Raw genomic sequence first — 52,849 nt, 5'->3', positions numbered from 1 at the left:
ATCTGGTTCGTTTGCTAGAGCCCTGGCAATAGCAACTCTTTGCTGCTGACCCCCAGAAAGTTGAGCTGGGTATGAATTTGCTTTATCTTTTAAATCCACCAGGTCCAACAATTTTAATGACTTTTCTTTAATTTCTTTTTCTTTTAAGCCGGAATGTTTCAGGGCAAAAGACACGTTATCAACTACGCTAATTTCGTTTAATAGGTTGAAATTTTGAAAAATCATGCCGATCTTTCTGCGAGCTAGTTGTAAATCCTTATTAGCAATTACTTGCTTACCATCTTTGACAAAGTCAGTACCATTTACCTTAATATTGCCTGCAGTTGGTTTTTGTAAAAGGTTGACTGTTCTAACTAGTGTGGACTTACCCGCTCCGGAAAAGCCTACAATGCCATAGATATCACCCTTTTCAACTGTTAGGCTGACATTATGGACAGCCTGAACAATTTTGCCTTTTTTACTAGGGAAATCCACACTAACGTGTTCTAAATCAATAATACCCATTTACAATCTTCTCCGATCATTAAAACTTAACGTCCCAAGCTGGTTTAGTCATATCGCCATAAAACTTTTTGTCTAGACGCTTAGTTTCAGCTGTTTGATATGCTTTTACCACTGCCTGGTAATCCTTATTCTTTTCCTGACCTTTCTTTGCACAAATGATGTTTACCCATTGCAGAGAATCTTTGTTAACAGGCTCAACAAAAATTGTCTGCTTCTTACCTAAACCGGCAGGACCTGCAAAGTCGTTATTAACAACGGCGGCATCAACTGAATTAATTACTCGACCACATTGATCGGCACTAACTTCTTTAACTTTAATGTTTTTAGAAGTTTTAATTACATCAGCAGCGGAAACTAAAATCTTGCCTTTGCGTAACTTGATCAGACCAGCATTTTTAAGAACGAAAAGTGCGCGAGATTCATTACTTGCATCATTAGGCACAGCTATAGTTGCGCCCTTTGGAATATCACTTAATTTATGGTACTTCTTGGAGTATAACCTAATTGGGTTAATTTCAGTCCGACCAATTGCAACTACGCCACCGTGATTTGCTTTGTTCCACGCTTTCAAAAATGCATAGTGTTGAAATGAATTAAGGTCGATATCCCCACTTTTAACTGCCTTGTTAGGTTGATTGTAATCGGTAAAGTTCTTTATCTTGATTGTTACTCCATATTTTTCTTTAGCCAATTTTGCAGCTTTGTTCCAAATAACTTGTTTTGGCTTTGTTTCACTAACAATACCTACAGTAACAACGTGATTGCTCTTTTGGTCACCACTTTTTTTACCAAAACTAAACCAACCGACAGCAATAATTATAATTGCTGCAATCACTCCGATAATTATATTGCGACTCTTTTTTGTCATCAGAAAAACCTCCCAATTTTTCAATAAAAAAAGCACTCTTCCTCAAATAAGGACGAGTGCTTCGTGTTACCACCTTTAATTTGTCTATTACTCACGTAATAAACCTCAACAGCTATCTAACAATAGCTTGCAATTATAACGGATGCAACTCCGCCACTAGCTAAATATCACCAGCGGTCATCATTTCAAGCCCATGTTCACTAAGTCTTGTTAACTGACTCTCACCAAACGTCAGCTCTCTTTATTAACAAAAACTTAGCTACTCTGCTTTTCAAGATGTATTAATTATTTAATTGTTTATTAATTTAACATTGAAAAAATATTCTGTCAACCAAAAAAGTAAATTATTTTTTGGTCGATTGGTATGATTTTATTATTGCGAAAAAATATTGTCCAACAGCAAAAGTGACAATGGCCATGCCAATTACTTGCCACCAATAGTTATGATTTAAGTTTTCTGCCAGAAAAAAGCTGCTAATTAAGATCATAATACAGATTATAAAAGTGATCGTTGAAGTAATAACTTGTTTCATGTTATTTCTCCTTTCTCATATATGTTAGAAATTTATAAGGATAAAGATTAACGTTGTCAGGCTGATGAAATCCTTTTTTGACTAAAATGAAGTCATCATAATTAATTTTCGTCATTGTGACATCAGCTTTAAAAGTTGCTATTATTTCAGTTTTTTCTAAACAATCTACCTGATTTTTTAAAGCGTTAAAAACCGAATTACCACCTATCACAAAGAGGTTTTGCTGTTTATGCTCCTTGATCCAGTCCTGTAATTCTTTGACAGATTTAATAATTGAAACCTGGTTATTATCACGATATTTATTTTTTAATGTTAAGCTGGTCGTCAAAACAACGTGTTTGCGCCCAGGTAAAAGATGAGGCAAGCTCACGAAAGTTTTGCGACCCATGACAATTGGATGTCCATAAGTAATTTTTTTAAAGTGGTGTAGATCTGCAGGCAATTTCCAAGGTAAATGTCCATCTATACCAATTTGGTGTTTTTGATCTTCTGCCCAAACAAAAGTAATCATTAATTCGCCTCTCTCTTTATTATAGCGCTTTATTTAGCGGATTTCTTAACATCTGCTTAGCTTTACCAATTATCTGGAATTAAATCTACGTATTTTTATGTGATTTTTACCTATTTTGTTGCTATAGTAATTTAAGTATCTGAATAATTCGTTGGAGGGAAACATGGCTGAAAAAAATCAACTAACTGAAGAAAAATATCATAAAATGAAAGAAACAGAAGCCGATCTTGTACGAGATTTACAAGCAGTTGTTAATGATCCCAAGCAAGAAAAAGTTTTAAGTGCTGCTATTTTTAAAAATCACCAAAAATGGCTGCAGATCATCATGCCAAATTATTCTACTAAAATTCACTTGGGTATTGTTAATGCCTATGATAATGATACGCGCTATCAATATTATTACGATGATAAGGCCGGTAAGGGTGCAACTAAAATCTTAAGTAAAATTGTGAAAGAACATTTGGAAAAATAAAAGAAGTCTTGTACACAAAAGACTTCTTTTTTGTTAATGAAACCAGTGGACATGCTTATCAGTAAAAGCAAGTAAATCATTGGTTAAATACAAAATATATGTTAAGAACAATGTGAGATTAGCATCACCTTGAAAGGCAGTAACTCCCCATAAAATAATTGAAAAAATTCCTTGCACAGTCCAAAAGTAATACTGCTCGCGAAAATGCAACATACAAAGAAGCGAGCCGGTAATCCCTATTGCACCCGCAGTTGCATCAATTACAGGACGTGGACTAATAAATATTTTGGTGTCCAGCAGATAAAGTAAAGCTAAAACTATAGTAAAAAAGCTAATTGTCATAAGCCATTTTTTCAGCGTTAAACCATGAATATGTTTTTCCGTATCTTTAGACCATGACGATAACATTAAGACTGGCAGATCTAATAACAAAATATAAATAGTTTGCAAGATCACGTTAGCGTAATTTTTCGCATAGACAGAAATTATAATATAAATTGCAGCGGAAACTAAACCCAAGATGCCGTTAATTTGCCTAGCGTTAGTGATAGCAAGGGTGCACGTAAAGCCCAGAATAGCAGCAATCATCGTTAACACAGAAATTTGGGTGATGGGCGATGCCACAGTAGCACCAATGATAATGCCTATTCCCAACATTAACAATAAATAGGTTTTAAAGCTCCAACCCCGCATTTGCTTAATATACCATCTTAATTTAAATATTTCAGCTCCTGGCTGAATTTTCATTCGACCTTCCTACCTTCTGCTTAAATTTAACAATGAAAAAAACATGTTTTCCATATTATCATAACTTTTAAGCAATTTTAAGAGATTTGACTAGATGGCCAGGCAAATGATTATAGCCTTAGTAATTGGTATTTTGGAGCTTCATTATTTCTTAGCCATTTTTGATATTGACCATTTTAGGAGAAAAGGCGAGACTACAGTGGTCATAATGATTGCTCCGATTACAGTTGAATAAGCCGCAGGTGCAAGTAAATGGTTGGTTAAGCCCATTTGCGCAACCACAAGAGCCATTTCACCGCGCGAAACCATTCCGGTTCCCACCAGTAATGCACTAGAATTACTAAAACCAGCAATTTTGGCTCCTAAACCAGCTCCCACCAATTTGGAAAAAACACTGCCAATTACTAAGACAAAAAACAAAATAAAGTCATTTAAAATACCTTTAATACTCATGTTTAAGCCAATACTAACAAAAAAGATGGGAATAAAGCTGCTGTAGCCAATTACCGTAAAATTCTTTTTGAGAGTTTTTTGCGCTGAAGTACGATTCAATGCCAGTCCGGCAAAAAAGGCTCCAATCACGTTACTAAGACCCACCTTTTCAGCTCCCCAAGAAGCCAATACTACAATAATCATTGCCACTAATGTCTCCGGGACCGGCAGTGTCAGACGCTGACTTAAATTTATCAAACGGGGTATAACGTAAACACTAACAAAAACTAAAAGTATCAGGAATGCTGCTTGGGTCAGTAGGCTTAGAATTAAATCTTTACCCTTATTTGAGCCGGGTTCAGATACACCCGTTAGTCCGCTAACAATGCTCAAAAGTATTATTGAGAGCAAATCATCTGCTACTGCTGCGCCCAGAATTGTCATGCCCTCTTTTCCTTCTAAGCGCCCCATTTCCTGCAGAACCGCAACTGAAATCGAAACGGAGGTGGCTGAAAACGTTAAGCCTAAAAATAAACTTTTCGCTTGTGAAAATGCGAAAATAATGCCAGTGACATAAGCAATAATGATTGGTACAATCATGCCAAATCCAGCCACCAATACACTGGGACGCAGTAACTTATTCAAAGTTTTCAGATCACTGTCAAGGCCAGCCAAAAACATTAAAAAAATCACACCAATATCGGAGAATACTTTTATAATTTCTGTAGGTTGCACAAGATTAAGAACTGCAGGACCAACTATTATTCCAGCCAGCAATTCACCAACAACTGCCGGCAATTTTAATCTGGCACTAAATTGTCCTCCAATTAACGTGGCTAATAAAATAACGCTCAGCATACCTAAAAACCTCATTTGCACTCCCACTTTCTCCAGCAAAAAAAGGCCTTCACAAATTGCTTTGGCAACCCAAACCAAAGAACAATTCTTGAAAGCCTTAAACTCCAACCAAAATATTTATAATATTAATATTCTACCATTTTTAACTTAAATTTTCTAAATTAAGCGTAGGACTGTTAAAGATATTATGCCTACAATTACAATCACTAGCAAAGATTTACTAATAATTGCTGCTACCACAGTTGGTACCGAAGCAATTAAAAAATCTACTCTTACCTTGGGTAATTGTCCTGGTTGAGCTATGAATAAATTGCAAAACCACATAGTTGACATTATGACAATTGGCACAAATGATAAAAACTCAATTACCACTTTTGGTAAAGAAAATTTTTTTAATAGAAAAAAAGGCAGTACCCGGGATAACCAAGTTGCAATTCCACAACCGATAATTGTTAAATATATATAGTTAGAAGAAGACACGTTTTATTACCATCCCTAATGTACATCCGATAAGCGTAACAACAATAATAACTAAATTTGCGGGCAAAAATATCGTTAAACCGTATGTTAACGCCAATGTCAATAAAACTACTATTGCTTGCAGCAGCTTATTTAGATTTTTATCACCCTTTATTTGCAAATATAATAACCCAATAAACATTGCCACATTTGCAAAATCTAGTCCTAATTTTTGGGGATTTTTAATAAAATTGCCCAGCACCGCACCGATCATTGTTGCACTAACCCAGGCTGCATAAGAAATGATATTTTCGGTATTAAACCAGGTAAAATTCATTTTCCCGTTTGTATAATTAATTTTATTCATAGCTAAAGCAAAGCTTTCATCAGTTAAAAGCGTACCAATTAAAACGCCCTTACCCAAACTATCTTTTTTAAAATAGGGCACAACAGTCGTACTCATTAAAATCATTCTTGAGTTGACCATAAATGCGGCAAAAATAATTGAACCTATTGGACTACCCACCGCCAGCATACTAACAGTAATAAATTCTGCCGAGCCAGCGTACATAATAAGCGACATTAAAATTACAGTAATAGTCGAAAAACCAGTGGCTCGACCGATCACGCCAAAAGCAGTTGCAATTCCCAGATAACCACAAACAGTTGGAATAGTATCAGACACAGCAGCACGTTTTGATAATGAACTTCCCATATAACACTTTCTTTAATCATTAATACAAAATATTAATTAACCTAAATTCAAATATTCTGGTCTTTAATGCTAAAAAAGCGCATTCGTTTACATTTTAAAGGTCTGAAATTAAAAAACTAGCGTACTTGTTAACAGCAACTAGTTTTTATCATAACTTTATTCACTCTTATGAGACTTAGTGAAATCAATTCCGCGGTCTTTAAATACTTGTTTTGCAACAGTAATCGCATTCAGGACTTTAGGAAATCCGACATAGGGAATAGTTTGAATAAAAGTTTCAATTATTTCTTCAGGAGTTAAGCCAACATTTAAGGCGCCATTAATATGAACATTCAATTGTGGTTCAGTGTCACCTTGCGTCAACAAAGTTGTGATAGTAATCATTTCTCTTTGCTTCAAATCTAAAACTTTCCGGTCATAGATGTCACCGAAAGCAAATTCAATAATATAGCGGCCCACATCTTCTGATAAGCCAGCAAGTGAATCAATAACTGACTGCCCTCCTTCCCTGTCCACTTTCTCTAAATTTTCCAGACCCTTTTGATAGCGTTCATCGTTTGTCATAGTTTTCTCCTTTTCATTTTGTTTTCTGATATTTAACAAGTTTCAGAATAATTGCTGGAGTATAGTCCATGTCAACTACTTTTCAAAAAATTTTGAAGTAATAAAATATGACGATATACTATTTATTGAAGTCAAAATTATTTTTGAAAGGAAATTAGATGAAGTATTCAATTGGTCAATTTTCAGAACTTAGTGGTTTTTCAATTGACACATTACGCTATTATGAAAAGCAAAAATTACTTTTCCCGAAGCGAGATGAGAACAATCGCCGGGTTTATAGCGAAAAAGATGTAGCTTGGATCAGTTTTATCTCACGCTTAAAAAAGACAGGCATGAGCATTAGAGAAATGCAAAAATATGCCAAATTACGTTATGCGGGCGATCAAACTATCCCCGAAAGATTAGTTTTATTATTTAATCAATTAGATAATCTACATGAAGAAGAAAAGAAAATTGAAGATAATATTGAGTTTGTAGAACAAAAAATCAAAACCTACCTCAAGACAATTGGAGACTTAAAGGAATAAGAGTGGGATTTTCATGAATTTCAATCTTATCTTATTTAGCTAATTTAGAAATAAAAATATGGCCTCCGAAATTGTCTTAATTTCGGGGGATCATATAGTCTTATAATCTGTTTTTAAATTAAACGTAGAACCGCTAGGGAAATCATTCCCACTATCACAATGACTAATAGAGACTTACTAATGACTGCAGCTACAAAGGTTGGCAGAGATGCCAGGACATACTGCCAATTAAATTCAGGCAAATGACCCGGCCTAGCGATAATTAAATTACTAAACCAGAGTGCAGCCATAATTACTATGGGAACAAAAGAAAGAAATTCAACCAACTTTGGCGGCAATGAGAATTTTTTCAATAAAACAAATGGTATCACTCTTGAAAGCAAAGTGGTCACTCCGCACAAAACAATCGTTATTAAGATATATTTAGAAGAAGACATGTTTGAGCACCATTCCTAAACTGCAGCCGATCAAAGTAACAACTATTACTACTAAATTAGCGGGCAAAACAATTGTCAATAAGTAGGTCAGCGCAAAAGATATTAATATTACAATTATCTGTAATATCTTATTAAGATTTTTGTCACCCAGCACTTGCAAATAAAGTAGACCGATAAACATTGCTACAATGGCAAAATCCAGTCCTAACTTTTTAGGATCTGTAATAAAGCCGCCCAATATAGCACCGAGAAGTGTTCCAGCTTGCCAAGTCAAATAGGAAATAATATTGACAGTATTAAACCAGGTAAAGTTTAATTTACCATTGGTGTAATTTATTTTATTCATACTAAGAGCAAAACTCTCATCGGTGAGGAAAGTTCCAATCAAAATATTTCTTTTTAAATTTTCTTGTTTTAAATAGCCTGCGACAGTTGTGCTCATCAGGATTACTCGTGAATTTACTAAAAAAGCCGCTAATACAATTGAGGCTATAGGGCTGCCGGCAACCAGCATATTGAGAGTTGTCAGCTGAACCGATCCAGCGTAAATAATAAGGGACATTAAAGATACTTCGATGGTAGAAAAGCCACTTGCCTTACCAATAATTCCAAAAGCTGTACTAATACCAATGTAGCCAAATATAGTAGGAAGTGCTTCTTTAATTGCTGCTTTTTTAGTTAGGTAACCGTCCATTGCTGCGCCTCTTTTCTGCAAGCTGTCTAAATAAAATATTAATTAAGTTAATTTTAAATTAATTTGTAGCTTAACATTTATTATTATTTTTTACAACATTATCTTTTTCATTGCACGATAATTAAAAATGCAGAATACTGACTATTACCAAGTTTTATGGATAAACAACAAGTTGAAAAAAATTTTAGATAAGGTATAATGTTATTCGTTACGGAGAGTTGGCAGAGTGGTAATGCACCGGACTCGAAATCCGGCGAACCAAGTTTTTCCTTGGCGCGCAGGTTCAAATCCTGTACTCTCCTTAAATTAAGTTAAAAAGCTTGTAATATCAGATATTACAAGCTTTTATTATTGTTCCGCACGGCATTCACACGGCATAAAAATAATAAAGAGCATTTTAGGAAATTGCTCTTTATTATTTCAAAATTTCAATTGGTTTTACTCCCTGCTCAACACGCTTTGTATTAGCAATGTTTCTCAGACGAATAGAAACCTCATTTGCATTTCTTATATATGGGAGTGTTTTCACCGTTCTGTCGGTATATGTAACATAGATATAGCCTCCGCTAAATATGTTTTCTCTTGAAGAAATGTTTTTAATACGATAAAGGTCAATGTTTTCTTGTCTTTTATTAATCAAACCATGTTTATAAACAACTACTCCAGCTTGATTGTCTAAATAATAATCTGTAGTGTAAATATCAATTAATTTTGGAATAGCTAAAATAAAAGCAGTAATCCAACTCCAACACAGTGTAGGTACTATGGCACGCCAATCTTTCTCATAACTAATATTCATAATTATTTTCCTTCTTAAATTTAAAATACTTAATTCAATTATCTGCTTTATACATACACTTTTCAACTTAATTATAATTAAGTTTACATCAAAATAAACCACCTGGAATTCAATCCAAGTGGCTTATTTGATATATTATTTAAATTTTCCCATTGATTTGCCGTACTTATCCTTGCCCACAATATAGCCATAACCGTTAGCGCGTGGCTGTCTAAGCCATAGTCGCTTAGGACCTTGCAGTACTGCGTCATATTTAATAGCACTGCCCTTTGGCAATTTAGCAAAAGCTGGTGAGCTAATATGTGGTGAGGTATGCAGTTTGAGAGCTTTTTCTAAAATAAAGGTACCAGGCTTTTTAATCCAACCTGATTTTTTGCTGGCACTTTTAGCTGGCTTGCTTGCTGCAGGTGCTGTGCCACCTACACCGTGAGCAATGTCGTGTGCGAACTGTGCCTTGCTAATACCGATACTAGATAGATAGCCGTAAGGATCACTATGGTCAGTATTGCCTAAATGTTGAGTGATCCAGTTATGAGTCTTAACCCCACGCTTGGACGCTGTATCTAGTGTCAATGGAATGCCGTATTTCTTAGCATATTCACGGATCAGGCTGATATAGTTACGGTAGGCTTTCTTTGCTCGTGATTTATTGGTAAATTCGCACAGCTCAATTTGCATTGGTGAAAGTTGGTTACCGTAATAACCACATCCCCACGCTACATAGCCTAAGCCACCTACCAGATAGCACTCTTTATCATCAACAACTAAATGGACGTAAGTTTGTGCGGTGTTAATGCCAGCCTTCATATTGTGGGCAATAGCCCACGCTTCACCGTTTGTCGTGGCCGTTGAGTGAGCCACAATAATATTTCTTTTAGCGAGTGTTGAGGCACCCTCATTAGCGGATAATGCGTACTTTTTATTTAGCTTCATTTTTAACCCCTTCTTGGTAAGCCTTCTCAACCATTCCTTCAGCTGTTTCTTTAGTTATCTTCGCTTTAGATGCCTTTGCTTGAGCAAGCAAAGCGTCAGTTGCTGCCTGCTTCTTCTCTGCTCCAGAAAAATTGGTATGCGTTGCTTGTTGCGTAACAATATATTGCGCCACGTCATACAGCCACTTCATCTTGTCTGCAAATGCAGGATTGTGCTGTTTAGCGTATTGATAGACAGCAACAATACCAACAGCTAATAAGACAATGTATGGTAATAATGAGTTCAATAGATTAATAATTTGCGTCATTTTTTATTCCTTTCAACAAAAAAAGAACACTAAATAGTGTCCTCTAACTTCTTTTTTAATTTTTCGTACTTATCCTGTATTTCCAGTCTTTTTTTACGTTCATAAAGATAATCCTGTTTAAAATTATCTCTTTCAACCTTTAGGTTCTTAATAATGTCGTCTGTGTCCTCTTTATGAGATGTATGAGTAACGGCTAAAAAGGTAGCAGCTGCTTCAAATAAAGTTCCTAGTACATAGATTAGAGTACTCACATCATGCACGCTACCACCTCTCTAACTTTGATATATACAATATAGGCACAATATTGAAATTACTGTTTCACCTATAACTGTTAAATCCATACGATACTCACCAGCTCCAAAAGCGTGTCCTAACTGTATGCCGATTAAAAACCACATTGTCCAAGCACCAACAATTAAAATAAACATACGCCAACCCCTATGTTTTTTAGTAAATAGAGAATCAAGCATAATTAAAAGACCTAGTATTATTATTGCTAGGTCTAATCTTTTATCGTTCATAAACAAGGTCCATTCTGGTGGCCAGAAAAAATAGTTTCTGTTCATTAGTAGAACTGAACCAATTGCAGCAATGGCTACACCTGCTATAGTCTGGTCATGGTTATCGTTAATATTACTTGACAACTGGTGCAACATAATTATCACCTGTTATATCTGTGTAATCTTTATCAGTTAGCCAGCCTAGTTGTACAAAATAAGCTACATCGGAATTAACATAAATTTTAGACTGATAAAACTGAGTTACTAATATCTTGTATATATTATTGAACATTGGTACTGCCCCCATCCAGTGTGCTATCGGTAGCATTAGCTTTAGGACTAGTAGCAGCACCGAGTAGCTTCAGCATTTGAGCCTGTCCATTAGCTAGATTTGACAATGCATTTTTGAGGTCTTTATTCTCACTTTGAACCATAACATTGTTTTGCCGAACACTTTCAATCGTTTTTTCAACACTAGCTAAACGGCTACTAGTACTAGCATTATCGTTATCAATCCACACATGCTTGATCTTGTCCCATTTGGGTCTAATAAAGTCAGCTGGTGGTGCTTCTACGATTATTGGATAGAAATTAGTTTCATGTTTTTGGAACAATAAAATAGGCTCACAATCGATTTCATTGTTCGAAATAAAACCCATTTGAGCCCATAAACCACTTTGATCTAATATTTTCTGTTTTTCAGCCATCTTATCTTGCCAGCTGGCCTGGTTTGTAGTTTTTTCTGTCATTTTAAAATCTCCTTAAATACAATTAATTAGTTTTAATTTTTCATAAGTCTCTGGCGTAAACAAATATATCCAGCCACCACTATTAAATTTGTCTATTGTAAAAAATATATTATTAGCATCAATGTATTTGGAATATACAATTTCGGCGTCAGAATGGTAATTTTTCAGAATTTGTGCCGGTGTTCCAGCAAAAATTTTGGATGCATTTGCAATAAGAAATGAGTTTACATATATATTAATACCAGTATCAGGTTGACTCATAGTTAACTGAAATCGATTGTATTGAGGGTTATAAAAATATTCATAAAACTCTGTTCCAACAGGTATATAATAGTCGTTATTTATATCCTTAAACCTGTTGCCATTTAGGAAAAGATTGTTTACTTCTTGATCATTTATTTTCATAATAACATCCCCTTACTAAGGTGTACCAGTTAATATTTGCGGATTGGCTGCTGAATATTTCTGGCCATCTGCCAAGGTATCGGCATAGTGATATGCTACCTTCGATTTTTGCTCTTCCATCTCATTTTGCAAAGTAGTAATGTCCTGCTGCATTTTTGAGACGTCCGGAATTGCAATAGCAATGTTACCCTTATCATCCGGACTAACATTGTTAACAGTTAATGGACGTTTGTTAATATCGTTCTTCAAAGTATTATGGGAAGCTTCAGCATCTTCTTTGGTTTCTAAGCCAGAAAGATCAGGTTTAGGAATATCAATATTAGCCACGCCCTTATCATCTGGACTAATTGGCGTACCACCATTAACACTGATCTGCTTTAATGTGCCAGCATTTTTAAGCTTTTCATCAATCGTTGTTTTATCATAGAATTTTTCTAAATCTTCTTTTAGCGCATATTTGGTAAAGTCAACACCTTTGATTTTATCAACAGCATCCATGGCAGAATCGATTGCTGATTTTAAATCAGCTTGATTTTGTTCAGCGGCAGTTAGTTCGTCTGTTATTGTCTTAATTCGTTCTTCAAAATCTTTTACAGCTGAGTCTTTCCATTCATCGTAATTGGATCGATAACTTACTAATTCATCATCGAATTTTTGATTAAGTGTACTAAGAAGCTCATTATATTTACTCTGATATTCAGCAAATTGGTTAATCATAAGATTTAGCTGGCTTTCAAATTGTTGTCTAGCTTCATTTAAACGATTAATTGCTTCTTGCTTAACTTCATTACTTGAATCAGTCATTTGATTGATCGAAACTTTAGCATTTTCGATATATTCTTCAAACTTTTTTTGCAGTCTTTCTAATGCTGAAACATAGCTGACAGATCGTTCTTCATCGGTAAACTTAGCTTCAACTTGATAACTAAACTTTGTGGTAGAAGCAACAATATTATTGATATTATCTTTAACATAAAAATAACAGGGTACTGAACCCGTTTTTTGTGTTACCTCATCTGGTAACAAGAAATACCAAATATTGTCTTGTTCTGTAAATCTTTCTGGTTCGTTTTCTACTTCTATTATTTGACCATCAGGCTTAGTTGCACTAAAACAGAGATTTTCTGCCTTTACTTCATATTCATTCCACGCATTTGTTAACCTAAAGGGCTGACGATAACCTTTGTCACCTTGATACATTAGTTTTGCAGGAGCTACCCAGCTCTGCATTTTTTGAACATCAAGGTTCAAAATCGGGTTATTGGGATTTTCTACCATCTGTTTCACTTCCCTTCAACTTATTTTGTAATTCTTTTAATTGCTTTTTAGTATCTGCCAGTTCTCTACTCTGCTTTTGATAAGCCACACGGAGAGCAGCCAATATTTCAATCTTATCTCTAATAATTGCAGCCATTTCGTCGGCTAAAACTTCAAATTCATCACTCATTTTAACGAACTCGCTTTCACATATGAAGAAATGTTATTTGCCGTTATTACTGTGCTGTCACCAATTCTAGCAACATTTGGCCCGATTGAGGTTACATGGTAGCCATCACTAATCATTATCTGTCCCGAGGACAGCATAGATTCATAATTCATTGACTTGACCCAAACAGCTCTACCCCCATCATTAGGCCACAAATTACCAGGTGGATTAGTGCCGATACTTACTGTCATAGAGCCACCTGGTGTGGTTGATACAAGAGAACCGTTCATTTGTAAAGCGTCAATTTCCATTGCACGTACTCGAATACCATCAATCATATCAGCTGCTATTTTACCCTTTGTGATCGCACTATAAGCACCGTTAGGACCAATAAATTCAAGGCCATTTCCATTCATTCGCATGTATGACCCATCATAATTCTCAGCAGTAAATTCTTGAATGTTTTCAGGATTGTAAGGGTCTCGACGCAACTTGATTGGACCTGAACCAGTAGATTCAATTTCATTGCGAATTTGTTCAAAATCAGCGTCTAATTCTTCTGCCCGATTATTAACATCTTCAATTCTTAAATTGGTAATATTAAGTTTATGCATCAGGTCAGCTTGTAGTTTTTCCCGTTCTTCACCCTCGACTTGTAATGATTGGTGTAATTCACCATATAGTGATAGATTCTTTTTATCTGACTCTTGAATGTGTTGGTCGGCTGTTTCAACAGCCTGAGTTATATTGTTCGAAATTTCCTGTTCCCTATCAACCTCTGCTTTGACTGTAAGGTTTCCAATGTCGACTTCTGTGTTACTGTTATCAATCAAGTCACGTACAATCTTGATAACTCTGGACTTAATAGTAAAACGTTGAGGTGTAAATGAAACTGCTGTTACCACATCTCCCAGGTTAAGATTACCAGCTTTCGCAACGGTCGTTTGCACCTCAATCTGTGGATTACACAGAGTTAGCAATTCTTGATATGTTTTTCTGAGCAACTCATTTTTATCTTTTTCATTTTGAAACTCCAAAACCGTCATCCGAGGCTGTCTGTTTCCTTTATTATCAATCCACCCCCACTTTTGAGTTGCTTCTGGAATTTCGACATAGAGCTGGCCCAATGGTTTATCTACTGGATCACCTTTTTGTTTTGACCATTCAAGATCATCGAATTCTATTGACCGCGAATAACCACCGGTATCATTACCTGCTTCGTCTTGATTTTCTACACCTGCACCACGTCCAACGGCTGCTGTATAAAGTTTACGCTGATCTTGAACATATTTAAAAGAGGTTACGTTTCTGCCTTGTACCAGCCGAGTAGTAGTTTCCTGGCCAATAGTGTCATAAACATGACAAACTTTCTTTTCTATCTTATTTCCAGATACTTGATATCTGAACTGAACCTCTATTCCCCAAGTTTTCTCAACTTTATTAAGAGCATTTTTACGACTACAACGGTAGAAATTAGTCGATCCATTTACGTTTTTGGCATGAAGTTCATAAGTCCAAGTTGATCCGTTAAAAATTGCATCAAGCGTATCTTTTAAAGTAGCATTATTAAACCGCCTGTCTTTAATAAAAAATTGAACATCCAAATCATCGCTGGCACTCTCAATTGCTGTCACGTAGATTATTCTATCTTCGTAACTTGGTCGCTCAATTTTAAATAATCGATAGTCATTAGTTTGTTTAACCGGAACGCCTATATACATCGTTTTGTCAATATCAATTACATTCTGCTTGTTTTTAGGAAGTGAAAATTGAAGTTCATCATAAACGTTGATTTCTTCAGCAATATTAGCGCTAAGAGCTTCCGTTTTAATAGCAAAGAGATTTTCATGATTGTCATATAATAATAATTTCAAAGTTCTTTCCTCCTCAATTGCAGAGTTAGATTAGAACTGTTTGAACAAGTAATGACACTGCCTTGTTTAACCGCAAAGTTTTCAAAATCACTATTTAAATTCAGTAAATCCAACCGATTAACTGAATTTAACAGTATTTGTGCATCCCCGGTAAAATCAATCGTTACTTTGTCCCCGACAGAGAAACTGCCCGTTAGCGAAATGGTCTGTTCAAAGTTAGTAATTTCTAAGTGATTGTTTGCCGATTTTATTGTTAGCTCAATTTTATCCGGCACCGTCGGATAATAAGCTGGTTCATTAATCCTAATCGATTGTCTGCCGCGATAAATGGTCTTGTTTTTAAGTCTTTTAAACGGATCAAGGAGCGTGATGGTAAATTCACTGTTAACAACATTAGTTCCTGGATTAGGATTAGTTGCACCGGAAAGGGTACCAACATATTCAAATTGTGGATCATCAAAGAAATAGAAATGCATTTGTTTTGGGCTCAACAAATAATTAAGCCTAGCAAACTTCTCCCTATATTCTTGATCTGAACTAGCAATTAATTGGTATTTAATTGTTAATTCACGCTTAGGGAGATCAGCACCTAAAAACAATTCACCATCGTAACCAGAAACGGCTTGAGAAGATACAGAATAAGGCATTAATTCACGACCAGTTACGTTTAATGTTTGGTAACCATCAATTTGATCTTCAATTGGAACGCCCACATCATCAGTTTCAATAAACATTGCTTCGGGTGGTAAATAAGCAGAATCACCTCGCTCATTTATTCCTAACCCAGTAAATTGATATTGTTTCATTAAAGCCTCCTCTGTCTCAAAACACTGTGTTCATCTTGCTTTTTACTAATATCATTGACAAACACTTCATAATCATGATTGCCTAAAGATAAATTAATGTATGCAGGCTGATTCTTTACATTAATTTGTTGGTCAAATGATCCAGTTAAAACCGATTGCGCATTATGATTTAAAGCACTGATTTGGTTGTTAAAAGCATTAGGATCTATCTCCGGCACAGCACTGCTGGCCATAGCAGCTGCAGCTTTGACAGCTAACCCAGTATTCTGAGAAATACCCTTAGCCATACCTGCTACAAAGTAATAACCAACTTCATCACGCATTACACGTGAAGGAGAGTTAATACTTAAAGCACTTTTGGCGGCATTGATTGCTCTCCTAGCCATGTTTCTTGCAGCATTGATCAAATTACCTACAGCATTACCAATACCTTTAATCATCCCATTAACAAAATCTTCACCTACGCTTACCATTCCCTCAACAGTTGACTTAACTCTGTCAACTGCAGTAGTTACTGTCGACTTGATTTTGTTCCAAGTGCTGGTGGTAGTTGTCTTAATGGTGTTCCATACGTTTGTCACTGTTGACTTGATTCCATTAACTACAGTGGTCACAACTGACTTAGCTCCATTTATTGCGGTTGTAATCACGGATTTGATTGTATTCCAGACTGTCGAAGTTACCGATTTGATTGCATTCCAGACTGAAGTCACGACAGACTTGATTCCATTGACTACTGTAGTAATAACTGATTTTACCGCTTTGATTGCGGTGGTGATTACAGACTTAATACCGTTCCAAACGGTTGTAGTGACTGTTTTGACCGCATTCCAAACGGTTGTCCATACTGTCTTGATTACATTAACGACGGTAGTAACTACTGTCTTGACTGCATTAATAGCTGTTGTAATTATTGCTTTAATGCCGTTCCAAATGGTCGTAGCAACAGACTTGACAGTATTCCAAGTGGCTTTCCAAAGGGCAACAATTGTGGTTAGTATCGTACTAATAATCTGGGCAATGACTTGAATTCCAGTCCTAATAACTGTCTGAATAGTGGTTATAATTGAGGTTATTGTCGTTACTAATCCTGTAATTGTAGAAACAATAACATTAACAATTTGCACAACTATACCAGTTATAACTGCAACAATCGGTGTCAGAAATGTAATTATTTTCGTAACGGCTTGAATAATGAAAGTAATGACCGGTGTCAACACAGTTATTATTGAGCTGATAATTTTAACAATATTACCAATGATGTTGCCTAGCGCTTGCCATACTCCTAGAGCACTGCCCATTTTAATAAAATTCTTTATTACGTTACCAATAACAGAAACAATTCCGTCAAAAGCAGTTTTAACAATTTTAACTGCGTTGCCAATAATCGACCAAACGCTCTGCATGGCCCCTACCTGTTGGAAGCCTGAGATTACGCCTTTAATGGCCGATACAATTGATTTAATTACCCCAACTACAGTTGAAATTGCCGCTTTAGTCGAATTAAACACACTTTGTGCCGTTGAGCCCACTGCACTCCAATTAATTGAGCTAATGGCCGGTTGCAAAAATGAGGTTAAATTATTAACGACAGTTTTGATATACGTACTAACGCTAGTAAAACCTGTCAGTGCACCCTGAGCAATCGGCTGCCAGTTAATACTGTTAATAGCATTACCTAGTGTGTCACCAATAGTGGTTGCAATATTTCCCAACTGCGTGCCTAAGGTCGATAGTGCACTGCCTGCCGACTTTAAAGTAGGACCAAATACACTGCTGAAAACATTAATTACGTTTTGAATGGCATCGCGTAGTGTCGCACTCTTGTTATAGATTGCGACAAATGCTGTGCCTAAGGCAACTACTGCAGCAATTGCTATTCCAGCAGGTGAAGCAATTGCCTTTAAAGCTGAACCAATATTCTTGAGATTAATAAAAAAAGTACCTAAAGCCGTCATTATTGGTCCAATTATTGGACTAAGGCCAACAAAGCTTCTAATAACACTAGCAATGCTGTCATTAGATTCTGTAGCCCAATCTAGCGTCTTATTAATCATGTCTAAAAGAGAGCCATTGACTCCTCCAGCTGCGGCCATTGCTTTGTTACGCAACGCCTCCCAGTTACCTCCAACTTGTTCAATTTTTGAACCAATGTTTTGCTGCATTTCGTTAGCTTGATCACTTAGAAAGACTGTTGCCTTGGCAGTTGAGCTTGCAACTTTATCTTGCTCGGCAGAATATGCATCCCATGATACTTTGGCATCATTAGACTTATTCTTTACAGCCTGAAGCAGTGGTAAAATCGCTTGCATTCCGGCAGTCCCAAAGATTGATTTTAGTGCAGCTGTTTTTTGTGCATCACCCATCTTGTTCGTTGCATCTGCAACTTCAAGTAAAATTTGCTTAAATGGCTTCATCCTATCGTGATTATCGGTAAAGGTAATCCCTAAATGATTCATTGCCTTCTGGGCAACCGCAGATGGTGCCATCATTTGTAATAGAGCGTGGTTCAAATCCATTGAAGCCTGAGCTGCACTAAATCCACGGTTAGTTAACAATCCAATTGCTTCAGAGATAGTTCCCATACTAATTCTGGCTTGGCCAGCAGTACCGCCAACCGTTGCTAAGGCTTGACCCATGTCTTCAATTGATGCGTTTGAAGCATTAGCTGTTTGAACTAGAATTGCAGCAGCTTGCTGCGGTGACTTGAGACTGCTGCCCCAAATATTCATCGCTTGTTGAACTACTCCAGCAGTCGCTGTCAAATCAGCGCCTGCCGCTGTTGCTGCTTGCGAAATAGCAGGAAAAAGTTTAATAATTTCTTTAACTGAAGCACCATTTCTTGCCATTTCAACCATTGCATCTGATGCTTCTTGTGCACTTATTGGTAACACTGCACCCATGTGATTAGCAACTTCAGCTAATTTGTTAATGTCTTTTGCAGTTCCACCTGCAACGACCGCAGCTTTATTTAGGGAAGCTTCAAAATCACCAAAAGATTTTAGCGACTTAATTCCCATAGCAGTAGTTGCTCCGCCAACTATAGTCATAGCCTTACCAGTCGCTTCAAGATTTTTTTGAACTTGTGAGCCAAATTTTTTTACTGCATCTAAACTCTTATCTAATGTTGAAGTAAAACCTTTATCAACCGCTGTAATAATAGCCTTAACCGTATAATCTGCCATTTTTAACCTCCTTTCTTTTTAATTAATCCTTGATTCCAAAATTGTTCAAATTCAGCTTGCCGTTTAGCAAAAATGCGTGCTCGTTCTTCGACTATAGGAATTGAGGATTGAGACTGATAGTTAGGTTCAAATTCAGTTCTAATTTTGTCAACAGCCTTCTTATAGTCAAACAAATCCGTTATTCTTCTATATCTTGGCTTAGGATGACTAGCACTACCGGTTGTACTTTTGACCATTTGATTAAACCAGGCCTGCTGTGCAATCTCGTTCATCTTCTCAGCCTGTTTTAGCTTGTAGGCTTCCATTCTGATTTCATACTCAGCAATTGTCATCTGATAGATATCAAATAGATCATGAAAGCCCAAATAAGCAAGTGCATTAAGCACTATTTGGTAATACTTATCTTCAAAATCCAGGTTTATTCTGAAATTCTGTCTGTTTCCGGCAGACTCGCTTTTAAATTTTTCATACTACTCCGGGTCACATTGGATTTTTGCAATTCAATTAATACATCATGGAAAAGCTGTTCAATATTAGTATCTTTTTCTAAAAACTCATCAACTTGAGCTTGAGTTGGCCTCTCATTATTTACCCATAAGGCATAATAAAGTACTTCAGAAAGGGTCGCGGCATTCCTTGAAATTAAGCCCGGAACAACAGAATTCAAACCAAAGCCAATTTTTATTCCCTTTTCTTCAATATAATGAACAGCATCTAATTTGCGCAAGAACATAATTCCAAAATTTAATTTATAGGTCTTTTCGTTGATTTTAATTTCCATCTTTTATTCTCCCAGCTCTAAATTATTCTTTATTATTTCCTGGCATTTGATTTGACTCATTTGCTGAAACATCATCAGAACCTGCACCAGTATCAGTATCTTGCCACTCAGTTCCGCCACCGTTCTTGTTTGAATCATCAATTGTCTCAAGACCACGGAACACGTAATCAACCTCTGCTTGTGCTTTTTCCGGTAGGGTTAACCAGCCAAATTTAGGTGTACCGTCAATCGTAAAGGTAACATCACGAGTAGAGTTGTCATCTGGATCGTTGTCATTGCTGTCTTCAGTAACAGTGCCACGCATATAAATAGCGTAATACTTACCTTCATCATTTCTGCGCTTACGGTAGACAATCCACGTTTCTACCTTCTTATTTTTAAAAAGAGAAGTATAGAGGTCATCTGAAATTTTCGAAATATTATTAACAAATTCAACCTCAAGATTTGTTTCAAGTGAACTTGTAGTTGCAACATTACCTGACTTTGTAGCAGTGCTATCCGAATCACGTTGAGGATCAAAAGATAAGGAGGTTTGATAGGGAATCAATCTCCCTTCCTCTTTGCCTGCATTTTCTAGTAAACGTGCAAAAAGCAAAGTGTCAATTCCTTGCAATACCTGAATTTCATCTGTCATTTTAGTTTCCTTTCTATTTTTTAAACCAATCAAAAACAAGTGTTGCTATACCATGAATTAGTTTTGTATTGGCCACACTTGTATCATTAATTATCTGACTTGTATTTTTGTTATATCTTGTTTGAAATCTGTAATTAGCAGACTCGATTTCTTTGGTGAGAAGTAATTTCCCCACCGCATTGGTTACTTCTCCTCTCATTTCTTCACTTCCCCAAATATGAACAGTAATTGCCGTTCTGCCCACCACATCTGTTTTTAGATTGACCTGTGAGTCCTCCATATTGCCCAAAACAATGAAGGGATAAGGGACCTGCTTGGTTGGCAGCGAATCATAAGTATCATAGCCAATAGCTTTTTTTGCAAATTCAAACAAGCTGTTAAATAATTCTAAGTTTGCTGTCATTCTTCAATCAACTTCTTAACGTCTTCTTGAAAAAGAGGTGCCTCAATACGAAAAGCTGGACCTAAAGTTGGCCTAGCTGCCATAAATCTAGTGCCGTATTCAAGATATGGAAAGTATTTTGTTCCTGGTTGAACTTTGGCGGTTAAACCGTTGTCTTCAATTTGAACGACTGAACTCCTCCTTGTTGCCCCAGTTGGTTTAACAAATTTATTACCCTCGAAGTGACCACGATATTGACTTAACATATTGCGTTGTGTCTTATCTGACAATCCTGCACCATGCTTTTTTACCAAGTCCGAAACTTTTTGCATATCTGCCTTCTTGCTTTTTAAGCCCTTAGTAACTGCTTCAAGGCCCTCTATTTTAACTTTAACCATTATCCTGTCCCACAATCATCGCATATCCCTTTAAAGCATTGATACTGCTATTAAAACGATACCTGGTCGAGCTATCTTTTATTTGCAAGTAATCCCAATTTGAAGGCTGTTGCATTAAACGAATTGTTTTAACCCCTTGTTCTATTTTGCCTAACAATTCAACTTGTGAAGCGGTACCTAGGTCGGTTACATTGGCCCATTCTTGCCAGCTAATCAATTTGTAGACATGTTTGCTTGTCTTAGGATTATAATCAATATCAACTTTACGGTAAAAAGTAATTTTTGTATCAAACCTCATAAGGATTAATCCAACTTCCTTGGTTCACACCAGTGCGATCCGTTCGCCACTGTTCAATTTCATCTTTCCATTCATCAAAATCATTCGCATGAAAGGTAATTGATTCTCCATCCTGACTGTAGCTTAACATTCCCTCGTTTTTTAAACGATTAAACTTCTTGACTGCGGCTCCCCGTACTATTGCTTCCATTGAATTCGGTAATTCGTCATCATCAGTCAAAGACAATCTTAATTTGAGAAATTCTTGTGCATCACTTAGATACAGTTTTAGGAGTTCATCCCAGTTATCGTCTTCCAACTGTAAGGCTATTTTTAGTTTGACAAGTTGTTCAGTCATTTTTATCTACTAAGCCTTTTTACTTGCATCGGTACCAGTTGGTACTTTAGGAGCAGTAATTGTAGCCGTAACAATTCCATCAGTACGTTCTGGTAGCATTAACCATCCACCAGTTGCAACTGACTGGTACGTCAAGGATTCATCAACTTGGCTGTGTTTCATCCCAATCAGACCACTCTGATCAACTTGCATTCCAAACGTTCTGCCAGCATCGCCACGCATATCAACATAATAGAAATTAATATTGTTGTTTACAGTCATAACAACTTTACCAGCAGGAATTGCAGTGGTTAAGAACACCACATCAACATTTAAAAAGTTCTGTAGGTACTTCATTCCAAAGGTATTTTGGGTCGTAATCTGCGTACCACCAAGATATGCGTAAACATCGTCAGGGTTAGCAAACGCAATTACTGTACCTACATTGTCAACATCTTCAAATAGTCCTGTTAGTTTTCCTAACCCGGTGGAAATTGCCATTTGTAAGCCTTCACCTTTAGTATTAGTAGTCGATTTGCTATTTAAAGTGTCGAAAAAGTCCTTCTTGGCATTTTTCTGCGCAATGCTCAAAATCTTTGAATCAGTATAAGTGACGGCTTGAGAAAAACCATCACGCTGAATTGCCTCAAAAGATGTTACTTTACGAATTTTGTCAGTTAATAACAATTCGTATGTCTTATCAACTGCACGCGTTACTTTAGTTAACGGAATTGTTTCACCCTCGTCAACCGTCCTGTTAGCTGCTTCTGTTACGTCCGTTTTATAGGTCTTAATAACGGATCCGTTGGCCATCGGGTGCAGTCGCACACGACCCATTGCAGTCAGCAATGTATTAACGTTGTCTGAAAATTGCTCCACAAAATCAATTGATTGAGCAACTAAATCTGCACTTGTAATCACATTATTGTCTTTTGTCATTATTTTATTCCTCCATTAAAATTCATCTAAGTGTTCTTTGATTAATTGAACCCGCTTTGCCGGATCGTCTATTTTTCTCAGTTCTGACCTGTCAAAAGGTTTATTATCATTGCCATTTACTCGCGGCGTTTCAGATTTTAAAAATTCCTTTTTAACCTGCTTAACAATAGCGTCATAAAACGAACTCAAGGCTTTCATATTTGTGGACACCTGCTTTTCATTAATCCCAGCAGGCACAACAAGATTTAATATATCTTTAGGGACAACTACGCCTGCTTCATTAAATTGTTGCGAAACGGTGTCCATTTGATCCCTACGAATCAATTGAGCCTTTAATTTTTCATTTTCGCTAATTGCTTTATCTAAGTCTGAATTATTATTCTTTTTGTCATTACCTTCTTCATCATTACGCACTGACTTCAACTTCTCTGTCAAAGTTTCAATCTGTTTTTGTGAATCCTCAAGCTGCTGCTTATACTGATTTTTTTGATTGGACTCACGATCGATTCGCTTACGCATTTTTTCGATTTGTTCAGTTACCGTTGCTTCGCTTTTAGTTTTACTAATATTATCTTTTTTAACATCTAAACCATTTTCTTGATCAGTAACTTGTTTATTTTCGTCTTCCATTTTTCTCCTTTCAAATTTTAGGCAAAATAAAAACGACTATTTTTATAATCGTTTTTGGTTTAATAAATAATGTTTTTTGGATTATATTTTTTATAAACTAGATCATTTGTTGACAAATCATCAATTGAAACATTCTTTTTTATACAATAATCAATTAATTCAACATCATGAGGACCATAAACTGGCCAAGGTTTGTGAAATTTATCAACATACTGCGAAAGTGCCGCAATGACGGCTGAATCCCAGTCATGATAAAGTTCCATGATTTTACTTTTTTCCATGTTTTATGATCTCCTTTAATGTTTCATGATACTTATCAACCGTATCTCTAAAATACTTTTTTATGATTTTTTCAGACCCAGGGTTATTAATCGTAGCAGCGGTCAATTCAGCCCAAGCTTCAGTTGCTCGTCCACTCTTACCAGCCTGGCGCCAATAAGATCTACTATGACCAACTCCTAAAGGGTATTCAAAACCTAAGCCACTCATAATATCTGATAAATCTCCCTTATCCTGTGAAGAAATTTGTTCTGTATCATGAGCTATTTCTTGAACCAGTTGCACAGTAGCATCTTTTCTTATCTGCTTGAGAGATGAAGCATATGGTGTGCCATCTTTTTTTACCTTTAACCAATACCCCGGATGGTTAGCAACTTCGGCTTTATTTCCTTCTATTCTACTAAATTTTAAGTCTTTTACCAGTTTTTGGTACCTTTTATCAATTAATTTATCCCAATCTTTATCAATGCTATCGATTATCCAACCACTTGCTTCTTTTACAAATCCGTTTATAGGAGTATTAGGAATAACATCTCCCGCCAAATAATCAATCATGTGACCAAATTCGTGGAAAAAAACATCATATTTCTTCTGATAGTATTTCATATCATTAGGAAGATTCATACTTTTTTGATAAATAGTGACGCCTTGATCAGGTCGATAAAAACTAGTACCACCACCTTTAGGGTAAGCATCAAGTTTAAGCTGGCCATGATACATCTGCCATACTTTCTTAATGTCATCTGGTGCTTGACTTAAAATCTTAGCCAAAGCAGTAGCATCTTCTGTACCCAACTTTTCACTCAAATTGTCATTTAAATACCTGCTTACCAGCTGTTCATCACTTAAATTGTCATCAAGTGCCTTCTCTTCATCAATCCAATAGGCACCAATGCTGCACATGCAGTTGGGATGAACTGGAATATCGGGAACATCTCTTAGACGATATACTCCTGATCCCCAATTGCTGTCAGTTTCTGCAATCTCACGACAAACCCTGCAAGCTTGTCCTTCTGCATACCACATAACAAACTTGTAGCCATATTTATTAAATATTGCCTTAGCAGCTTGTACTTGCACTCTAGCTGTCTCTGTCCGTGCTAAACGTTCAGCAGCATACCTGCTATTTACAAATGAATCAGAAACCATTCCCGTTAGCCACTTGACCATCTCCCTTGGATTGTCACCGCGTATTATTGCCGTTGATACCAAGCCGTCAAGCGTACCCTTTAAAGCATCTACGTTGGCCCAGATTCGTGATGAAAACTCCGCATTAGCCACTTGTCGATAAATTTGTTCCTGAACTTCTTGCGAACTCCAAAGGTTGTTATTTGTACTAATCTTAAGAATTTGAGCTTGGCGTTCCTTTTCCTTAACGTAGTCATTCCACAGCTTCTTGGTCAGAGAACTTTCTTGATCAATTCCTAAGTCTACTAGATGCGCACCAATCTTCGACTTCAAAATCTCGTTGCGATTAATCCGCATGGTTGCGTTATAGACTTTGAGTCGATCGTTGACGTCCTTGCTAAAGTTCTTCCTGGTTACATGGTTTCCCTTTGCCATTGCTACTTGGGCCTTAGCGACCACTTGCTGGGCCAAGGTTTCATATTCGCTAATCGCTTTAGCGGTGACCACTTTACCGCCTGAATAAGCTAAATCAGCCTTGATTTCCTTGTTAAGTTCGTCAATTGTACTCTGATACAATCCGGCCAAGTGCTTGTTGTAGGCTTCTAGGTTCTTTTCCTGCTGGGCCTGCCACCCCCTTTCTGCCGCTTCTCGATCCGCCCAATATTTGTTCTGCTTATTGACCATCATCATCACCAGCATCTTCTGGTTGCTTCATGAAGTCCGGTAGAGAGCCTGCTGCTTCCTGAGCATTTTTGATGTTTTCAGCCTTTTCCTTCTTGATTTCTGCAATTTCATCATCTGGATCATCAACGATGCCGGGCAGTAATTTCATCTGAGTCCGTTGCGATACCAATCCCTCTGCATCCTTGGCAGCAGAAATCATTGCAGCAACATCAGACGGTACATTTTTAGTGAAATGAATCTGCAAGTTCTTCCATGCATTCTTGTCTGTTTCAGGTAAAACTTGACCTACCGAAAAAACAATTTTGAACAATTTTCTTAAAGATTGCACAAACTTGCGCTCTTTTGAATTTGCTTTATCTTGCATTGCTAATAGCTTAAATTGTAAAGCTACACCCGAAGAATTACCGGCAAAATTCTCATCATTTAAATTAGGAATCATTGATACTTCATAGATTGCATCACTGACTCGTTGAATAAAGTTTTCCTGCATCTCATCATCAGCAGGCTTTGACAGAAATTCTACTTTAGGGTTTGAACCCGGTGTCACGTTAGGCAGATATAGAAAGCGATTGTTAGCAATATCAATCTTTGGTTTACCTGTTTTATCGGTCTTTAGATTGATTCCCATCATTACTAAATAAGCCATGTCAAAATATGCCAATTGATTAGCTTTTTGACTGAAGCCGTCATCTAAGGCACAGATTAAAGACTTGACTTGTTCAAATACTCCCTGGCGTTCTTCGTTCTCATAGAATTCAACTGCTGGCACCATCTTGTATGGGTTGGCGATAGCTTCTGGGCTAATTTGATTCCTATCAAATCGGTAAACCTGATCAGCATAGTAAATTGCTCCTCTAGCCTGCCATTCTGACTCATTCTTAAAATACTCATATCTGACAAAGGCAAGCGGCTCTCTTTCAACCGTATCGTCATAAATAACGAAGGCTTTAGTAGGACTAACATAGTTAAACCGCGTCTCTGAATCTTCATTTTGATATACGAAACCAATGGACTTACCGTAAATATCAGTTTGTTTAGATAACTCATTCAACTTATCAATGAAAGAAACACTATTCAGCCAATCCTGCAGCTTATCATTGTTTTCACCCTTGTCCAACTGAATGGATGGTGGAATTCCAATAAAATAACCGTTGAACGTGTCAACGATTGTCTTTGCTTTGTTAACCACTAGCCGATTATCTGGACCAAACTGTTTTTTGGCTTGCTTTAAGATTGGGTGTTCACCCAGATACATCTTCATGTTTTCTCTTAACCTAGGCTGCATCTTATCGGAATTCCATTTGATAAAGCCAAACAACTCATCATTAGTTAATTCCTGACCCTTTGGAAACAGAAACTGACCATTTCTAGTTACTAATGCTCGTCCAATTATATTCTCCATTGCAACACCTCCTTAAAGGTAAATATTGCCAATAATCTGGTTTTCAACTTGCTTATGCTGGTTATAAATTGCGTAACGCATTGCATCCATGACGTCATCATTCTTTTTGAGTGGGACACCTTTATCAGAATCCCAAACATACTGGTAGATTTCATCCAAAAACTGATCAATTCCTTGTTGATTAATAAAAAAATGACCAGTAGTCATCAGTTTAGAAACCGATTCAATACCAGTCATTACTGTTTTATCAGCATTAGTAGCTTGAACATTAGCCTGTTGGAACATTGATACATATTCTGGGCGAGCAGAATCACACCAGAAAGTGACATTTCTGCCGTATTGGTTCTGAATATCGTGAGCTACATCAATCCAGTAATCAATATACTTGTGAACTGCCGTATACTCTTTAATTAAATATGTATTGCCTTTATTATCATCGCCAAATACGACAATCACGCCATTGTGTCCTTCAGCAAAGCCCCAGTCAACGCCACAATAATAAGTAAGATCAGAAGGAATTTTTTCATGTTTGATCACCATTGTTTTTGCATCAAAATCACTGTACACAACACCTTGTCCAGTTACCCATAGCCCTAAAACAGAACGATCATAGAACATTCCTTTAGGTGTCGTTGCTTTTTTATTTTCAATATAGCGTTTACTCAGAAAAGTATTATCGTCCAAGACAAAATGGTTACTAATGATATAAGGCGATGCATTATCAATATAATTCTTTTTAAGCCAGTGTGTTGGAATATCAGGGTTTGTGTCGCAGATAACGCGACCTTCACCCTCAGAACAACGATCAAGGATTTCACTGAACACACTCTCGTTAGCTAGGGATGCCTCATTAATGTAAGCACCGTATGCACTAGAGCCACGAACACCACTAATACCTCGAACAGAGCCCGTGTAGGCCAAGACAATCGTTACACCGAACAAGTGTAAGTTACCAATTGAATCCTGTTCTGGAGCCAATCCAAACTCATTAAATAGTGGATTTAAAACATTATTAAAAATATTCTTCTTGGAAGTTCCGGCTAGGATATAAAGTGGATCTTTAATTCGATTACGTTTGGCCAACTCTCGTACTTTTAATAGACTCAAAATAAAGCAATAATTGTTAGCCACGGTTTTACCAGAACGAACTGCCCCATAGTTAATCATTAAATTCCAATAATGATTGTTGACAAACTGACTTAGAACCATCTGTTGCTTGAGTGTGAAATGCTTAGCCAGTATTTTCTCTAATCGCATCTTGCAGTTCTCCCATCATCTTAGCCACTTTGTCTTCCTGTGTAGTATTATTTCCTTGCATAGCCTTCACACGTGCCTCAGTCAAATCGGCTTCTGCATTGATCTTACGTAGTTGCATCTTAGACAATGGATCAATCGGATAACGTTTAAGCAGTTCCTTTGCTGCAGTTATCCTGTCTTTAGCCGACACTTCAACATTTTTATAAAGACCTTTGGCGGTCACAACTGTCTCTGTTTGTTCGCCCCGCATAACTGACGTGAGATACTCTAAAGTCTCTTGAGCAGTTGCTAATTTAGCAGATTCAAGCTGTTCTAACCGTTTTTCAATATAAGCTTTTACGTTAGCATTTGTTAGCAGCCGACTAGCATTAGCTCTAGCAGTTTCATTACTTCTAACTTTATAACCAGCATTAACATATGCTTCTGTCGCATTGCCGCTTTTTATATAATTATCAGCAAACTTACGCTGCTTGCCTCTTAATTCACTCACATCATTTCACCACCTCCTAATTTAGTGTACAAGAAAAGCACTCTAATGAGTGCTTTAAATTTAGTTGCAATATTTAAAAATCAATGTTGACATTTTGCTTTACAATAATTTTTGTTATTTCTAATAAGTTTAATCCATTGAGATTTTGTAATTGTTTGTAATTGATTGTCATTAAAAATATGTTCAAGACTTTGTTTAATCCCATTGCAACATGTACAGAGCGTCCACAAATTCGTTTTATCATACCACTGATCTTCCTGTAGCAATTTACGCATAATTATGTGATCAACGTTAAATTTATTGGTTTCTTTATACTTTCTACCACAAACTTGACAAGTTTTTTTATCATAATTAATACGACCATTTTTTACTCTTGTCCATTCTCCATGTGAATAGAAGTTTTTATCATCTGTCAATTAAAATCACCTCAAAGCAATCATACAAAAAACTAGCTTTTAAAGCTAGTTTCTTTGAGATGAATATAATAAAAAACACTCTATAAGGAGCTTTAACTAGTTTTACTTACCCGAGTGTTTAATAATTACAACTATTGAGATTAAAAGGAATTAAATTATTACTATCATTGGTCAAACTCATCAAATTAAAAACGCATAATGTTTATATATATGAGATAATCAATTACGAAAGGGGGCATAATAATGTTTGATGATTTGTATTTAGATCCAGATGAAGCACAGCTAATGAACGCTATTTATAAAAATTATGTAGAGGTAAATAAAGGGACTAATACCAGAAGACGTAATACACGAATAAATCGCGATCAACTTCAAAAATTAGTTCCTAATTTCTCTCCTAATAAAATAAGAAGAGTATGTATATCATTACAAGTTGATGGATTAGTTGATCTTACATTTGGAAGTAATCAGCTTAGCGAAATAGATCTTACCGCTACTACCATTAGAGCATTTGAGAACTAATTTTAAAGTCATATCTTTTACTTAGATATGGCTTTTTACGTTATGTTTCTTTAGACATAAAAATATGGATCACTGATAGGTCTAATCTCTTCATTATAAAATTTGATTACCTTATCAATTAATCCATACTTAATTTGACACGCTCACTTAATATTTAATATTAAACTCTGAAAACATATTATAGATTATCCTAAATAAACATGTATTAAGGTCATGGCGTGCCTAGAGGAACGTTAGGACTTGCACCTAAAACTTGTGTTTCTTGTGTTGTACGATCGCCACATGCAGTTACTTACTGCCACGCCCCTATATTGCAATAAGTGTAAGACTCATCGTGCTAAATAATGCACATGCCGTCTTATCTTACATTTCCCATTGATCCGTGCGCGCGTTGAGAAAGTTGCTTATTGCTATAGCAACGACAGGATTCGAACCTATCGCCACTTTTGTATATACACATTCAAGAATTATTTTTTATTCTTGATGCTATCAATATAACACCTATTCAATCCGACCTTTCTCCGATTCTGGCCCGATATTGACCCGATTTTTAAATACCTTAAGTTCTGGAATTTTTACATTATAAATTGTTTTCCAAGTATCAATTGTGTCTGCAAACTGACATAAAGCATAACGTTTTAAGTCACTGTACCTAGAATCACTGTACTGCACCCTGGCTGCCACTTGCCAATCAGTAAGTTCTTCAATATAAAGTGATTTTAGAATTGTTCTAAATGGCTGCTTTGAACTATCAGCGCATTGATCAATGGCATGATAAACTGCTTGGCATTTATCTTGTGCTTCAAAAATAGTAGCCATTTTATTCTCTGCTGAGTTGCCACTATGACTCATGATACCTGTAGGATCGAGCTGTGGACTGCTAAGATCTGTACGATGATAACCAGCTCTAATTAGGTAGTGTTCAAAATTAAATTTGAAAAAGTCACGTACCTTCTGAGCGGTTTTTTTCTGATCAATATCAATAGGTAGATCAATGTTTTCTTCCACAGCTCTTTTCCTTTCTATTCCTTGGTATAAATTTTGTTTTTACAAAAATACTTATCTCCGGATTTTAACTTTTTAAAACGGACAATTTTACGGAATTTTCTCAAATAATATCCTTTTTTATTTAAATAAAGTCTTGCACTTGATATAAATTGTAAAGGCTGATGTGTGATAACACGGTATTTACTAAAGTTTTTACTATATATTTTTTGTCCAGTTTTTCGATTTATCGCTACATATTTAAAATATGGTTTAACTTCTAATCCTAAACGATTAACAGCTGATCTGATCTTATTTTGGCTAAAGTTTAATTCTGTTGCTACCTCTTTGATTGAATAACCTTCATTAATTAAGGTAGTGATTTTAGCGTCAATAATTTCTTCTTCATTGTTATAAAGCGATTTTTGAATAGACTTTAAGGTTAAATTATTATCTGGTACTAATGATAATGTTCCATATTCATTTTCTAAGCTATGGATTAAATTATACGGGATAGCCATACCCCACCAAGCCTCCTTCCACAATCATACGAGCATCTTTTGTACTACGAGCAATTCCGTGTATCACATTATGTGATAATAGAAATTCATGAAATCTAATCTGGTCACCTCTAGGTTTACCAATTTTTGATTTTACTTCTATATAAAATACTTGATTGTCTACCCATCTGAAGCCATATAAATCTGGATGTCCTTTAGGCAAACCGGTATCAAACCACCTGCCATTTTTCATCAGCACTTTACCCACATTAGCTCTAAACACAGTACAATGATGCATTGATAATTCACGCATGATCTGTTTTTGTATTTCGTGTTCAGACATTGTTTGTTGCCCTAACAGATAAAATATCGTTTACATTTAGTAGAACTTTGCCCAATTGAGTATCCGTAAGTTCGATAAAAGATTGAGTTAGCATCTGTAAATCATCTCTTACTTTGTAGTAATCTTCCTTAACTTCGTACTGAGTTCTACCGTCATTCATCTTTATTGTTGTCATTTACTAGTCCTTTCAGTCTTGGATTAAAAGTGCTTACCTATCACCTAATTCATATTCATCAGGCACATGCCATAGATAAACACGTCTGTCATATACTTTTTTATAGCTTAGTTTCAAAACCGGTATATCTTCCAATGATGGTTACCTCAATTCATCTAAACTAATATTTAACGCATCAGCAATTTTACATACTTTACTAAAACTAGGTTCCTGCCCAGCAAATTTATATTTTTTCAATGTTTCATAATTTACATTAGATTCCCTGGCTAATTTTGCTAAAGACCAATGCTTTTTGTTCAAAATAATTTGTATCTTATTCCACAACATCTTGTGCCTTTCGTGTATAATAATACATATATCTAGTGTTTAATTGATTTTTTAAAAGGAGATTTTTTATGGATCAAAAAAATCCACTTAATTTTTTACCTCAAAATACTCAAGAACTATTAATGAATTCTACTGCTAAAAATATTGGTGATACCTTGGGTGGTATTTCAGAATTATTATTATCGCCATTAAACATAGGAACAACATGGGCAAATGCACATATAAGAAAATTTAAACAGTCAATTATTGATAATGTAAATAAAATTCCTGAAGAAAATAGGGATTCTTCTAAAATAAACTTAGCTATGAAAACAATAGAGGACTCTAAATATCAAATAAGTGATGATAACTTAAGAGAAATGTTTGCCAAGCTTATTGCTGCTTCTATAGACAAAAGGAAAAATCAAGGATTATCACCTAGATTTTCAAATGTTCTATCACAATTCAGTCCAGAAGATGCTAAGTTTCTTATGCAAATTTCGACTAATAATTTGAATTCTATACCTACTGTTATATTTTTTAGCCGAATGGATGATGGCTCAGGCCATAAAGATGGAGATCATTTTATTGCTCCAGATAAATCAACAGCTTCTTGGTTTCAAAATGAACTAAGTTTAGATAGTCTTGTTTCGCTAGGGATAATTAATCAAAGCGATGACGATTATTTGACCCATGATACAAATAAGTTATTTTATGATTCTGCTAAAAAATCACCTGAATTTTTAAGTTGGAGTAATTTATTTACTTTATCAAATACAACCTCTAAACCCACTATTGAAAAGGGATTTATAGAATTCACAACTTTTGGTAAAAAACTAACTCAAATCGTTATACAAAATTAATTAAAAATTTGGTTGCTTCGACCTGTTTAGCTGTAAAAACTATATGTCTTTAAATAGAATCTTCCCAAACCAATTCTCCATTTTTAGCCATTTTAAACGTACCAATTTTATCGGATTGTGTGGCGTTTTTTTTATTTTCCATTTTCGCTACCTTCCCATCTTTAAATTTCATCTTTATCACTCCAATTTCCCATCACAATAAGATTTTCAGTTAAATTTCCTTTAATCAATTCCATAATATTTTCCTAAAGAGTTACACTCCGGTTACAGTTACTGTAACCTATTCTTTTCTTACTCATTCAAGGGTTTTGCTTATCAAAATTTACTGGTTACAGTAAATTTCATAAAAACTTTTTTTAAAGCTATGAAAGCTATATATTATATAAATAAAAAGTTTTATTAATATTTACTGTTTTACTGTAACCAGTACCCCTGTTACCTACTTACACAAGCGATTTCGCGGTTACAGTTACTGTAACTTTACTGTAACTTACTGTAACTTTTGAAATCCTCTTACAGCTTTTTTATTAATTTTAACTACAGCACTTGTGTTGTAACCCATGTGTTCCATGTAATAACGAATATCACGCGTCTGTTTATTATTCCTTGATAAAGCGTTAGGATCTTGAAATAAAGCAACTGATAATTCCCGGTTAGGAATAAACTTCTGCCCTTTAAATTTATTCTCTAAAACATCCATTAAATTATCTTCAAGACCTGATGTATAGCGGAATTCTTCTCTATTTTGCTTTAACAAAGCTTCTTGTTTTGGCGTAAATCTAAATGGATCTTTTGCATTCTTATATAACCAAACCACTTCACCCCACAGCTGCTGCACTACATCCTCGGTCAAATCGGTCACAGGATTCTTAGTTTGTTTGTCCGGATGAGCGTAAATTGATAAAAATCTCCGATCGCCTGAACGATCTCGCAAGTGCCTAACTTCATTAGTTGTTCTTGCAATGACAAATTTTTTCTTGAAATGCAAAGGCTTATGACCATAAGGCTTACGATATTCGAAATCTTGCATGGTAATAAATTTTTTGATTTCTTCAAAACTCGCATCATTACTGGCAGTCATTTCATCATCATTAACAATCAGAGCGTTTTTCATCACTTCGAAATCGTCTTTTTTAGTGAAAGTATTAAACTGGTCTGTATATAGTCCCATAGGCGAAATATTTTTCAGGATTGAAGTTTTACCGACTCCTTGGCCACCCACTAAATCTAAAACATAATCGAATTTAGTTTCAGGATCATAAGCTTTGGCAACGGCTCCCATTAACCACGTCCGAGTAATTAGTGTTGTGGTCGCATTCTTCTTGGCTCCAAGATATTCAGGGAAAAAATTATCAATCCTTCGTTTCTTGTCCCAATGTTTATATGCATTATCCATATAATCAATCACTGGGTTATAAGAATTCATGTAAGCGACATTATCTATTGCTTGCTCGATAATCACATTTTTAAAAGTAGCGTGCTCATAATCGGATCGAGCTTCAATATATAATTCTACTGAGTTAGTAACCTGATCTGTATATTGCCCTTTGCTAATTATGACAGTGCCAATATTCTTAATTTCTAACTTGCGATTATCAACTACATCTATTTCTTGGGTAAATTCGTTCAATCGAAATAGATTTTTAAGATTGGGATCATGCAATAAGATCATTACTACGTTTTTAACGCTAGTAGTTTTAACGGCACCATTATTTTGACGTTCAAGTTCAATGGTGGTTTTACGTAACTTCTCAGCATTTTTTTCATTGATTTTAATAACGTCACTCATTCAATCCCCCTTCTTTTAATCTCTTTTACAATTACTGAATTTACTGTTCGTTCCACTTCATTTAGCGGAAGACTGTCTGTTGTATTAGTGTTTGCAATTAATGCCAATTTAGCTGCTGCAGCTGGATCAACACCGCGGTATAATAGCCCACCGACAAAGCTGGTAAGAGTATCATTGCGTCTGCCGGTACCGCCTAAGCCATTGACAATTAATTCAAATAGTTTTGAAGTCTGCGTCTTACTGGCAATTTTATAGTCTAAAATCGTCTTTTTTTCTGGCTTAGACTTGCTTTGAATTAATTCCAACAAACCAGCTGGAGCTGGTCTGATGGGCTTGTGATTAAGCCACCGATAGGACTTACCATCTATTCTGCTAGGAGCGACTACCACATAATTATTTTCATGAGCTTTCAAATCAACACCTGGCAATAGGCCAATGCATTGCGTCACATTCTCTTTTGCAGGCTTTTGAAAGAAGAAATGATAACCATCATGAGCAGTTTTCTCTCGCAAAGTGTCTTTAAACCATTCGTTGTGATTCAGGTTAAGAATTGATTGTAAGCCATCAACATCACCATGACGGTCAACATCAATCACGAAAAACTTGTCAGTTTTAAGAGCGATGTTAGCCAATGGATAGCGTTGCCAGACCTTTCTAATTTCATCACCTGAAAGTGGCGGCTTATCGGCAAACTTAATTAGCGGTCGTTTATTTGATCCAATGGGAATGACAGAAAATCCATGTGCTGCATAGCTAATGGCATAATTGACTAGATTTTCTAGTTGCATAATTTAACCTATTAATTTTTATTTTTAGAATGGTAAGTCGTCATCACTAATATCTATAGTATCACCAGTGCCATTAAATGGATCTTTGGCATCAGCTACTTTTGGTTGTTCCTGCTTTTCAAATGTATAATTTCTAAAAGGATATTGGGGATTCTTCTTATTAGGAGTAGTTTTAATAGTCACTTTTAAAACTTTGCCACAAGCTGGCTGCAATGCTTTAGCAATAGCTTCATAAGCTTCTGTTTCATTTTCAAAGGCAAAACACTTGTCGGGTACCGGGTTATCAAGAGTTTCACCAATAATTTGAATTTCAGAAATGCTTCTAGCAATCACTGAGTTAGGCATTGGATCACCATTAGCTTTTGTTTGTGCAAGTGATGGAAAAATCGATTCTTGTCTGCCTTCATATTCACCCTGGACAACGCTAAAAGTTAACATCAAGAAATCTCGGTCACCTTTGGCGTTATGAGTCGCATTGTCAAAACTCATAAGATAGGTATCATCTGGTATCGGCTCATATGGGTTGTATTCCTTACCATCTTTCGGGTTAAAACCTTTTTGTTTCAGTTCGTTCATTGCATCAAGTAAGCTCATTATTTAGTCTCCTTTTTAAAAATTCCGTTGCATGTTTCCAATAGTTTTAAAATACGATGGTCTGTAATATTTTTCGGATTGTATTGTGTTCTTAAGCTTTTTACTTCTCTAAAGTAGGAAGCATTAAAGCCATCACCGACTTTTTTAGTTCTGATTTCAACATCACAATTGCCATTTACCACATTAAAATATTTAGTCTTTAGCGAAGGATGGTAAGTAGTGGCACCAGTGTTGTCATCTGTAATTGAATTTTCTCGGCTAATATAGATGATGTTCATTGGCAATGCTTTTAAATCCATCACCAGCTGTTGCAGTGCAGTGTTGAATAATGCGTAGCCTTTACCGTAAGGAATATCGCTTAATGACTTAACATTGTTATCCAAGCAAATTGCTTGCTCAAGCATAACGATAATGTCATCTATCACGTCTACCACAATTGTTTTGAATTGCTCCTCAGGTTTTCTTTGCTCATTTTCTGTCTGTAAAGCTAAGATAATATCGTCTAATTGCTGGGTAACTAATTGCGTTGGTTTGCCATTCTTATCTCTTAAATTCCTAATTTGAAATGCTGGTGCGGTTCCCTGATCGCTGTTCCCATCGGTATTAAGTACAATCGGATTTGGGAAAAAGCTGGCAAAATAGCTTTTGCCACTCATTGGTGCACCCCAGATAAAAAAGTTGTGTGGCTGTGCCTTTGGTTCTAATTTTTTTGGTTTTGGTAAAACTATCATTTGATTAATCCTTTCATTTTTTCTGATTCAAAAATCAACATCTCGATAAAGGTATCTATTAAATTTTTTCTTTTTAAGACTTTGTCATAGTCACCTTCTGCAACTGCAATTGATATTTCAATCGCCTGCCTGTCTAAAAAACTCATTTCTTAATCATTCCTCTCTTCTTTAGTTGAAAGTAAACCCATCCTTGCTTGTAACCATGCAACTTTGCGTAAGCATTAAGTTCAGCTGGTGAGGTTAACTCATTAACTTTCATGTTTGCGACTTTTTTAAGTAAGTCGCTTTTTACTATTTCCGCTATTAATTTTTTACGATTTTTTGCTTCAACTAAATCAACATCTTTAACCTGTTTTGCCTCGTGAACTTTAATTGGTTGACCACATAAGGGGCACTTGCCTTCTTTGACTTCACTAGCTTTGACAACTGCAAAACAGTAATCGCAGGTAATAATTGCCATGCCGGGCTCAGTATTTATTTTTGAAACAGATTTTGTACCACTGACCACTGCCTGCTTCCAGTCTCGGTCATCATCTGGGTAACCAAATTTCTGCACATTATTAGCATGGTCAATAATTATTGCTGTCTTGCCCGGTCTAGGATTTAGGCATCGCATCGAAAATTGTAAATACAATGCTAGTGATGTGGTAGGTCTTGCCATAATCACACAGTCAACGTTTGGTAAATCAACGCCCTCAGTGAACAAATTGACGTTAACCAATATCTTTAATCTCTGATTTTTAAAATCAGCAACAATTGCATCCCTTTCGACCGTTGGTGTTTTACCGTCAACTTCTTTAGCTGAAATTCCTGCATCGTTAAATTCTTGAGCTACCCTCTTTGCTGATTCAATAGAATAGGTGTAAACCACTGCTTGCATTCCTTTGGCAATCCGCTGATATTGCTTAACCACATGGCCAAAGATTTTAGTGCTCATTGCTTCATCCATAGACTTGTTGGTGTAGTCACCAGTCGAACTGCGTTTTAGTAATTTGCTATTGAAATCATTAGGTGGTTGGAAATATCTGAACGGTGCTAAAAAACCGTCATTAGTTAATTCTTTAATTGATTTCCCGACAATAATATCGTCTGCTATCTGATCAAGTTGTTTCTGACCTGTTCTTCTTGGCGTAGCCGTGAAGAACAATACGTAAGCATTTTTGAATTTGTTTAGTATTTTCTGGTAGCTTTTAGCAAGAGCGTGGTGACCTTCATCGATTAAAATAAGTTGAGGTTCTGGCAATTTATTAGCACGCCTGCATAGTGTCTGCACTAAGCCCATTGTTGCTAAGTTAGGCTTAACACCTTGTGCTTTGAAAGTAGCCTTAGCCTGATCCAATACTTCTTTTCTATGAATAATAAACATTACGCGATTGTTTTTAGCAGTTGTTCTCTTGGCAATTTCTGCCATTACGACTGTCTTACCCGTTCTTGGCGGTGACTGCACAATAATGTGATGGTGACCTTTTTGCATTGATTTAGTAATCCGCTGAATTAAATCGCTTTGATAAGATCGTAATTCGTACATATTTATAAATTGTCGTAAAAATCAATTAGTGCCTTAGCACATTCAATGTCATACATATAGTTTTCTTCAGTGGCAGATACTGAAGCTTTTTTAATGTAATCAACCTTTTCGTCACCGCTTAAGCCTAATAGGCTAGCATTCTTTTCAAAAGCCTCTCTGCTCTCACTTTTATGGTCTAAGTTGAGCTCTTTGAACATTAAAAGTAACAATGATGTGATAGCAATTAATCTATCGTTTTCAGCAATAATAGATTCCTTTTTAGTTTTTATTACAACTCTTTTATTACAAGCAACTAAATAGATTGTTTTTATTATTTTTCCTAAATACTCCGTATCAATTTCACCTTTAAGATACGGTACAGATACATCAAAGTAGTCTGCTAATTGTTGCCAAACTTTTTCATTGGGATTTCTTTTTCCATTCTCATATTGGCTAATAGCTTGATTAGTAAGTCCTGTTACTTTAGCTAAATTTCCTTGGCTCACTTTCTTTAACTGACGTAATTTTTTAATTCTATTTGGCCTATGTTCATCGAATCCTTGAATATAAGGAACTGAGACGTCAAAGAAGTCTGCCAGCTTTTGCCACACTTCCAACTTTGGCTCGCGCTTTCCACTTTCATACCTACTTAAAGTGTTTTTAGCAATGCCAACTTTTTCGCCCGTTTTTTCAAGGGTTAGGTTATTTTTTTGTCTTAGCTCTTTAATTCGATTTTCCATGTTTAATCTCCTGCAACTGTGCTTCGTCATAAACCATCTTTTTTGCTTCCTCAAACATGTATCTAATCACTGATTGAAATTGCTCACTGGGTGATCCTTCATGTGTGCATATTGGACTAGGATAATTTATTTCAAGGTAATTAATCGCACCTTTATAGGTGTCTTGCTTTAAAGCCTCGTTTTTTAAACGGATAGTCCATAATTCAATTGCTTTAAAAGTTTCTTCCTGCCAATCTAAAAATTCTTTATTCAACATAAAAGTCTCCTAGCTAATTGTTGTTTTTCTGTTTGGTTCTAAATGTGCACCCGGTATATTTTGACCATCTTTCATATCTTGATAGAGTTTACGTTTATCTATTGATGAAACTTCTTTTGTCACAATATAAACTTTAGGTATTTTACGTTCATCTGAAATGATGGTCTTTTGCTTATAATTACGTGGCTTGAGGATGTAATGTTCAGTATGTAGCTCTTTAATACCCGCATCGTCGATTACTTCTGTCATGTAATTTTGCAAACTATTTTTCTGATTCTCGTAATGATGTTTCTGCTCTGTAAGCTGCTTAATTTTGTTTGTCAAAAAATCGATGTTTGCGGTATCTCGTTCAATTAAGCCAGCTAATCCGTCCAGTTTGTCATCTCTAGTTAGCTTCAAAGAATCAAGAGTATCTTTTAGTGTATCTGGATCAATATCCTCTTTATCAGCTACCTTTTTGATAGCATCATTTATTTCAAAGAGTTTCATTTTAAAGCATCGCCTATCCTTTCACTCCCGTATGCCCACTCAATTATTGATGAAAAACTGTCTCCATCATCAATATCACAAGAATCTGTTAAAAAATCGTACGGATCATAGTCCAATTCTTCACATAATTTATCTAGAGAGCCATGGTTAAATTCTAAACGATGCTTTAGAAATTCCATATTGTTTTTATAAACATTACTTCCCGTAACTAAACTTGAAATCACTGAATTTTCCATGTCATTAATCAATTTGGCATTAGGATCTTCTTTAGCAATTTCAGCTAATTCTTCTTGAGCATTAATATCATGAATAGCTTGCTTTAATTCATTACCATTTTTTACTTCCATATGTTATAATCTCCTTAGTATTCTTTATACTTTATTATTACTGAAGAGTCCGATTGCAGTCGGGCTTTTTTGTGTGTCAAATTGTCCCTGGCAGATAAGGCGGCAAACTTAGGACGTAAATCGCTAATGCTAGACCAGCAATTGCTACTAGCAATGATGCGATTAGTAACCCTTTGCTTTTCGGATAAGTGCCGAAACCTGCGTATAAAATGTGCTGCCATTTAATCAATATCCTTTCTACTATTGGGGTAACTTTGCGTTCCAATCTATCTCGCCTCGATGTTTTTCCATCCACTCGGCAGCTGGCTTTTCAAAAATGATAGTCTTGCTACCCTCTTCCGTTCTTCGTGGGTTAACTACCCAGCCACCGTTTTTAACGTTAACTTCTGGAAACTCGTCAAAAATAAATAATCTAATCCAGTTAGGAGCTTTCTTACCGCAGTATTTTTCGGAAAACTCTTTCATTTTAATTGCTTTTCCGACTAGAGATTCTGCAGGTACATAGCCTCTTTTCTGCATAATTTGGTCAATTGCATCAATCAGAGTATCTATCGGGATTGTCAATTCTATTGATTTAGTCATTTTGTATTTACTCACTTTCTAAATTTAATTCTTTTCAACGTATTAATTTGCTAACGTCTTTTTTGATATAATTGAATTTAATAGATTTTAAAATAAATCTCTAAGGAAGGTGTTTTTATGGACTGGCAATTATTGGCACAATATCTTAGCTATCTTGTTGCTATTGTTTCAGCATTTTTTAGTTATCTAAGCAACAAAAATGCAAATCGAACTACTAAAGAAATAGAAATACTAAAAGAAGATTTCGCTAGAGAAAATGAAAAACGTAAGAATAAACAGCAATTTAAAAATAAAAACCAAACATTAATACTTGATTTTCTCTCTTCGATTAATTCATACACAGCGTCACACAGTTTAGAAAATAAAAGAATTGCATTAAGTTCATGTGCCAAAGTCATGCCTTACTTAAATGACGACCAGGTATTGATTGTAAATGAAGTTATGGAGTCAATTCAGCAGACTTCTACTTCTGGCTGGAATGATGCAACCACTGAACATGCTGACAAAGTCGTTTTCTCTGCTAACCAAAAATTCCTGAAAACATTAAATACAATGTTTCAAGAAGATTAATTAATGTAATACCATCTAATCATGAATAAGATACATACTTTCTTTTATTCTTTGAATGATATAAAAGATAAAATTCCAGCATCCATATAGAAGTAATCATTGATAAAATTCTTGACATTTTTTACCTCATACATACTCTGTGTTCGTTCATTAATTGATTTAATTCTTTTTTTGAATAACGCTTAACTCCTTCTATTAAGCTGTATGGGATTTTTCCTGCTTTTTCCCATCTGTAAAATGTAGCTTTGGAAACATTAAGATATTTCCTAGCATTAGTTTGATTCATCCAAACCGTGTCTTGTTTTTCAGTTAGCCCGTATTTTTTAAAAATTGATTCAACCGCATCAAGCAGCTGATCATCGGGAATATTAATTGGAACTTTTACTTCCATCTTTATTCACCTCCTTTCCAAATTTAACTAAGTTAACTTCTAACACATCAACTATTTTGCAAGCATTTTAAATAATATTTGAATGTTATTTTTATAGTTTGGAATGTGTCGAACGGCAATCTGCTTGGTTTTGAAATTCTATAAATACTCTTTTTTACTTCCAAAATCTTCTCAATCATGCTTCACATTTTGTATCTCCTGTACTTGTATGCCACTATATATAGCTTTATAATTAAGACATCTAGTTAAAAAGGTGGTTATATGAAACTTAATCAAGACTGTGTTCGTTCCGTAATGCTATTTATTGAGGACAAATATGAATTTGGGACTTTTTTATATTTAGATAATTTTTTAAATGCTAAGGAACTTAGGGATTATAAGCCTGAAGAAATTAAATACGTTTTAGCAAAATTATCTGAAACAAACTATTTGCATGACAGAATTAAATGGATTAACAACGATATTGCATATTATTCTACAGGCGCACTTACATGGGATGGTCATAAGTTTTTAGATACAATACGCGATAAGAAAGTTTGGTCTAAGACCAAAAAAATCACTAATAAATTTGCTTCTGTATCAATTTCTATGGTTGAAAGCATAGCTTCTCAAGTTATTACCAACCTAATAACTGAGCAGATGAGATCATAAATGATTGTCCATTAAACTAAATATGAATTTGCTTATCACTAGACTTATCAAGTAACATTGATGAGTCTTTTTGATAAAAGAATTTTTCATTGCTAAATATTAGATGCTTATAATTTTAATTGTTAGCTTTTTAAGTCTTTTAAAGTTGCCTATTTTCACTTTGCTTTCAATCTATTCAGTAATTCCCAAAACCTTATAAACTTTCTTCCTAACAGAAATATCACGTGGTGTAGTCCCACCGTGAATTGCATAGCTAAGAGTCGGTCGATTAACATTTAATAGCTCTGCCAAACTTGAAACTGTGTAGCCTTGTCGTATCATTTCAATTTTGATAGCACTAAAAATCTTTGACTTAGCTTCTGCTAAAGCCTGTTCTGCTGGCAACATAGTTCACTCCCTTCTTTCTAAAACAAAAGTGTAAATAATTTTGTCAATAAATCACTAAATTTTGTTGACATATATTAGCGTAAACGCTAATATAAAAGTGTAATAAATAAACCATTGAAACGTATCCCCATACTATTCAATACTTTTTTATTTATTTAATTTTATAAGTAATTTAATTGACAAATATATTATTACGCGTTTTCGCTAATTAGTCAATAAAAAATTAGCGTTTTAAATAATATTTTATGTCAAGGATTGGAGAGCCTTGATATGACAACATTCGAAAGAATAAAAGAATTAGCTAAAAAAAGAAAATTGACATTATCGAAAGTTAATGACTTAGCTGGTATTGGGACAAACTCTATTTACAGATGGAAAACGCAATCACCAACCGTCAATAACTTAAAAAAAGTGGCAAAAGTTTTACATACATCAACTGACTACCTTTTAGGTAATACCGATGATCCTTCACCTACTGTAAATAAAGAAAGCCATCCTTATGTTGACATCACGGATGACGAAACTGTTTATTCATATCGTGGCAAACCGGTGCCTAAGGAGTATCTTGATGTTATACGCAACTTAATGGACAGTGATATTAGAAAGGGTAAAGGTGAGTGATGGAAGACTTAGTAAAATACCTTTTAAAATACGCTTTTGACCATGGTATTAGCTGCGCTTTAATTCGAAGAGAGCAAACTTATCAATCAGTAGCTTTACCCGATAAGAAATTGATTGTTATAAATCAAAACAGTAAAAATAAGTTTGAATTACCTTTTATTATTGGTCATGAAATAGGTCATATTATGAATGGCAATGTTAATGGAGCTTTTTACTGTGGAAAGTCAATTAATTCAGAAGAACGTCTAGCAGATTTATACTCTCTTAATTTAATTTATGGATATGCTTCTAATCAATTTGATACATTTGAAGAACCAATTCAGTTCATTTATGAGTATGGTATCCCTATTAGAATGCTTAATGATACAATTGAGTTGTACAAAAAGAAAAGCAATCTTTATTTCTAAGTATCTTTGTCCACCACGCTAGTGACATTAAACCTATGTCGATCGTTACTTGTAACTCATTTACTGAAGATACTTTACATTAAATATTTTATAGGAGAAAAATTATGAAACTAACTAACAATGAATTTAAGATTACTTATATTAGAACAGTCGATAGTACAGTTATTGAAAACAGCAATAATAAACCTATCGATTTTGAAGATAAGAATATTGAAAACATAATTCCTGGTAAGGAGTATTATGGATTTTTCCAAGCATCTATCAGCGGAGAATACGGATATGAAATTCATAAAAATCTTAAGACTGATAAAGACGGATTAAAGATATATCTTGAATGTACTAATTCTTCCGTTGAAATTTTAAAAGATAATTTTTATACTCTTACTCGAAGAAACTGGACTTCTGGACTCTTTCCTGATAATTTGCCAGATAATTGTTTACGCAAATGGTCAAAAACAGGACAATTCTATGTAAAATATAAAGCTCTTGAATCCGCATCTGTTTTAAAAACAAATGACATAAAACTAAAATATAAAATTATAACTTTGAAATAAAAGCAAAAAAGCTTTTAAGAACCTGTCTGGAAAACTAATTCTTAAAAGCTTAATATTACAATAGAGCAATGCCCTTTTGTATACTTAATTATAACATATTAGAAAGGATAAAAAATGCCGAAAAGAGATCCGCATATTAAAGAATATAAAAATAAGCGTGGTGAACGTTTGTTTAAGTTCCATTTATACTTAGGCTTAGATGACAATGGTAAACGGGTTAATATTACTCGACAAGGATTTCCAAATTATAACGAAGCTAAAACAACTTATGATCAATTAAGAGCTAACGGAACTCAAGGTTACCAAAAGCCTAAACAAATAAAAACAGATGAAATGTATTCTTTATGGTTTGAAAACTACAAAGGCCAGGTTAAAGAGTCAACAGCAAATAAAAATTATCAAATTTATAAAAATCATATCAAGCCTATTTTTGGTGAACAATATATGGATACTATTCAGGCAAAGACTGTTCAAAAGTTTGCTGATCAAAAAGCAAAACAGATTGTTAAATATAAAGATGTGGTTAGACAATTAAATACTTTATTTGAACATGCTATTAGATTAGGATATATAAAAGATAATCCCGTTAGTAAAATTATTATGCCTAAAAACACCTCGCGGCCTCGTAGAGATGTAGAACATAATGTTTATACTAGAAAAGAATTGGAAGATTTTTTATCTACTGCAAAGAAATATAATTTAAAAGTTTATACCTATTTTAAATTATTATCTTCTACAGGATTAAGAAAATCAGAAGCTCTAGCATTAACTTGGAAAGATATTGATCTCAAAAATAATCTTTTATATGTTAACCACACTCTTGCTCTCGGATTAGGAAATAAAGTGATAATTCAGTCCCCTAAAAGTAAAATGTCAAAACGTAGTATTCCTATTTCTTTAGCACTAAAAAATGATCTTTTAAATTATAAAAAATCACAAAAAATATTATCAAAAATTATTTTTTCTACTGCTAAGGGAACTTATTTAACTTTAAGTAAACCTGATAGTTGGCTAACTTCTGTTTACCATGCTAACCCAAGTTTGAAAAAAATAACTATTCATGGCTTTAGACATACTTTTGCTACTTTATTGATTAGTGAAACTAATGTTAAACCAAAAACAGTACAAATGTTAATGGGACATGAAAATATACAAATGACACTAGATATTTATACGCATTTAACGCAGAAAAATAAAAATGATGCTATTAATTCAATTATGGCATTAAACTTATGAGTAAAAAAACGCACGGCATTCGCACGGCATAGAACTATAAAAAGAAAAAATTCAAGAGACGAAAATGTTGTTATATCAGTAATTCTAGACAATCATAAACCAAATGAAACCTTATTGTTAATCCCTGTACTCTCCTTTTATTTTGCTCTGTAATTGCTACTATTACAGACTTTTATACGGAAAAAGTATTCAAAAGGTGTCCAAGTTCTAATTTAAAAAAATAAAGTCTTTTTTCAAATCCTCCTGAAAAAGAGCAAATGAATAGAATCAAGCTTTATAACCAAATCTGTTTTCGGTATTAAAAAAAGCCAGTGAAAGAAATTACTTTTACTGGCTTCTCTTTGTATCAGCGTCACAACTGTTAAAATTATCCAAAATTAATCTTATAATTAAAAGACTCTGACATTATGTAAATATTTATATTGCAATCCTAGGCCAACTATTGCTACCAATGCTCCTAACAAGTTTGCTTCTAACCAATTGATTGCACTACCTGTAAACAGACACACTGCAACCCATGGTACAATGGCTATCAGATAGCCGCGCGCAGCCGTCATTAATAAAGTACCCCACTTAAAGCCTTTACTTATATTATTTGTAACAACTTTATTGTGTAAAAACCTTTGAAATATAACTGTACCCAATACTATTAAAATAGTAATTAAAACAAATTGCCAAGCTTCAAATTTAACTAAGATGAGTTCTTTATAGGAAAAATGATTTGCCAAAAGTGCAAAACCACACGCAATATCAAAGAAAAAGCCCTGGCTAACATAACCCTTTTTGCAACTATTAACACTAAAGTCAACAGCATTTTTGCAGGTCTTTCCTAGTGATTCCTTTTGCCTGTCAATGACTTGATGATTAGTTAGGTAATGATACTGACAGGTTAATCCAATCAAAGCTACAACTATACCAACCAGCAAAGAAATAAGGAGGTTAAATCTTCCCTGAGTATGCATACTGAGAGCTAGTAATGGTGCGTTTCCAATTACGAAAGACCTAATCCCAGTTGAAATCAAACTAGTATTTACGAAAAACGATGTTATTTTTTGGGAATTAACCTTGTGTCGCAAGAAGTTTTGGTAACGGATTACGCTAATGATTGCAACAATAGCCAACAATACAAATAGCCAGTCAAACCAAATAACAGAAAATAAATTTTCCAAAAGATAAATGGTGCCATAAACAACGAGATCACCAATATGATTGGTAGAATTATCAGCTAAAGCAAAGTTATGTTCATGGTGCGCAATATCACGTATAGCTTCACCCACAGTCTCTTGCTTAGAAGTGTGATTTTTACTCATTTTTTCCTCCTAAATTACGCCCTAACTTGATAAGAATAATTTTAAGTTGGTTTTAATTAAAGTCAAGCTTTCTTTTAAAAATAATTACCTTGCTAGAACTTATCTTAGCGAAAGTTATAATTATGAATCTCCTTTAAATTACAATTCTTAAGTTTTACTCAAGAGTAGATTTTAATTTTTATGCTTTGCCCCGTTGCTGTTAAAATACAAGCGAATATAAATTATAGGTAGGGATGTGTTTTGAATATTAATTTTTGGATATCTTTATTATCTGCTCTAATACTAATACTACTTATCTTTAATGTCAGAAATTCACGGCGTTTCAATCTATTCGATCACTGGCTGCACCACAAACTGATTAGAAGGCGTGATGGCATTGGCTGGCAAATAATTGCATTTATTAACGATCCTAAACTGCTGGTTGTTTTGGATGTATTTTTAGCAAGTTTTTTAATTAGTAATAATGAAAATTTACTTGCCTTCTGGGCCTTATTTACATTAGGCTTTACCGATTTGATTGGGATCTTTTTAAAAAAATGGATGCGCAGAAAACGTCCAATTCTGCATTCAGATTTAGAAGACGGTTATAGTTTCCCTAGTGGACATGTTTTAGGAAGTACTGTCATGGCTTTAATTATCTGGCACCTCTTTGCAGGCCAACTAGGAAACAGCTTGCTGTGGATTTTGCTGATAATTTGGCTGATGGTGGTCATTTCCCGTATCAGTCTTAAAGCCCATTTCCCATCGGACATTATCGGAGCAACATCGCTTGCAGTCTTCTGTTTTAGCATTTCGCAACAATTATTACTAATGATTATTTAAAAAACAGCTCTCAACTAAAAAAGTTAGAGCTGTTTTTTGCATACAAAATTATTTTTATCTTATACAGAAGAAAAGCAGACTATCTGCTATTGAAAAATCATAAATCATCAAAGCCTATCATTAGGCTTCCCTCTTCGGCATAAAAGGTACAAAGCCCTCTCATTGAACGAATTACTATTTCTGCTTGAGGGTAACTTGCTAAAATTTTTTCTTTTAACGTTTGGGCATCTTTTTCATTTTTACAATGATCTATAATCAAACGCCCACCTTTGTATTTCATTTCGGCCATTAATTTAAGAATTTCTTTAAAAGCACGCTTTATCCCTCTAACTTTTGATAATGGCTCTAATTTACCCTCATCACTGGCGGTGCCAACCACATCAATATTTAAAACTTTTGCTACTTTGGCAACAGCCATGTTTATTCGGCCATTTAGGGCTAAGTTATGGAGCGACTTTAATACAACAAGTAAATGTGTATGTGTCTTGTAATCTGAAATTTTTTGCTCTAAATCTACAAAGCGGGTCTTACTATTAACTAATCGTTTAATTTCCCGCAAAATAACAGAAATTTCTGGTCCGGCCGTTCTGGAATCAACTACAAGCACGTGGCTTCCTGGATGATCTTTTTCATAAATTTGTTTTGCCTGAAATGCAGAGGAGAAGCTTCCGCTCAAACCACTGGTAATCGTCATAATGATCGCTAATTCTGATCCCTTTAAAGCATTTAGCCATTGACTAATACTAGGGCAAGATGTTTTGCCTTCTTCAGTGTTCTTTTCCATACTAGCAATAAAACTATCAAGATCAAGATTTTCGTCATCGACAAAATCTTGTCCGGCAATCGTCATTGTTAATGGTACGACAGTTAAATCATCATTCATTCTGTCGTTTGAACCAGAGTCGATTATTAACTTTACTTTATCCATATTTTATGTCCTTATAGAAATAAACTATCCTTTTTAAAAAATATATAGCTAAATCATAAATCAAACCTGCAAAAAAAGCGACAAAAATATTTTTAATATTTTTTAACATTAGAAATCGTTTACAAATGTTTACATAATCACAAACTTAGGCTAAAATTTGTGATGTAGATATGGAGCTTGTGCTCCACTAATGTATGTACTTACACAAAATAGTACAGCATTTATTATTTAGGAGGTTTTTAGATGTTAAAATCAGTCATTGAAAATGTTCATGCACTGGAAATCTATGATTCACGTGGTAACCCAACTGTTGAGGCTTTTGTAACCTTATCAAATGGTGTCGTTGGTAAAGCTGAAGTTCCATCAGGTGCTTCAACTGGTGAAAATGAAGCAGTTGAATTACGTGATGGTGGCAGCCGTGTAGGCGGTAAAGGTGTTTCCCAAGCCGTTGAAAACGTCAATACTAAAATCGCTGATGCTTTAAAGGGTTTGGATCCACACGATCAGGCAAACATTGACCGCGTAATGATTGAATTAGATGGTACCCCTAACAAAGCTAAGCTTGGTGCTAACGCCATTTTAGGTGTATCTATGGCTACTGCAGCTGCTGCCGCAAAAGACAGCCACCAACCTTTATACAGATACCTTGGCGGCACTGATCTTGAAATGCCTCAAACTTTCCACAACGTTATTAACGGTGGTGAGCATGCTGACAACGGTATTGACGTTCAAGAATTCATGATCACTCCAGTTAAGAAGACTTCATTCCGTGATGGTTTTGAAAAGATCGTTAACACTTACCACACTTTAAAGAAAGTGCTTGAAGATATGGGTTACGAAACTGGCCTTGGTGATGAAGGTGGTTTCGCTCCTAACATGAAGAACTCTGAAGAAGCTTTACAAGCTTTACATGACGCCATCGTTAAGGCTGGTTACAAGCCTGGTGAAGACATTGCCATAGCTTGTGACTGTGCTGCTTCCTACTTCTACAACAAAGAAGATGGCAAGTACCACTTTGAAGGTAAAGTATTTAACGATGAAGAATTAGCTCAATACTATGATAAGTTACTTGACGAATTCCCAGAATTAATCTCAATTGAAGACCCATACGATGAAAATGATGTTGACGGCATGATTAAATTTACTCAAAGCCACAAAGACAGAATTCAAATTGTTTTGGATGACTTCATTTGTACCAACCCTAAGCTTTTGACTAAAGCTATTAAGGAAGGTGCTGGTAACGCTTCATTAATCAAGTTAAACCAAATTGGTACTGTTACTGAAACTTTGGAAACTATTCGTCTTTCACGTAAGAATGGTTACAACACTATGATTTCCCACCGTTCAGGTGAAACTGGTGACACATTTATCGCTGACTTTGCCGTTGCTGTTAACGGTGGTCAATTAAAGACTGGTGCTCCAGCTCGTTCAGAACGTGTTGAAAAGTACAACCGTTTACTTGAAATCGAAGAAGAACTTGGTGAAGGCGAGCGTTTAGCTACCTTCCCAGACAGTGTTGATAAAGATTAATTTATCAATTCAAAAAGTCTGCAATCATTGCAGACTTTTTTTGTGCCTTTTTAAGCTGATAACAAAGTGGTTACTCATTATCTTGTTTAATTGCTTTTAGGTAAGTGGTTTTAGAAATATAGTCAATCTTTCTAACATACTGCCCTTTGTGGTCAATTCTAATATATTGCCTACCTGGTTCATAGCCGCCCACTCTCTTGATTTTATATGGCAATTTTTTACCAGTTTCTGGATCTATTGCTTGAACATTTAGATACTCTTGAGTATTAGCCGGAACTTTCGCATAACTTATAGCTTCGTCAATTGTGGGATCTGCTCTATCAGTCCATGAATTATGGTTTAAAGGAATTTGGTTTGTGATAATTAAAAAACAAACATATATCGGTACTAACATTTTTTCAAACATGGTATTTCCTTTCTGCTAGCCGTTATTTATACTTTTTGTCCAATTTTTAAAGATAACAAGTTTATTTACTGCTGCACTAAAATCGATAGAATTTCTATTTATTTACAACTTTTAAAAATTATTTTTTAGAAACGTATTGAATTTTCTTAACATACTGGCCTCTATAATCAATTATTATATCTTCCTAACCTGGTTATTTTATAGGGATGCTTAACTTCCAGTTTGAATCGTATGCTCGCACGTTATAATATTGTTGAACATTTTGCGGTCCTTGAGCATAACTTTTGGTTTCCGGAAGCGCAGGGTTAAAGTAATCCAAAATTTCATTATGAATAAAAACGAAAAACAAAAGAAAGCTGTAATTGTTAGCAATGAAACTAAAAGTATCTTTTTAAAGGACATGGGACTCACCTGATTAAATTAGGTATAACTGCATACATCCGACAGACTTTGGAATAATTATAATTGTTTAAGATAAGTGTACTAATACACTACTATACCTAGTGTACACTATTTTGGGATTTTTTAAAACAAAATTGGGTATAAATTTATAGCAAAAGCAGTCTTTTTATGCTACTTTAATTAAAGTATTAAAACTAAGGAAGTAAAATTATGTCGGAAAAAATTACTGGTTTAACTCAGGCCCAAGCAGATAAACTTTTGCAAAAAAATGGCTTAAATGAGGTACCGGAACCCCAGTTCAATTTTTTTAAAGAGTTTTTGTCCAAGTTGTGGAATTTATCAGCCTGGATTCTCGAAGCTGCCCTACTTTTGGAATGTGTTTTGGGCAAATGGATACAATCTCTATTTGTTCTTTTGATGCTTCTTTTCGCTGCTTGGAACGGTGCTTCCAAGAAAAAGCAGTCTAGACGCGTTTTAAATAATATTTCACACAAATTGACTCCTACTATTTCTGTTCAAAGGGATGGTCAATGGCAAAATATTGACTCTAAATATTTAGTTCCCGAAGATTTAATCAGTATGCAAGCTGGAGATGTTTTGGCGGCTGATGTAAAACTAATTGATGGCCAAATTTCTACCGATGAGAGCTCAATTACTGGTGAAGCCAGAACCGTCCGCAAAAATCCCCAAGATACAGCCTACGCGGGAACTACCGTTACGGAAGGCAATGGCCTTGCAGTTGTTACGGCTACCGGGGCTAATTCACGGTCTGGTAAAACAATTAACTTAATTAATAATTCCGCTGCCCCGGGTCACTTGCAACAACTACTTACTAAAATTATCTATTATTTGTGTATTCTTGACGGTATTTTAACTTTAATAATTATCATTGCTTCTTTCTTCAAAGGAGGAGACATTAATAATCTCATTAATATGCTGCCATTTTTGGCAATGATGTTTATAGCTTCCATTCCAGTGGCAATGCCCTCTACCTTTGCCCTTTCCAATTCATTTGAAGCTACTCGTCTAAGTAAAGAAGGGGTGCTAACTTCAGATTTAACTGGAATTCAAGATGCCGCAAACCTAAATCTGATTTTGCTCGATAAAACGGGCACCATTACCGAAAATAAAACAGCAGTTGGTCAATGGACAAATTTCAGCTCATTTAGTGATAATGAGGCTTTAGAACTGGCTTCAGCAGCTACAGATCAAAGAAATAAAAAGCTAATTGACACTGCGATTGGTGAATACATAAAAAAGCAGGGTTTAACCGTCAAATCAGGTTCTGACTTTACTCCTTTTACCTCTAGTACAGGCTATTCAATGGCAAATTACAACGGTCATAATATTAAACTTGGATCTTTTAAACAACTATCATTAATTGATAGAAATGCGAACGAAAAAGCTAAGGAAGTTAATTTTAGTGCCGGTCGTTCAGTCGCTTTATTAATTGATGATAAATTAGCCGGTGTTTTCATCTTGCAAGATATGGTGAGATCTGATTCTAAAGAAGCCTTAGGTGAACTCAAAAAACGTGGAGTGAAACCGATTATGTTAACTGGCGATAACCAAAAAACGGCCGTTGCAGTTGCTAAACAGGTTGACTTGCAAGGTGAGGTAATTTCTATTCATGATTTTACTGATCAAACTGATACTAGTAAACTAGCTGGAATTGCAGATGTTTTACCAGAAGATAAATTGCGCATGGTTAAATTCTTTCAAAAGCAAGGCTATATTGTGGGGATGACGGGTGACGGTGTAAATGACTCGCCAGCCTTA

At 35.2% G+C, this 52,849-nt stretch carries 74 protein-coding genes, 1 tRNA gene and 1 other annotated feature (2 of these 76 cut by a window edge); of the genes, 14 read left to right on the top strand and 61 right to left on the bottom strand.

Annotated elements, in window-relative coordinates; genetic code table 11:
* The 4 genes from ACFQ32_RS01480 to ACFQ32_RS01465 all read right to left on the bottom strand — a co-directional run.
* On the bottom strand, positions 1-504 hold the start of the coding sequence (locus tag ACFQ32_RS01480; RefSeq protein WP_046324924.1) for a methionine ABC transporter ATP-binding protein. 561 nt of this gene lie to the left of the window's left edge; the window shows 504 of its 1,065 coding nt (coding positions 1-504); the start codon lies at positions 502-504; its stop codon lies beyond the left edge, outside the window.
* Positions 505-523: 19 nt separating this feature from the next.
* Entirely contained in the window at positions 524-1,375 is an 852-nt protein-coding gene (locus ACFQ32_RS01475; RefSeq protein ID WP_110446710.1) for a MetQ/NlpA family ABC transporter substrate-binding protein, read from the bottom strand.
* A 42-nt stretch (positions 1,376-1,417) separates the two neighbouring features.
* Positions 1,418-1,656: a binding site (T-box leader), on the bottom strand.
* Positions 1,657-1,716: 60 nt separating this feature from the next.
* Positions 1,717-1,905 carry a hypothetical protein gene (locus ACFQ32_RS01470; RefSeq protein ID WP_046324926.1) on the bottom strand — a complete coding sequence of 63 codons (189 nt, stop codon included), beginning with the start codon at positions 1,903-1,905 and terminating at the stop codon, positions 1,717-1,719.
* A 1-nt stretch (position 1,906) separates the two neighbouring features.
* Entirely contained in the window at positions 1,907-2,416 is a 510-nt protein-coding gene (locus tag ACFQ32_RS01465) for a dihydrofolate reductase (protein ID WP_046324927.1), read from the bottom strand.
* A gap of 163 nt (positions 2,417-2,579) precedes the next feature.
* Here ACFQ32_RS01465 and ACFQ32_RS01460 point away from each other — a divergent pair, with 163 nt between their 5' ends.
* The gene (locus ACFQ32_RS01460) at positions 2,580-2,888 is read left to right on the top strand and encodes a TipAS antibiotic-recognition domain-containing protein (protein WP_046324928.1); all 309 of its coding nucleotides are present in this window, start codon (positions 2,580-2,582) and stop codon (positions 2,886-2,888) included.
* Positions 2,889-2,921: 33 nt separating this feature from the next.
* On the opposite strand, the gene pnuC is transcribed toward ACFQ32_RS01460, so the two are convergent.
* The 5 genes from pnuC to ACFQ32_RS01435 all read right to left on the bottom strand — a co-directional run bounded on the left by pnuC (position 2,922) and on the right by ACFQ32_RS01435 (position 6,663).
* Positions 2,922-3,635, bottom strand: coding sequence for a nicotinamide riboside transporter PnuC (pnuC, locus tag ACFQ32_RS01455; protein WP_046324929.1), 714 nt, complete (start codon positions 3,633-3,635; stop codon positions 2,922-2,924).
* 144 nt (positions 3,636-3,779) lie between these two features.
* Positions 3,780-4,925 (bottom strand): cation:proton antiporter, encoded by a 1,146-nt coding sequence (locus ACFQ32_RS01450; RefSeq protein WP_244885262.1) that lies wholly within the window; start codon positions 4,923-4,925, stop codon positions 3,780-3,782.
* 156 nt (positions 4,926-5,081) lie between these two features.
* Positions 5,082-5,405, bottom strand: a complete 324-nt coding sequence (locus ACFQ32_RS01445; protein WP_084619550.1) for an AzlD domain-containing protein — start codon at positions 5,403-5,405, stop codon at positions 5,082-5,084.
* Complete coding sequence (locus tag ACFQ32_RS01440; RefSeq protein ID WP_046324930.1) at positions 5,392-6,099, bottom strand: AzlC family ABC transporter permease; 708 nt, start codon at positions 6,097-6,099, stop codon at positions 5,392-5,394. Before ACFQ32_RS01440 ends, ACFQ32_RS01445 begins: the two co-directional genes overlap by 14 nt.
* Before the next feature lie 156 nt (positions 6,100-6,255).
* Positions 6,256-6,663: a carboxymuconolactone decarboxylase family protein gene (locus ACFQ32_RS01435; RefSeq protein WP_046324931.1), complete on the bottom strand. Its 408-nt coding sequence runs from the start codon at positions 6,661-6,663 to the stop codon at positions 6,256-6,258.
* A gap of 158 nt (positions 6,664-6,821) precedes the next feature.
* Here ACFQ32_RS01435 and ACFQ32_RS01430 point away from each other — a divergent pair, with 158 nt between their 5' ends.
* Complete coding sequence (locus tag ACFQ32_RS01430; protein WP_046324932.1) at positions 6,822-7,190, top strand: MerR family transcriptional regulator; 369 nt, start codon at positions 6,822-6,824, stop codon at positions 7,188-7,190.
* A 113-nt stretch (positions 7,191-7,303) separates the two neighbouring features.
* Here ACFQ32_RS01430 and ACFQ32_RS01425 read toward each other — a convergent pair whose 3' ends face one another.
* Together ACFQ32_RS01425 and ACFQ32_RS01420 are read right to left on the bottom strand one after the other, a co-directional pair.
* Entirely contained in the window at positions 7,304-7,627 is a 324-nt protein-coding gene (locus ACFQ32_RS01425) for an AzlD domain-containing protein (protein ID WP_046324933.1), read from the bottom strand.
* Positions 7,614-8,321, bottom strand: coding sequence for an AzlC family ABC transporter permease (locus ACFQ32_RS01420; protein ID WP_046324934.1), 708 nt, complete (start codon positions 8,319-8,321; stop codon positions 7,614-7,616). Before ACFQ32_RS01420 ends, ACFQ32_RS01425 begins: the two co-directional genes overlap by 14 nt.
* A 212-nt stretch (positions 8,322-8,533) precedes the next feature.
* Here ACFQ32_RS01420 and ACFQ32_RS01415 point away from each other — a divergent pair.
* Positions 8,534-8,623: transfer RNA gene (locus ACFQ32_RS01415), tRNA-Ser, on the top strand.
* 113 nt (positions 8,624-8,736) lie between these two features.
* Here the strand turns inward: ACFQ32_RS01415 and ACFQ32_RS01410 are convergent.
* From ACFQ32_RS01410 to ACFQ32_RS01275, 28 genes are all read right to left on the bottom strand, one after another.
* Entirely contained in the window at positions 8,737-9,120 is a 384-nt protein-coding gene (locus ACFQ32_RS01410; protein ID WP_046324935.1) for a PH domain-containing protein, read from the bottom strand.
* A 135-nt stretch (positions 9,121-9,255) separates the two neighbouring features.
* Positions 9,256-10,053: an N-acetylmuramoyl-L-alanine amidase gene (locus ACFQ32_RS01405; protein WP_052724645.1), complete on the bottom strand. Its 798-nt coding sequence runs from the start codon at positions 10,051-10,053 to the stop codon at positions 9,256-9,258.
* A complete protein-coding gene (locus ACFQ32_RS01400) occupies positions 10,040-10,360 on the bottom strand; it encodes a phage holin, LLH family (protein WP_046324936.1) in 321 nt (106 codons plus the stop codon). The genes ACFQ32_RS01405 and ACFQ32_RS01400 overlap by 14 nt, the downstream gene beginning before the upstream one ends.
* 29 nt (positions 10,361-10,389) lie before the next feature.
* Positions 10,390-10,620, bottom strand: coding sequence for a hypothetical protein (locus ACFQ32_RS01395; protein WP_046324937.1), 231 nt, complete (start codon positions 10,618-10,620; stop codon positions 10,390-10,392).
* Positions 10,621-10,632: 12 nt separating this feature from the next.
* The gene (locus ACFQ32_RS01390) at positions 10,633-11,016 is read right to left on the bottom strand and encodes a hypothetical protein (protein ID WP_046324938.1); all 384 of its coding nucleotides are present in this window, start codon (positions 11,014-11,016) and stop codon (positions 10,633-10,635) included.
* Complete coding sequence (locus tag ACFQ32_RS01385) at positions 10,994-11,152, bottom strand: XkdX family protein (protein WP_167334239.1); 159 nt, start codon at positions 11,150-11,152, stop codon at positions 10,994-10,996. The genes ACFQ32_RS01390 and ACFQ32_RS01385 overlap by 23 nt, the downstream gene beginning before the upstream one ends.
* Positions 11,142-11,609 (bottom strand): hypothetical protein, encoded by a 468-nt coding sequence (locus tag ACFQ32_RS01380; protein WP_046324939.1) that lies wholly within the window; start codon positions 11,607-11,609, stop codon positions 11,142-11,144. Before ACFQ32_RS01380 ends, ACFQ32_RS01385 begins: the two co-directional genes overlap by 11 nt.
* A gap of 12 nt (positions 11,610-11,621) precedes the next feature.
* Positions 11,622-12,014: a hypothetical protein gene (locus ACFQ32_RS01375; protein ID WP_046324940.1), complete on the bottom strand. Its 393-nt coding sequence runs from the start codon at positions 12,012-12,014 to the stop codon at positions 11,622-11,624.
* Positions 12,015-12,029: 15 nt separating this feature from the next.
* Positions 12,030-13,292 (bottom strand): BppU family phage baseplate upper protein, encoded by a 1,263-nt coding sequence (locus ACFQ32_RS01370; RefSeq protein ID WP_052724646.1) that lies wholly within the window; start codon positions 13,290-13,292, stop codon positions 12,030-12,032.
* Complete coding sequence (locus ACFQ32_RS01365; RefSeq protein ID WP_046324941.1) at positions 13,273-13,461, bottom strand: hypothetical protein; 189 nt, start codon at positions 13,459-13,461, stop codon at positions 13,273-13,275. Before ACFQ32_RS01365 ends, ACFQ32_RS01370 begins: the two co-directional genes overlap by 20 nt.
* Positions 13,458-15,314, bottom strand: a complete 1,857-nt coding sequence (locus tag ACFQ32_RS01360; protein WP_052724647.1) for a phage tail spike protein — start codon at positions 15,312-15,314, stop codon at positions 13,458-13,460. The genes ACFQ32_RS01365 and ACFQ32_RS01360 overlap by 4 nt, the downstream gene beginning before the upstream one ends.
* On the bottom strand, positions 15,311-16,120 hold the full coding sequence (locus ACFQ32_RS01355) for a distal tail protein Dit (RefSeq protein ID WP_046324942.1): 810 nt from the start codon (positions 16,118-16,120) through the stop codon (positions 15,311-15,313). Before ACFQ32_RS01355 ends, ACFQ32_RS01360 begins: the two co-directional genes overlap by 4 nt.
* A complete protein-coding gene (locus tag ACFQ32_RS01350) occupies positions 16,120-19,305 on the bottom strand; it encodes a phage tail tape measure protein (protein ID WP_046324943.1) in 3,186 nt (1,061 codons plus the stop codon). The genes ACFQ32_RS01355 and ACFQ32_RS01350 overlap by 1 nt, the downstream gene beginning before the upstream one ends.
* A 2-nt stretch (positions 19,306-19,307) precedes the next feature.
* Positions 19,308-19,637: a hypothetical protein gene (locus tag ACFQ32_RS01345; protein ID WP_046325215.1), complete on the bottom strand. Its 330-nt coding sequence runs from the start codon at positions 19,635-19,637 to the stop codon at positions 19,308-19,310.
* Between the two features lie 86 nt (positions 19,638-19,723).
* The gene (locus ACFQ32_RS01340; protein ID WP_046324944.1) at positions 19,724-20,086 is read right to left on the bottom strand and encodes a tail assembly chaperone; all 363 of its coding nucleotides are present in this window, start codon (positions 20,084-20,086) and stop codon (positions 19,724-19,726) included.
* A 22-nt stretch (positions 20,087-20,108) separates the two neighbouring features.
* Positions 20,109-20,720 carry a phage major tail protein, TP901-1 family gene (locus ACFQ32_RS01335; protein ID WP_046324945.1) on the bottom strand — a complete coding sequence of 204 codons (612 nt, stop codon included), beginning with the start codon at positions 20,718-20,720 and terminating at the stop codon, positions 20,109-20,111.
* A 13-nt stretch (positions 20,721-20,733) separates the two neighbouring features.
* Positions 20,734-21,123 carry a DUF3168 domain-containing protein gene (locus tag ACFQ32_RS01330; RefSeq protein ID WP_052724649.1) on the bottom strand — a complete coding sequence of 130 codons (390 nt, stop codon included), beginning with the start codon at positions 21,121-21,123 and terminating at the stop codon, positions 20,734-20,736.
* Positions 21,120-21,500: an HK97-gp10 family putative phage morphogenesis protein gene (locus tag ACFQ32_RS01325; RefSeq protein WP_046324946.1), complete on the bottom strand. Its 381-nt coding sequence runs from the start codon at positions 21,498-21,500 to the stop codon at positions 21,120-21,122. Before ACFQ32_RS01325 ends, ACFQ32_RS01330 begins: the two co-directional genes overlap by 4 nt.
* The gene (locus ACFQ32_RS01320) at positions 21,493-21,798 is read right to left on the bottom strand and encodes a hypothetical protein (RefSeq protein WP_046324947.1); all 306 of its coding nucleotides are present in this window, start codon (positions 21,796-21,798) and stop codon (positions 21,493-21,495) included. Before ACFQ32_RS01320 ends, ACFQ32_RS01325 begins: the two co-directional genes overlap by 8 nt.
* Entirely contained in the window at positions 21,788-22,135 is a 348-nt protein-coding gene (locus ACFQ32_RS01315; RefSeq protein WP_046324948.1) for a phage head-tail connector protein, read from the bottom strand. Before ACFQ32_RS01315 ends, ACFQ32_RS01320 begins: the two co-directional genes overlap by 11 nt.
* A 9-nt stretch (positions 22,136-22,144) precedes the next feature.
* Positions 22,145-23,053 (bottom strand): hypothetical protein, encoded by a 909-nt coding sequence (locus ACFQ32_RS01310; protein WP_046324949.1) that lies wholly within the window; start codon positions 23,051-23,053, stop codon positions 22,145-22,147.
* A gap of 15 nt (positions 23,054-23,068) precedes the next feature.
* Positions 23,069-23,683, bottom strand: a complete 615-nt coding sequence (locus ACFQ32_RS01305; protein ID WP_046324950.1) for a hypothetical protein — start codon at positions 23,681-23,683, stop codon at positions 23,069-23,071.
* Between the two features lie 59 nt (positions 23,684-23,742).
* Complete coding sequence (locus ACFQ32_RS01300) at positions 23,743-23,964, bottom strand: hypothetical protein (protein WP_046324951.1); 222 nt, start codon at positions 23,962-23,964, stop codon at positions 23,743-23,745.
* Entirely contained in the window at positions 23,951-25,780 is a 1,830-nt protein-coding gene (locus tag ACFQ32_RS01295; RefSeq protein WP_071290282.1) for a hypothetical protein, read from the bottom strand. The genes ACFQ32_RS01300 and ACFQ32_RS01295 overlap by 14 nt, the downstream gene beginning before the upstream one ends.
* A complete protein-coding gene (locus ACFQ32_RS01290; protein ID WP_046324952.1) occupies positions 25,764-27,176 on the bottom strand; it encodes a phage portal protein in 1,413 nt (470 codons plus the stop codon). Before ACFQ32_RS01290 ends, ACFQ32_RS01295 begins: the two co-directional genes overlap by 17 nt.
* A gap of 12 nt (positions 27,177-27,188) precedes the next feature.
* The gene (locus ACFQ32_RS01285; protein ID WP_046324953.1) at positions 27,189-28,433 is read right to left on the bottom strand and encodes a PBSX family phage terminase large subunit; all 1,245 of its coding nucleotides are present in this window, start codon (positions 28,431-28,433) and stop codon (positions 27,189-27,191) included.
* Complete coding sequence (locus tag ACFQ32_RS01280; RefSeq protein ID WP_046324954.1) at positions 28,408-28,923, bottom strand: terminase small subunit; 516 nt, start codon at positions 28,921-28,923, stop codon at positions 28,408-28,410. Before ACFQ32_RS01280 ends, ACFQ32_RS01285 begins: the two co-directional genes overlap by 26 nt.
* A gap of 80 nt (positions 28,924-29,003) precedes the next feature.
* Positions 29,004-29,339 (bottom strand): HNH endonuclease, encoded by a 336-nt coding sequence (locus ACFQ32_RS01275; protein ID WP_052724650.1) that lies wholly within the window; start codon positions 29,337-29,339, stop codon positions 29,004-29,006.
* Between the two features lie 243 nt (positions 29,340-29,582).
* Here ACFQ32_RS01275 and ACFQ32_RS01270 point away from each other — a divergent pair, with 243 nt between their 5' ends.
* A complete protein-coding gene (locus ACFQ32_RS01270; RefSeq protein ID WP_046324956.1) occupies positions 29,583-29,861 on the top strand; it encodes a hypothetical protein in 279 nt (92 codons plus the stop codon).
* 501 nt (positions 29,862-30,362) lie between these two features.
* Here ACFQ32_RS01270 and ACFQ32_RS01265 read toward each other — a convergent pair.
* The 4 genes from ACFQ32_RS01265 to ACFQ32_RS01250 form a co-directional block, all read right to left on the bottom strand.
* Positions 30,363-30,869, bottom strand: coding sequence for an ArpU family phage packaging/lysis transcriptional regulator (locus ACFQ32_RS01265; RefSeq protein WP_052724651.1), 507 nt, complete (start codon positions 30,867-30,869; stop codon positions 30,363-30,365).
* A gap of 14 nt (positions 30,870-30,883) precedes the next feature.
* A complete protein-coding gene (locus ACFQ32_RS01260; protein WP_046324957.1) occupies positions 30,884-31,366 on the bottom strand; it encodes a hypothetical protein in 483 nt (160 codons plus the stop codon).
* Complete coding sequence (locus ACFQ32_RS01255; RefSeq protein ID WP_046324958.1) at positions 31,350-31,688, bottom strand: VRR-NUC domain-containing protein; 339 nt, start codon at positions 31,686-31,688, stop codon at positions 31,350-31,352. Before ACFQ32_RS01255 ends, ACFQ32_RS01260 begins: the two co-directional genes overlap by 17 nt.
* 316 nt (positions 31,689-32,004) lie before the next feature.
* Entirely contained in the window at positions 32,005-32,190 is a 186-nt protein-coding gene (locus ACFQ32_RS01250; protein WP_046324960.1) for a helix-turn-helix domain-containing protein, read from the bottom strand.
* A 68-nt stretch (positions 32,191-32,258) separates the two neighbouring features.
* On the opposite strand from ACFQ32_RS01250, the gene ACFQ32_RS01245 reads away from it, so the two are divergent.
* The gene (locus tag ACFQ32_RS01245; RefSeq protein ID WP_052724652.1) at positions 32,259-33,032 is read left to right on the top strand and encodes a DUF4393 domain-containing protein; all 774 of its coding nucleotides are present in this window, start codon (positions 32,259-32,261) and stop codon (positions 33,030-33,032) included.
* A 49-nt stretch (positions 33,033-33,081) separates the two neighbouring features.
* On the opposite strand, the gene ACFQ32_RS01240 is transcribed toward ACFQ32_RS01245, so the two are convergent.
* The 13 genes from ACFQ32_RS01240 to ACFQ32_RS01180 all read right to left on the bottom strand — a co-directional run bounded on the left by ACFQ32_RS01240 (position 33,082) and on the right by ACFQ32_RS01180 (position 40,855).
* Positions 33,082-33,204 (bottom strand): hypothetical protein, encoded by a 123-nt coding sequence (locus ACFQ32_RS01240; protein ID WP_280513153.1) that lies wholly within the window; start codon positions 33,202-33,204, stop codon positions 33,082-33,084.
* 318 nt (positions 33,205-33,522) lie between these two features.
* Positions 33,523-34,821 (bottom strand): virulence-associated E family protein, encoded by a 1,299-nt coding sequence (locus ACFQ32_RS01235; RefSeq protein ID WP_046324961.1) that lies wholly within the window; start codon positions 34,819-34,821, stop codon positions 33,523-33,525.
* On the bottom strand, positions 34,818-35,609 hold the full coding sequence (locus tag ACFQ32_RS01230) for a bifunctional DNA primase/polymerase (RefSeq protein ID WP_046324962.1): 792 nt from the start codon (positions 35,607-35,609) through the stop codon (positions 34,818-34,820). The genes ACFQ32_RS01235 and ACFQ32_RS01230 overlap by 4 nt, the downstream gene beginning before the upstream one ends.
* A gap of 24 nt (positions 35,610-35,633) precedes the next feature.
* On the bottom strand, positions 35,634-36,203 hold the full coding sequence (locus tag ACFQ32_RS01225) for a hypothetical protein (RefSeq protein ID WP_046324963.1): 570 nt from the start codon (positions 36,201-36,203) through the stop codon (positions 35,634-35,636).
* Positions 36,203-36,934, bottom strand: coding sequence for an AAA family ATPase (locus ACFQ32_RS01220; protein ID WP_046324964.1), 732 nt, complete (start codon positions 36,932-36,934; stop codon positions 36,203-36,205). Before ACFQ32_RS01220 ends, ACFQ32_RS01225 begins: the two co-directional genes overlap by 1 nt.
* The gene (locus tag ACFQ32_RS01215; protein ID WP_167334240.1) at positions 36,931-37,080 is read right to left on the bottom strand and encodes a hypothetical protein; all 150 of its coding nucleotides are present in this window, start codon (positions 37,078-37,080) and stop codon (positions 36,931-36,933) included. Before ACFQ32_RS01215 ends, ACFQ32_RS01220 begins: the two co-directional genes overlap by 4 nt.
* Complete coding sequence (locus ACFQ32_RS01210; RefSeq protein ID WP_046324965.1) at positions 37,077-38,462, bottom strand: DEAD/DEAH box helicase; 1,386 nt, start codon at positions 38,460-38,462, stop codon at positions 37,077-37,079. The genes ACFQ32_RS01215 and ACFQ32_RS01210 overlap by 4 nt, the downstream gene beginning before the upstream one ends.
* A gap of 2 nt (positions 38,463-38,464) precedes the next feature.
* Positions 38,465-39,181 (bottom strand): helix-turn-helix domain-containing protein, encoded by a 717-nt coding sequence (locus ACFQ32_RS01205; protein ID WP_084619558.1) that lies wholly within the window; start codon positions 39,179-39,181, stop codon positions 38,465-38,467.
* Positions 39,165-39,437: a hypothetical protein gene (locus ACFQ32_RS01200; RefSeq protein ID WP_046324966.1), complete on the bottom strand. Its 273-nt coding sequence runs from the start codon at positions 39,435-39,437 to the stop codon at positions 39,165-39,167. Before ACFQ32_RS01200 ends, ACFQ32_RS01205 begins: the two co-directional genes overlap by 17 nt.
* 9 nt (positions 39,438-39,446) lie before the next feature.
* Entirely contained in the window at positions 39,447-39,926 is a 480-nt protein-coding gene (locus ACFQ32_RS01195; RefSeq protein ID WP_046324967.1) for a siphovirus Gp157 family protein, read from the bottom strand.
* Entirely contained in the window at positions 39,923-40,273 is a 351-nt protein-coding gene (locus tag ACFQ32_RS01190; protein ID WP_046324968.1) for a hypothetical protein, read from the bottom strand. The genes ACFQ32_RS01195 and ACFQ32_RS01190 overlap by 4 nt, the downstream gene beginning before the upstream one ends.
* A gap of 76 nt (positions 40,274-40,349) precedes the next feature.
* Positions 40,350-40,502: a hypothetical protein gene (locus ACFQ32_RS01185; protein ID WP_167334241.1), complete on the bottom strand. Its 153-nt coding sequence runs from the start codon at positions 40,500-40,502 to the stop codon at positions 40,350-40,352.
* Positions 40,503-40,513: 11 nt separating this feature from the next.
* A complete protein-coding gene (locus tag ACFQ32_RS01180) occupies positions 40,514-40,855 on the bottom strand; it encodes a DUF771 domain-containing protein (protein ID WP_046324969.1) in 342 nt (113 codons plus the stop codon).
* 117 nt (positions 40,856-40,972) lie between these two features.
* On the opposite strand from ACFQ32_RS01180, the gene ACFQ32_RS01175 reads away from it, so the two are divergent.
* A complete protein-coding gene (locus ACFQ32_RS01175) occupies positions 40,973-41,425 on the top strand; it encodes a hypothetical protein (RefSeq protein WP_046324970.1) in 453 nt (150 codons plus the stop codon).
* Positions 41,426-41,546: 121 nt separating this feature from the next.
* Here ACFQ32_RS01175 and ACFQ32_RS01170 read toward each other — a convergent pair whose 3' ends face one another.
* Positions 41,547-41,816 (bottom strand): helix-turn-helix domain-containing protein, encoded by a 270-nt coding sequence (locus tag ACFQ32_RS01170; RefSeq protein ID WP_046324971.1) that lies wholly within the window; start codon positions 41,814-41,816, stop codon positions 41,547-41,549.
* 261 nt (positions 41,817-42,077) lie between these two features.
* Between ACFQ32_RS01170 and ACFQ32_RS01165 the strand changes: the two genes are divergently transcribed.
* A complete protein-coding gene (locus tag ACFQ32_RS01165) occupies positions 42,078-42,467 on the top strand; it encodes a DUF2513 domain-containing protein (protein WP_046324972.1) in 390 nt (129 codons plus the stop codon).
* A gap of 171 nt (positions 42,468-42,638) precedes the next feature.
* Here ACFQ32_RS01165 and ACFQ32_RS01160 read toward each other — a convergent pair whose 3' ends face one another.
* Positions 42,639-42,854 (bottom strand): hypothetical protein, encoded by a 216-nt coding sequence (locus tag ACFQ32_RS01160; RefSeq protein WP_046324973.1) that lies wholly within the window; start codon positions 42,852-42,854, stop codon positions 42,639-42,641.
* Positions 42,855-43,124: 270 nt separating this feature from the next.
* Here ACFQ32_RS01160 and ACFQ32_RS01155 point away from each other — a divergent pair, with 270 nt between their 5' ends.
* The 4 genes from ACFQ32_RS01155 (at position 43,125) to ACFQ32_RS01140 (ending at position 45,672) form a co-directional block, all read left to right on the top strand.
* On the top strand, positions 43,125-43,475 hold the full coding sequence (locus ACFQ32_RS01155; protein WP_046324974.1) for a helix-turn-helix domain-containing protein: 351 nt from the start codon (positions 43,125-43,127) through the stop codon (positions 43,473-43,475).
* Positions 43,475-43,882: a hypothetical protein gene (locus tag ACFQ32_RS01150; protein ID WP_046324975.1), complete on the top strand. Its 408-nt coding sequence runs from the start codon at positions 43,475-43,477 to the stop codon at positions 43,880-43,882. Before ACFQ32_RS01155 ends, ACFQ32_RS01150 begins: the two co-directional genes overlap by 1 nt.
* A gap of 104 nt (positions 43,883-43,986) precedes the next feature.
* Complete coding sequence (locus ACFQ32_RS01145; RefSeq protein WP_046324976.1) at positions 43,987-44,436, top strand: hypothetical protein; 450 nt, start codon at positions 43,987-43,989, stop codon at positions 44,434-44,436.
* A 114-nt stretch (positions 44,437-44,550) separates the two neighbouring features.
* Positions 44,551-45,672, top strand: coding sequence for a tyrosine-type recombinase/integrase (locus ACFQ32_RS01140; protein ID WP_046324977.1), 1,122 nt, complete (start codon positions 44,551-44,553; stop codon positions 45,670-45,672).
* 389 nt (positions 45,673-46,061) lie between these two features.
* Here the strand turns inward: ACFQ32_RS01140 and ACFQ32_RS01135 are convergent, their stop codons facing one another.
* Positions 46,062-46,982 (bottom strand): hypothetical protein, encoded by a 921-nt coding sequence (locus ACFQ32_RS01135; protein WP_046324978.1) that lies wholly within the window; start codon positions 46,980-46,982, stop codon positions 46,062-46,064.
* Between the two features lie 246 nt (positions 46,983-47,228).
* On the opposite strand from ACFQ32_RS01135, the gene ACFQ32_RS01130 reads away from it, so the two are divergent.
* Complete coding sequence (locus tag ACFQ32_RS01130) at positions 47,229-47,804, top strand: phosphatase PAP2 family protein (RefSeq protein ID WP_379906877.1); 576 nt, start codon at positions 47,229-47,231, stop codon at positions 47,802-47,804.
* 97 nt (positions 47,805-47,901) lie between these two features.
* Here the strand turns inward: ACFQ32_RS01130 and ACFQ32_RS01125 are convergent, their stop codons facing one another.
* Complete coding sequence (locus ACFQ32_RS01125; RefSeq protein WP_046324980.1) at positions 47,902-48,732, bottom strand: DegV family protein; 831 nt, start codon at positions 48,730-48,732, stop codon at positions 47,902-47,904.
* Positions 48,733-48,975: 243 nt separating this feature from the next.
* Between ACFQ32_RS01125 and eno the strand changes: the two genes are divergently transcribed.
* The gene (gene eno, locus ACFQ32_RS01120) at positions 48,976-50,262 is read left to right on the top strand and encodes a phosphopyruvate hydratase (protein ID WP_046324981.1); all 1,287 of its coding nucleotides are present in this window, start codon (positions 48,976-48,978) and stop codon (positions 50,260-50,262) included.
* A gap of 70 nt (positions 50,263-50,332) precedes the next feature.
* On the opposite strand, the gene ACFQ32_RS01115 is transcribed toward eno, so the two are convergent.
* Positions 50,333-50,668 carry a hypothetical protein gene (locus ACFQ32_RS01115; RefSeq protein WP_052724653.1) on the bottom strand — a complete coding sequence of 112 codons (336 nt, stop codon included), beginning with the start codon at positions 50,666-50,668 and terminating at the stop codon, positions 50,333-50,335.
* Positions 50,669-51,280: 612 nt separating this feature from the next.
* Between ACFQ32_RS01115 and ACFQ32_RS01110 the strand changes: the two genes are divergently transcribed.
* A protein-coding gene (locus ACFQ32_RS01110) for an HAD-IC family P-type ATPase (protein ID WP_046324982.1) crosses the window boundary here: on the top strand, positions 51,281-52,849 show its 5' portion. The gene runs 705 nt beyond the window's last position; the window shows 1,569 of its 2,274 coding nt (coding positions 1-1,569); the start codon lies at positions 51,281-51,283; its stop codon lies beyond the right edge, outside the window.

Source organism: Lactobacillus melliventris, assembly GCF_042679465.1.
GTDB lineage: Bacteria > Bacillota > Bacilli > Lactobacillales > Lactobacillaceae > Lactobacillus > Lactobacillus melliventris.
This window is presented reverse-complemented; position numbering and strand designations above follow the sequence as displayed.

Excerpts from the sequence above, each read along its gene's own strand:
- ACFQ32_RS01470 (WP_046324926.1), bottom strand. The coding sequence starts at position 1,905 with ATGAAACAAGTTATTACTTCAACGATCACTTTTATAATCTGTATTATG.
- ACFQ32_RS01465 (WP_046324927.1), bottom strand. The coding sequence starts at position 2,416 with ATGATTACTTTTGTTTGGGCAGAAGATCAAAAACACCAAATTGGTATA.
- ACFQ32_RS01460 (WP_046324928.1), top strand. The coding sequence starts at position 2,580 with ATGGCTGAAAAAAATCAACTAACTGAAGAAAAATATCATAAAATGAAA.
- pnuC (WP_046324929.1), bottom strand. The coding sequence starts at position 3,635 with ATGAAAATTCAGCCAGGAGCTGAAATATTTAAATTAAGATGGTATATT.
- ACFQ32_RS01450 (WP_244885262.1), bottom strand. The coding sequence starts at position 4,925 with ATGCTGAGCGTTATTTTATTAGCCACGTTAATTGGAGGACAATTTAGT.
- ACFQ32_RS01440 (WP_046324930.1), bottom strand. The coding sequence starts at position 6,099 with ATGGGAAGTTCATTATCAAAACGTGCTGCTGTGTCTGATACTATTCCA.
- ACFQ32_RS01435 (WP_046324931.1), bottom strand. The coding sequence starts at position 6,663 with ATGACAAACGATGAACGCTATCAAAAGGGTCTGGAAAATTTAGAGAAA.
- ACFQ32_RS01430 (WP_046324932.1), top strand. The coding sequence starts at position 6,822 with ATGAAGTATTCAATTGGTCAATTTTCAGAACTTAGTGGTTTTTCAATT.
- ACFQ32_RS01425 (WP_046324933.1), bottom strand. The coding sequence starts at position 7,627 with ATGTCTTCTTCTAAATATATCTTAATAACGATTGTTTTGTGCGGAGTG.
- ACFQ32_RS01420 (WP_046324934.1), bottom strand. The coding sequence starts at position 8,321 with ATGGACGGTTACCTAACTAAAAAAGCAGCAATTAAAGAAGCACTTCCT.
- ACFQ32_RS01410 (WP_046324935.1), bottom strand. The coding sequence starts at position 9,120 with ATGAATATTAGTTATGAGAAAGATTGGCGTGCCATAGTACCTACACTG.
- ACFQ32_RS01405 (WP_052724645.1), bottom strand. The coding sequence starts at position 10,053 with ATGAAGCTAAATAAAAAGTACGCATTATCCGCTAATGAGGGTGCCTCA.
- ACFQ32_RS01400 (WP_046324936.1), bottom strand. The coding sequence starts at position 10,360 with ATGACGCAAATTATTAATCTATTGAACTCATTATTACCATACATTGTC.
- ACFQ32_RS01390 (WP_046324938.1), bottom strand. The coding sequence starts at position 11,016 with ATGTTGCACCAGTTGTCAAGTAATATTAACGATAACCATGACCAGACT.
- ACFQ32_RS01385 (WP_167334239.1), bottom strand. The coding sequence starts at position 11,152 with ATGTTCAATAATATATACAAGATATTAGTAACTCAGTTTTATCAGTCT.
- ACFQ32_RS01380 (WP_046324939.1), bottom strand. The coding sequence starts at position 11,609 with ATGACAGAAAAAACTACAAACCAGGCCAGCTGGCAAGATAAGATGGCT.
- ACFQ32_RS01375 (WP_046324940.1), bottom strand. The coding sequence starts at position 12,014 with ATGAAAATAAATGATCAAGAAGTAAACAATCTTTTCCTAAATGGCAAC.
- ACFQ32_RS01370 (WP_052724646.1), bottom strand. The coding sequence starts at position 13,292 with ATGGTAGAAAATCCCAATAACCCGATTTTGAACCTTGATGTTCAAAAA.
- ACFQ32_RS01365 (WP_046324941.1), bottom strand. The coding sequence starts at position 13,461 with ATGAGTGATGAATTTGAAGTTTTAGCCGACGAAATGGCTGCAATTATT.
- ACFQ32_RS01355 (WP_046324942.1), bottom strand. The coding sequence starts at position 16,120 with ATGAAACAATATCAATTTACTGGGTTAGGAATAAATGAGCGAGGTGAT.
- ACFQ32_RS01350 (WP_046324943.1), bottom strand. The coding sequence starts at position 19,305 with ATGGCAGATTATACGGTTAAGGCTATTATTACAGCGGTTGATAAAGGT.
- ACFQ32_RS01345 (WP_046325215.1), bottom strand. The coding sequence starts at position 19,637 with ATGACAATTGCTGAGTATGAAATCAGAATGGAAGCCTACAAGCTAAAA.
- ACFQ32_RS01340 (WP_046324944.1), bottom strand. The coding sequence starts at position 20,086 with ATGGAAATTAAAATCAACGAAAAGACCTATAAATTAAATTTTGGAATT.
- ACFQ32_RS01335 (WP_046324945.1), bottom strand. The coding sequence starts at position 20,720 with ATGACAGATGAAATTCAGGTATTGCAAGGAATTGACACTTTGCTTTTT.
- ACFQ32_RS01330 (WP_052724649.1), bottom strand. The coding sequence starts at position 21,123 with ATGACAGCAAACTTAGAATTATTTAACAGCTTGTTTGAATTTGCAAAA.
- ACFQ32_RS01325 (WP_046324946.1), bottom strand. The coding sequence starts at position 21,500 with ATGGTTAAAGTTAAAATAGAGGGCCTTGAAGCAGTTACTAAGGGCTTA.
- ACFQ32_RS01320 (WP_046324947.1), bottom strand. The coding sequence starts at position 21,798 with ATGAGGTTTGATACAAAAATTACTTTTTACCGTAAAGTTGATATTGAT.
- ACFQ32_RS01315 (WP_046324948.1), bottom strand. The coding sequence starts at position 22,135 with ATGACTGAACAACTTGTCAAACTAAAAATAGCCTTACAGTTGGAAGAC.
- ACFQ32_RS01310 (WP_046324949.1), bottom strand. The coding sequence starts at position 23,053 with ATGACAAAAGACAATAATGTGATTACAAGTGCAGATTTAGTTGCTCAA.
- ACFQ32_RS01305 (WP_046324950.1), bottom strand. The coding sequence starts at position 23,683 with ATGGAAGACGAAAATAAACAAGTTACTGATCAAGAAAATGGTTTAGAT.
- ACFQ32_RS01300 (WP_046324951.1), bottom strand. The coding sequence starts at position 23,964 with ATGGAAAAAAGTAAAATCATGGAACTTTATCATGACTGGGATTCAGCC.
- ACFQ32_RS01295 (WP_071290282.1), bottom strand. The coding sequence starts at position 25,780 with ATGATGATGGTCAATAAGCAGAACAAATATTGGGCGGATCGAGAAGCG.
- ACFQ32_RS01290 (WP_046324952.1), bottom strand. The coding sequence starts at position 27,176 with ATGGAGAATATAATTGGACGAGCATTAGTAACTAGAAATGGTCAGTTT.
- ACFQ32_RS01285 (WP_046324953.1), bottom strand. The coding sequence starts at position 28,433 with ATGCGATTAGAGAAAATACTGGCTAAGCATTTCACACTCAAGCAACAG.
- ACFQ32_RS01270 (WP_046324956.1), top strand. The coding sequence starts at position 29,583 with ATGTTTGATGATTTGTATTTAGATCCAGATGAAGCACAGCTAATGAAC.
- ACFQ32_RS01260 (WP_046324957.1), bottom strand. The coding sequence starts at position 31,366 with ATGGCTATCCCGTATAATTTAATCCATAGCTTAGAAAATGAATATGGA.
- ACFQ32_RS01255 (WP_046324958.1), bottom strand. The coding sequence starts at position 31,688 with ATGTCTGAACACGAAATACAAAAACAGATCATGCGTGAATTATCAATG.
- ACFQ32_RS01250 (WP_046324960.1), bottom strand. The coding sequence starts at position 32,190 with ATGTTGTGGAATAAGATACAAATTATTTTGAACAAAAAGCATTGGTCT.
- ACFQ32_RS01245 (WP_052724652.1), top strand. The coding sequence starts at position 32,259 with ATGGATCAAAAAAATCCACTTAATTTTTTACCTCAAAATACTCAAGAA.
- ACFQ32_RS01240 (WP_280513153.1), bottom strand. The coding sequence starts at position 33,204 with ATGAAATTTAAAGATGGGAAGGTAGCGAAAATGGAAAATAAAAAAAAC.
- ACFQ32_RS01235 (WP_046324961.1), bottom strand. The coding sequence starts at position 34,821 with ATGAGTGACGTTATTAAAATCAATGAAAAAAATGCTGAGAAGTTACGT.
- ACFQ32_RS01230 (WP_046324962.1), bottom strand. The coding sequence starts at position 35,609 with ATGCAACTAGAAAATCTAGTCAATTATGCCATTAGCTATGCAGCACAT.
- ACFQ32_RS01225 (WP_046324963.1), bottom strand. The coding sequence starts at position 36,203 with ATGAGCTTACTTGATGCAATGAACGAACTGAAACAAAAAGGTTTTAAC.
- ACFQ32_RS01220 (WP_046324964.1), bottom strand. The coding sequence starts at position 36,934 with ATGATAGTTTTACCAAAACCAAAAAAATTAGAACCAAAGGCACAGCCA.
- ACFQ32_RS01215 (WP_167334240.1), bottom strand. The coding sequence starts at position 37,080 with ATGAGTTTTTTAGACAGGCAGGCGATTGAAATATCAATTGCAGTTGCA.
- ACFQ32_RS01210 (WP_046324965.1), bottom strand. The coding sequence starts at position 38,462 with ATGTACGAATTACGATCTTATCAAAGCGATTTAATTCAGCGGATTACT.
- ACFQ32_RS01205 (WP_084619558.1), bottom strand. The coding sequence starts at position 39,181 with ATGGAAAATCGAATTAAAGAGCTAAGACAAAAAAATAACCTAACCCTT.
- ACFQ32_RS01200 (WP_046324966.1), bottom strand. The coding sequence starts at position 39,437 with ATGTTGAATAAAGAATTTTTAGATTGGCAGGAAGAAACTTTTAAAGCA.
- ACFQ32_RS01195 (WP_046324967.1), bottom strand. The coding sequence starts at position 39,926 with ATGAAACTCTTTGAAATAAATGATGCTATCAAAAAGGTAGCTGATAAA.
- ACFQ32_RS01190 (WP_046324968.1), bottom strand. The coding sequence starts at position 40,273 with ATGGAAGTAAAAAATGGTAATGAATTAAAGCAAGCTATTCATGATATT.
- ACFQ32_RS01180 (WP_046324969.1), bottom strand. The coding sequence starts at position 40,855 with ATGACTAAATCAATAGAATTGACAATCCCGATAGATACTCTGATTGAT.
- ACFQ32_RS01175 (WP_046324970.1), top strand. The coding sequence starts at position 40,973 with ATGGACTGGCAATTATTGGCACAATATCTTAGCTATCTTGTTGCTATT.
- ACFQ32_RS01170 (WP_046324971.1), bottom strand. The coding sequence starts at position 41,816 with ATGGAAGTAAAAGTTCCAATTAATATTCCCGATGATCAGCTGCTTGAT.
- ACFQ32_RS01165 (WP_046324972.1), top strand. The coding sequence starts at position 42,078 with ATGAAACTTAATCAAGACTGTGTTCGTTCCGTAATGCTATTTATTGAG.
- ACFQ32_RS01160 (WP_046324973.1), bottom strand. The coding sequence starts at position 42,854 with ATGTTGCCAGCAGAACAGGCTTTAGCAGAAGCTAAGTCAAAGATTTTT.
- ACFQ32_RS01155 (WP_046324974.1), top strand. The coding sequence starts at position 43,125 with ATGACAACATTCGAAAGAATAAAAGAATTAGCTAAAAAAAGAAAATTG.
- ACFQ32_RS01150 (WP_046324975.1), top strand. The coding sequence starts at position 43,475 with ATGGAAGACTTAGTAAAATACCTTTTAAAATACGCTTTTGACCATGGT.
- ACFQ32_RS01145 (WP_046324976.1), top strand. The coding sequence starts at position 43,987 with ATGAAACTAACTAACAATGAATTTAAGATTACTTATATTAGAACAGTC.
- ACFQ32_RS01140 (WP_046324977.1), top strand. The coding sequence starts at position 44,551 with ATGCCGAAAAGAGATCCGCATATTAAAGAATATAAAAATAAGCGTGGT.
- ACFQ32_RS01135 (WP_046324978.1), bottom strand. The coding sequence starts at position 46,982 with ATGAGTAAAAATCACACTTCTAAGCAAGAGACTGTGGGTGAAGCTATA.
- ACFQ32_RS01125 (WP_046324980.1), bottom strand. The coding sequence starts at position 48,732 with ATGGATAAAGTAAAGTTAATAATCGACTCTGGTTCAAACGACAGAATG.
- eno (WP_046324981.1), top strand. The coding sequence starts at position 48,976 with ATGTTAAAATCAGTCATTGAAAATGTTCATGCACTGGAAATCTATGAT.
- ACFQ32_RS01115 (WP_052724653.1), bottom strand. The coding sequence starts at position 50,668 with ATGTTTGAAAAAATGTTAGTACCGATATATGTTTGTTTTTTAATTATC.